Consider the following 53,763-nt stretch of genomic DNA (forward strand, 5'->3'; position numbering starts at 1 on the left):
CGCTGGGTGTTGGCGGCCTTGCCGCTGTCGGCCTGCGTGGCCGCGCTGACGGACGGGGCCACGGCGATGAGTCCACCGGTGACCAGGGCCGCCGCGGACAGCGCGGCGGTGGCGGCCCGGCGGGTGAATCCGGGGAGGCCGAAGGGTCTCTTCGAATACAAGGAACTGCCCTCCATGGGGGTCGGTTCGCCGGATCGGGGCGGGCGGAGGTGCGGGGACGGAGCTGGGTGAGCGGCAGGGCGGATCCGGCGCGTGCGGCAAGACATGTGCGGACGTTCGGCGGTATCCGTGCGGGGTGATCGGCGGTACGAGTGCGGCACGTTCAGCGGTACGTGTGCTGCGCGTACGGCACGTGTGCCGCGGGTGTGCGGTGCGATCGGCGATGCATGTGTATGCCATCGGCGCTAGGTGTGCGGCACGTTCGGCAGTACGTGGGTGCACGTGATCAGCGGGTGCGGCCTTGCCTGATCAGTGCATGACAGTGGCACCTCGCGAAAACTGCCACCCGCTCAGGTGGTGGCAGGGATGAAGGTAGCGACGGCCGTCGAGGCCGACAACAGCCTTTGGCAAGCCCCAGGCAAAGCCTTGCCCTCGAAAAGGGATGGATCACCGATCGCGCCCACCGGGTGATTCCCAAAAGATCACAGGGCTGCTCAGAGCCGGGTGTACGTGTATACGGTGGCGGGCAGCTGAGCCGAGGAGGATGCACATGGAGTCGGACGGGGATGCGCATGGAGCCGGATGAGGGGTCGGTCAGCGACCTGGTCGAGCTGGGCCTCTCCCGCTACGAGGCACGGGTCTACCTCGCCCTCGTCAGGCGCGACTCCTACACCGCGGCGCAGGTGGCGCGGGAGGCCGAGGTGCCCCGGCAGCGCATCTACGACGTCCTCGACGGCCTGGTCCGCGCCCAGCTCGCGGTGGCCCACCGGGGGCGCGTCGCCACGTTCGCCGCGGTCGCCCCGGAGCTCGCCGTGACCCGCCTGATGAACCGTCAGAGGGAGTCCCTGGAACGCCTTGAGAAGGTGTCGACGGGTCTCACCTCGCTCCTCCTCCCGCTGTGGGCCGACGGGCGGGCGCACACCGATCCGCTCGACTACATCGAGGTGCTGCGCGACCAGCGGCAGATCGCCGAGCGCTTCGCGGACATCCAGGAGCAGGCCGACTCCGAGCTGCTCACGTTCTGCATGCCGCCGTTCGTGGCCCCGGCCGCCAACACGTCCGGGATCAAGGCGACCCGGCGGCTTCGACGGGCCAAGGGCACGGTGCGGGCGGTGTACACGCACGACGCGCTGGCCGACGAGGAGGTCCTGGAGAACGTGCGGCGGTTCGCCGAGGCCGGCGAGGAGGCCCGCTTCACCCAGCGGCTGCCGCTCAAACTGGTCATCGCGGACGCCTCGCTGGTGCTGTGCGACATGCCGGATCCGGTGGCGGGGACGGGCTCGACGACCGCCCTGTACATCGAGCATCCGGCCCTTGCGGCCTGCCTGCGCCTGGCGTTCCAGAGCGTGTGGGAGACGGCGGAGCCGATGCGGGCGGCGGGGGACTGACCGAGGCCCCCGTTCCCGCATCAGCGCTCCGGATCGTCGTCAGCCGTCCGGATCATCCGCCTTGCCCGCCCTCCCCCAGGCCCAGCGCCCCGCGCCGAGCAGCACCGCGAGCACGGCCACCGCCACGAGGGAGATCAGCAAGCCGCGCACGTAATCCAGCGGCAGCACCGAGGAGTTGGCCGTCGGGAGAGGACGCAGCAGCACCGGGAGGGCGACCAGGGTGAGGCAGCCCGCGGTCAGCAGGGCGCCGCGCACCAGGCCGCGGTACTTCAGGCCGCCGACCAGGAACCCCACGCCGAGGACCAGCGGCGCGATCACCCCGTCGTGCAGGACGACGGCCCCGGCCAGCCAGATCAGCACGTCCCAGTGGGTGGCCTGGTCCCAGACCAGCAGCGCGCCGAACGCCATCAGCGCGAGCCCCGCCGCGCCCACCACCGTGCGCATCACAGCACCTCCAGCCGGGTGACCCACTTGGTCTGCAGCACGCCGGGGCGGTTCGGCGCGATGATGCGGGCAGGGTAGCCGTGGTCGGGCGTGAGGGTCCGCCCGTTGAGTGTGAGGGCGAGCAGGGTGAGCGGATCGTGGGCGTACTCGCGGCCCATCTCCATCACGCGGTACGAGCCGTACTTCTCCAGCGAGGTCACCCGCACCCGGGCGTCCGGCGGCGCGCCGGCCCGGCGCAGCAGGTCGGTCATGCGCACGCCGGTCCAGCGCGCGGACTTGCTCCAGCCTTCGACGCAGGCGATGGGCAGCACCGACTCGTGCTGGGTGAGCGCGGACAGTTCGGCGAGGGTGAGGGTGTAGGGGCGGGGGCCGTCCACCGTCAACAGGTAGGCGGACGAGTCGACTTGGCCGACCCCGGCGGCCGCGGCGGTCTTGTTGACCGGGAGGCCCTGGACTCCGTGGTCGGGGTGGCGTGGCGCGAGGACGTCGAAGGTTTTCAGCGGGGTGAAGGACTGGCCGACGGTGGTGAGGGTGACCGCGCCGACGGCGGCCGTCACGCCGGTCAGGAACGAGCGTCGGTCGGGGCCGTCGGCCGCGGGCAAGGCCAGCGTGCCGGGCGACTTCCGGCTCCAGTGCTCTTTGATTTCCGGGTACTTGACGGCTACATGGAGTGTCAGCGCCCCGGCGAGCAGCCACGCCACGGCGAAATGCACGGGTACGAAGCTGAACGGCCACGGGTACCACTGCACCGTGTTCAGAAGCCCCGTGAGCAGTTCGAAGACCGCGCCTGCGACGAGGACCGCGACCGAGAGGCGCTCCAGCCCATGGCGTACGGAACGCACCGGCGGCCACGCGAACAGCCTCGGGTACACCGTCCACAGCTTGGCGAGCAGCAGCGGGATCGCGGCGATGCCGGACGCCACGTGCAGGCCCTGGGTGAGCCGGTAGCCCCAGCTGGGCCTGCTCGGCAAGTAGTCCGCCAGCCATCCGGGCGGGTGCTGGAGATAGTGGCTGATCAGTCCCGTGCCGAAGCAGATCGCGATCGCGACACCCAGCAGGCGGCCGATCGAGGTCGCCGTACGTGCGTCGTGCAGTCGGCCCTTGAAGACGGGCGGCCGCACTGCGGGAAGTCGTGGCTTCATGCCTCCATCCCACCCCGGCGGACCCCCGTTCGGGGTGGCTGAACACCTTACGGTTCGCGAACGCCGTCGTGCGGTGCGGGAATGTGATGACGCAATCAATACCGTGACAGGGCCACGGGCCTGTGGTTAGGATCTTTGGGCAGCATCGCGTGTCGGTCACCGGCCGGGTGAGACATGGAGGTGTCTGTGAGATGCCTGATGGAGGCATTCCACCGTGTCAGTACAGTTGAATCACACCATCATCGGTTCCCGCGACAACCGGGTGTCCGCCGAATTCCTGGGCGACATGCTCGGCCTTGAGGTCGGCAAGGAATGGGGACCGTTCATCCCCGTCACGACCAGCAACGGAGTCACTCTAGACTTCGCCACGGTGCCCGAGGGCACCGATATCCCCGCGCAGCATTACGCATTCCTCGTGTCCGAGGAAGAATTCGATGCGGCATTCCAGAAGATCAAAGATCTGAAGCTTCCGTTCTTCGCGGATCCGCACCGCCAGCACCCGAACGAGATCAATCACAACGACGGCGGCCGCGGGGTTTATTTCCCCGACCCGTCGGGTCACTGGCTGGAACTGCTGACCGTTCCCTACGGCGGCTGGCAGTAATCCGGTAGCCGACTGATCCGCCCCCGCCCGCCAGGCAGAACCTTACGGTTCGCGGACGGCGGGGGCGGCCTGCCGTCCGGAGCGGTGCGCAGGTGCGAGGCTCGCGGGGTGACCCATGGACGTACCGCATGCACCGCCGCCCTGCTCACCGCGCTCACTGTCGTGCTCGCCCTCACCGTCCTCCGCGACGGCTATGCCACCGACCCGGGCGGGCTCTCCTGGTGGTACGCGGCGGCCTGGCTGCTGTTCGCCGCGGCCGTCCGGTCAGTGCGCAAGCTGCCGGTCCGCCGGCAGGCCGCACTGATCGTCGCGGGCGGGATCGCGGTGGCCGCGACGGGCCTCCTCGCTCCCCCGCGAACGAGCACGGACGCCTATCGGTACGCCTGGGACGGCCGGGTGCAGGCCGCCGGGATCTCCCCGTACGACCATGCTCCGGCCGACCGCGAGCTGGCCGGGCTGCGCGACCGCTGGCTGTTCCCGACGGATCCGGCGCAGTGCGCGCTGCCGGACCACGCCCCGGTGGACGGCGGCTGCACCCTCCTCAACAGGCCGTCCGTCCACACCATTTACCCGCCGGTCGCCGAGGCGTACTACCTCCTGGTCCACGAGATCACGCCCGGCTCCGCCCGCCTGAAGCCGCTGCAGATCGGCGGCGCGCTGTTCGCGGTGGGCACCACGCTGGGGCTGTTGCGGATCGTCCGGCGGCGCGGCCCGGACGGGGCGGCGGGCTCGGTGCCGGCCGTCGCGTACTGGGCGTGGTGTCCGGCCGTGCCCTTGGAGGCGGTCAACAACGCCCATGTCGACGTCCTGGCCGTGCTGTTGACCGTCGCGGGGCTCGGCGTGCTGACGGGCCGTCCCGCGGTCGGGCGGCTGCGTGCCGCGGCGGGCGGAGCGCTGATCGGCGCGGGCGTCGCGGTGAAGCTGCTGCCCGCCGTGGTCCTGCCCGCGGTCCTGCGACGGCGGCCGGTCACCGTACTCCTGTCGACGGCCGGCACGATCGCGCTCTCCTATCTCCCGTACGCGCTCGCCTCCCACTCCTCGGTGTTCGGCTACCTCGGCGGCTACACCGAGGAGGAGGGGTACGACGATCCCTCCGCGCGGGGCCGGTTCGCACTGCTCCGCCTGGTGCTGCCCGACAGCTGGTCCCTGCCGGTCACCCTCGCCGTCCTGCTCGCGGTGACCGCGTACGTGCTGTGGCGCGGGAACCCCGAACGCCCCTGGTCCGGCGCCCTGTTGCTGCTCGGCTGGTCCTTCCTGCTGCTCACGCCGGGCTACTCCTGGTACGCGCTGCTTCTGGTCGCCCTCGTGGCGCTCGACGGGCGGTGGGAGTGGCTCACCGTCGCCGCTGCGGGGGCGGCCGCATATGTGACGACTCCCGCCGCGCCGGACTTTCCCGTGCCGACGACGGCGTACGGGGTCGCGGCGGGCGCGGTCCTCGCGGGCTGGGCCATCCGGCACCGCCGCAACAGGCAGGACGCGGGCCGAGCGGAGGCGTTGTCAGAGGCGCGGGTTAATGTCTGAGCTATGACAACTGCCGCACTGGAAACGGGAGTAGGGCCGATGCTGCGCGGCTGGCGCGAGCAGCGCCGGATCAGCCAGCTGGAGCTCGCGCTGCGCGCCGACTCGTCGGCCCGGCACATCAGCTTCATCGAGACCGGCAGGTCCCGGCCGAGCGAGGAGATGGTCCTGCGCCTCGCCGAGCACCTGGACGTGCCGGTCCGCGAGCGCAACGCCCTTCTCCTGGCGGCCGGTTATGCCCCGCACTACGCGCAGACCCCGCTCGACGACCCGTCGATGACCTCGCTGCGCGAGGGAATGGAGCGCCTGCTCCAGGCCTACGATCCCTACCCCGCGCTGATGGTCGACGCGACATACACGGTGCTCGCGGCGAACCGGGGCATAGAGATGCTGCTCGAAGGCGTGGCCGGGCATCTGCTGACTCCGCCGGTGAACGCGATGCGCCTCACCCTGCACCCCGAGGGCCTCGCCCCGCGCATCCGCAACCTGCCGCAGTGGCGCGGCCACCTCCTGGAACAGATGGAACGGCAGATCGCGCTGCTGCGCAGCGACACCCTGCGCGAGCTGTACGAGGAGGTCGCCGCCCACCCCGTGCCGGCCGCCGCGGAGCCGGGCGACGCCGGAGCCCACCCGGTGTTCCCCTTCGCGCTGCCGCTGCGCATCGAGCACGCGGGGACGGTCCTGTCCTTCATATCGACCATCGCCACGTTCAACACGCCGATGGACGTCACCGTCTCCGAGCTGGCCATCGAGACGTTCCTGCCGGCCGACCCGGAGACGGCGAAGTACCTTCAGTCGCTCATGCCGTAGCCGGTACGCGGTCCAGGAACCCGGCGACGGACCGGATGCGGCCGTCCTCGGCGAGGGCGATCACGTCGAACCCGGCGACCGGGGCCGAGCCGTCGGCGACCGACACCAGCTCCCACCCGAAGCGGGCGATGTCGTGGTGGCCGTCGACCGCACCGAGCAGCCGGAACTCGAACCCGGGGAACTGGGCGTGCGCCCCGGCGATCACGGCGGCGATCGCGTCGTGGCCGGCGACCTCGGCGAGCGGGTCGGTGTAGGACCCGTCCTCGGTCCACGCCGCGGCGACCGCCTTGGCGATACCCTCGGCCGAGCCGGCGTTCCATGCCTCGAAGTAGCGGACGACGGCGGTCTCGTAGCGGTTCTCGGACATGGAAGTCAGCCTCCGTGAAGTATGTGATGCCTGGTCGGAATCCCGGGACCCGACCGGAGTGCGCCGCCCGGGTCCCGGCGTCCCCAACTCTGCCGGGGGACGGCGAAGGGGGCGATTACCGCAGAGGTAATGGAGGTTGATGTGGTCGACGACAGCTCGGCCGTGGGCGGGCCGGACGGGATGGTCTGGTACGCCTCGTACGGCTCCAACATGCATCGCGACCGGCTCGCCCACTACATCGAGGGCGGGCGGCCGCCGGGCGCGGCCCGGGCGTATCCGGGGTGCCGGGACCGTCGGCTGCCCGCCGAGTCCGTGCCGGTGGAGCTCCGCGGGGCGCTCTACTTCGCGACCCGGTCGCCGGTCTGGCAGGGCGGCCGGGCCTTCTACGATCCCGACGCGGACGGCCGCGTGTTCGGCCGCGCACACCTGGTCTCGGCGGGCCAGTTCGCCGACATCGTGGCGCAGGAGATGTACCGGGAACCCGGCGCGGACCTCGACCTCTGCGAGGTGCTGAGCACGGGACGGTCCGTACTGGGCGACGGGCGGTACGAAACCCTCGTCTGTACGGGCCGGCTCGACGGCCGGCCCGTGCTCACGTTCACCGCCCCCTGGCGCATGGACGAGGTCACCTGGACAGCCCCCTCGGCCGCCTACCTCAGGCACCTGGCCAGGGGGCTGCTGGAGGCGGGCACTTGGGACGAGGAGGCGGTCGCCGCCTATTTGGCGGACTGCCCGGGCACGGCGGGCCTGTGGACCGCGCGGGCCGTCGCGGAACTCCTCGGTGACTGACGCCATCCGCGACAGCCAGCCGGAGGCCTGCGCAACAACCGCCTCCAACCTGCCAGTTGGAAAGATCGGCCCCGTTCGGATTCCGCTCGGCCCGCCTCCGTACTCTTACGCAAGCGGCAGGCGCAATGGACCGGGTTTTCGAGGAGGACAGGGATGACGGTGACTCTGCGGGTGGAGGCGACGGCGACGGCGGGCGGGCTTGTGCTGCGGCCCTGGCGGGCGGACGACGCCGAGGCTGTGATCGAGGCGTACCGCGACCCCGACATAGCCCGCTGGACGACCAGCCCGATGGAGACCCCCGAGGACGCGCTGCGGTGGCTGGAACGGCAGTGGGAGGACGCGGAGACCGGGAAGCGGCTCAGCTTCGCGGTCTGCGAGCCCCAACTCGACGGTGAATACGGCAAGTTGCTGTGCAACATCTCCCTCAAGTGGAACGACGACAGCCGCGAGATCGGCGAGGTCGGCTACTGGACCCTGGCCCACGCCCGTGGCCAGGGGGTGGCCCCGCGCGCCCTGGAAGCGCTCTCGACGTGGGCCTTCGACGCCTTCGCGGGCGACGGCCTTCGCCGCCTCGAACTGCTCCACCAGATCGACAACCTCGCCTCGTGCCGCGTCGCGGAGAAGACCGGCTACCGCCTCGACCGGATCCTGCCCGCCTACCCGCCCTATCCCAGGGACGGCCACGTCCACGTACGCGACGCGGACTGACCCCACGACGGGCGTCCCCTACCCGCAGCTGCACGCGGCCGTTCCCCCGTACGGCCCCAGATCCGGGCGCAGGGCGGGACTTCGATGCCAAGATCTCAGCAATTGGTGGGTTAGGCATTCCTGGAGTCCCATGTCCGGCCGGTCACGCTCCCGTATCCGCCGCTGCCTCGCGGCGCTCGCCGTCGTGCTCTCGCTCGGGTTCGCCGCCCCGCGGGCCGCGCCCGGCGATCCCTATCCCGGCCCGTACTGGGTGAACCCGGCGACCTCGGCCGCCACCCAGGCCGCAGTGTGGAGCCGGGCCGGGCGGATCGCGGACGCCGCGCTCATCGAGCAGATCTCGCTGCGGCCGCAGGCGGAATGGCCGCTGCCCGAGGGGGTCGAGCAGTCGGTGCGAGGCGTCACGAGTGCCGCCGCGCTCGCCGGACGGGTCCCGGTCCTCGTCGCGTACAACATCCCCCACCGCGACTGCGAAGGCGACTCGCAGGGTGGTGCCGAGGACGCGGCCGACTACCGGCTGTGGATCGACTCGTTCGCGCGCGGCATCGGCGAGCGCCCGGCCGTCGTGATCGTCGAACCGGACGCGGTCGCGCACCTGGTGGACGGCTGCGAGTCCGCCCCCTCAAAGGAGCGGCTCACCCTCCTCGCCTACGCCGTGGGGCAGTTGAAGCGAGGACCGGCGACGAAGGTGTATCTGGACGCCGGGCACTCCGACTGGATCAGCGACCTGTCGGCTCTGTCGGACCAGCTGGTCCAGGCGGGCGTGGGCAAGGCGGACGGGTTCTCGCTCAACGTCTCCGCGTTCCAGACGAACGCGTCCAGCGCCGAGTACGGTCACCGGCTCTCCGCCGCGCTCGGCGGCAAGCACTTCGTCGTCGACACCAGCCGCAACGGCAACGGCCCGTACTCCGGCAGCGACTCCTGGTGCAACCCGCCCGGCCGGGCCCTCGGCACCCCGCCCACGGCGACCACGGGCGACCCCCTCATCGACGCCTACCTGTGGATCAAACGCCCCGGCGAATCGGACGGCACCTGCCGGGGCGGGCCGAGCGCGGGGCACTGGTGGCCGAAGTACGCGGTGGAACTGGCGCGCGGGGCTGGGGCCTGAGGGCGCTCATGGGGGTGGGTGCCTGAGACCTTCCGGGCACCGACCCCCACGCTTCTAGCGCTCCTGACGGTCCTCCTTCGGGCGCTCCTCCCGCCCCTTGCTCGTCTTCATTCCCTTCTTGGGCGTACCGGTCCCGGCGGGCCGGACACGGGCGGCCTCGGCTCGGATCATGGCGTTGAGCGCCGCGAACGGGTCGATGGGCATGGCTGAACCACCTTGCTGCGTAAGGGAGTCGACTGACTGATCCGGTTCGGCACGGAACGGTCAGCAGCGCAGCACCACACAGCGAACGCCCGTCGCCGCAGCGGGCCGACGGGCGTTGTCGTACGAGGCGGAGGGCGGCGACACGGATTCCGGTCGCGGCATGTCGACCACCGGCGGGCGGACCGGCCGCGCCGGCCGGCCCGGCTGTACGGGAAGTACCGCCTCAGCCGCGTCCTGGACGCCCTCGCTCGACGGCTCGGACGCGGCCGACACCGCGACCTCGTCCGCCGTCCGCCCCTCGCACGCCGGCACTCCGGGCGCCGCCCCGAACAGCACGCAGAGCACCGACAGCACCACGAGGGTGCGGCGCAGGGCGGCGAGGGAGGCGGACGGCACGAGGACAGCTCTGCCCAGCTATGCCCGTTACGTGCCGGAAGCCCGGCAGATCCGCTCTACCGGGTGACTCCTCTTGACGTATCGCCCCGAACCGGCACCTGGAGCCCCGTCGCGCGCCGGGCACCACGTACCCGCCCTCGCTCGCGGTCCTCGGGGGATCGGTGAGGGCGGAGTCGTGGTCACGGCCGCGCGGGATCCAGCGCTCGGGTTCCGGCTCTCGGGATCCAGCTCTTGGGATCTAGCTCTGCGGAGGGGTGTCCTGCGGCTTGTCGGAGCCCAGCTGCTCGTTGATCTTCTGCTGGGCCATGTCGACCTGGCTCTGGTACTTGTTGCCGGTCTTGGCGTCGAAGGCGTCGCCCGCCTTTTCGACTCCCTGCCGCGCGGTGTCCTCGTGGCCCTTGAGCAGGCCCTTGAGCTTGTCGAGCATCGACATATCTGCCTCCTTGCGGATGCTGGCACCCCCCAGCATCCGCGCATTCGCCCGGGTTCGCACCCCCAGACGCGGGCCGGGCCGGGGGCGGACAGGGGCGTTGGCGGCACAGGGCCGTGTCCACGGCCGCCTCCACGCGCCGCACGGCCGCCTCGCCGGACGGCACACAGCGCCGCTCCCGGCCGCTAGCCGCCCTTGCCCACCGCAAGACCCATTCCGGAGACCGTCGCCACGATCCCGTTCTTCTCGACACGCACCCCACGCAGTTGCAGGACCCGGGCCTCCTTCGGCAGCGTGAACGAGAAGGACAGGCGGCCGGAGAGCTCCGGGGGGCGCATCGCGATCAGGCCGGTGATCAGCTTCGGGTCGATGCCCACCTTGGAGAGGAGCCAGGGGTGGTCTGCCACCACATCCACGAGGTTGACCTGCATCAGCTGGTCGATGAAACGGGGTGTGCCGACCAGTTCGTGGAGCTTCGCCTCGTTCTTCAGCGCCAGCTCGACGTCCTTGTCCGGCACTCCGAGCCGCTTCACCACCGCCGGTACCGAAAGGAGCGCCTTCACCCGTGCCGTGTCCCGGCTGATGAGTTCGGCGGTCTCGCGGTGCAGGGTCAGGCCCCGGTCGCGGCCCGGGCGGTAGGTGGCGATGCCGGGCATGTCGAGGCTCATGCCGTCGATGTCGGTGGACAGGCCCTGGTTGCCGACGAGGCGCAGCTGAGCCTCCGCGGTGACGTGCAGCTCCTGCCCGGCGATGCTCAACTTGCCGTCCGCTCCCACCGAGTTGTCGCTGCGGCGGCTGAACTTGACCTGGGATGCGGCGAGTTCGCGGTTCAGGTCGTCGAAGGAGAGGGTGATCTCGCCGTCCAGGTTGCCGACGACCGCGCCGCCTATGTCGCTGGGCAGGTTGCCGGTGAGCTCGATGTTGCGCGCGCTGGCCTGCACCTTCGCGAGGGACACGCGGTCGGCGGGCACATGCGGCACGGTGACGTCCACGCGTTCCAGGTGCTTGTCCAGGACCTGGGTGAGGAAGGGGAAGCCGTGGATGTCCACCTGCGGCGCGGCGGCGAGATGGAGGTCGTCCTGGATCGCCTGCTGCGCCTTCTTCTCGGCGTACATCGCCGCGCAGCGGTCACCGAGAACGAGGAATCCGGCGCCCACCACCAGGGCGACGAGCAGCTTGGCCGCGCGGGGAACGGCCGCGAGCAGGCTTCCCCGGCTGCGGCGACGGCGCCTGGCGCGGCGGCGCTGCGGCCGGGACCAGAAGTCGTGGTCGGGGTCGGCGTCCACCAGGCCGGAGGGGGCCTGAGCGGGTATCGCTTCCGGTATCTCCTGGGTGGCGTGACCGGGGTCGGTCCAGGGCTCCTCGGCCGGGTGGTGGTCGGGCTCGGGGTCGGCCAGGGCCGCGAGTTCGTCATAGGGGTTGCGGTAGCGAGCGTGCATGCGTGTGGGGGTGCGCATCAGCTCATCCCACCACACATGATCCACTCGCACGCAACCCGCTACCGGCAGTACGTCCTGAATGACCCGAACCCTGACGCCTCCTTGACCCCCGCGCGGCACCCAAGGTGGCGAACAACACGTCAGGCGGCGGACTTCCCCCGGGCCTGCTGCTTGCGGGCCGCCATCCACGCGTACACGAGGACGCCCGCGAAGAGGAACAGCACGCCCTGGTAGACCGCCGCGTACCCGGAACCGGCCACCAGCCACATCGAGAAGCCGAAGGCGAGCACGGCCAGGACCGCGTCGCGGATCAGGCGGGAGCGCTGCACGCGCTCCCCCTGGCCGGAGGCGAGGAAGTAGATCTGCGCGGCGGTCGACAGGAGGTAGGGCACGGTCGCCGTGAACGTGGTCACCAGGACCAGGATCTCGAAGACGCCCTTGGATCCGGCCGTGTAGTTGTAGACCGTCAGGAGTGAGGCGAGGACGGCGGTGACCAGGACACCCACCGTCGGGACGCCGCGCTTCTTCTTCCCGAACACCTGTGGGAAGAGCCCGTCCTTGGCGGCGGCGTACGGGGTCTGGGCGCTCAGCAGGGTCCAGCCGTTGAGGGCGCCGACCATGGAGACGAGGGCGGCAAGGGCGACCGCGGTGCCGCCCCAGGAGCCGCCGAACATGGAGTTCACGGCGTCCGTGAAGGGGGCGGTGGAGTTGACGAGCCTGTCGTGCGGGACCGTGCCGAAGACGGAGAGCGTGCCCAGGAGGTAGATCACGGCGGCGCCCATGGTGCCCAGGATGGTGGCGCGGCCGACGTTGCGGCGCGGGTCGCGGACCTCGCCCGCGCTGACGGCGGCGGACTCGACGCCGAGGTAGCTGAACAGCAGGATCGCGGCGGAGGCGGATATCGCCCCGAGCCCGGACTGGCCGCCGGTCTGGAAGGGGCCGAGGTTGGCGGGGTCGAAGAAGAAGAGGCCGCCGACCGCGACCAGGAGCAGCGGGGCGAACTTCAGGACGGTGGCGACGAGTTGGACCGCGCCCACGTACCGGGTGCCCGCGAGGTTGGCGAGGGCCGGGAGCCACTGGAGCAGCAGGGCCGCGGTGATCGTCGCCGCCTTGGATTCGTGGACGGGTATGAGCACGTCGAGGTAGCCGACGGCGGCGACCGCGAGGGCCGCGTTCGAGACCCAGGTGGTGATCCAGTAGGACCAGGCGGCGAGGAACCCGGCGAAGTCGCCGAAGGCCTCGCGGGCGTAGACGTACGGGCCGCCGGTCTGCGGGTGGCGCTCGGCGAGCCGGCCGAAGACGAGGGCGAGCGCGATGGCGCCGACTGTGAGGACCGCGAACGCGACCAGGCTGATCGTGCCGAACGGGGCGACGGAGGCGGGCAGCAGGAAGATTCCGCCGCCGATGATGTTGCCCATGACCAGGGCAATCGCGGTCGGCAGGCCGAATTGCCGGGCGTGCTTGCTCTGGGTTTCTGGCGTGGTCATGGTGGGTGGGGGCGCCTCTCGTACGGGACAAACCTGACCATGGTCGGGTACGTGAGGCACCGCACAAAATCAGCTGCTTTTGTCCTGCCGGGCGAGGCCGCCAACCGGAAATGATCCTTCCGGTTGGGCTGTTGACGGCGAATTCTCCACACCGGCCAGGACCTCGGCACCCACCGGGACCTGCGCCCCCTGGCTCTCGCGCAGCCAGCGGCGCAGGACGTGGTGCAGCTGTTCCGCGCCGACGAGTTCCCCGCCGTCCGGCACCGGTTCGGTGAGGTCGAGCGGGGAGAGCAGGAAGGGGTGGGACTGCTCGCCGCCGAGTCCGCCGTGCGAGCCGATCTGCTCCTCGAAGGCGTGCACCTGGCCGGTGGCCGGGTCGTACATCGAGTTGACCATGATGTCGGCGGTGTGCGGGAAGGTGTCCGTGCGGCGCACCGCGTCGGCCGCGCCGCGCCCGAACCCCTTCAACGGGCCTTTTCCGTCGGCGAGTTGGGCCAGCGGCACCTCGGCCCCTCCCCCGCCGAGCACCACGGCTCCGTGCTCCTGGCTGCGGACGAGGAGGAAGCCGATGCCGGGGTGGCTCGCCAGGGTCGGCAGGAGCGCCGGGTGGCGGCGGTCGATCTGCTCGCGGGTCATGCGGCCCTCGGTGTCCGGGAAGGAGATCAGGCCGAGGTTGCCGGAGGCGAGCACGACCGGGTCGGAGCCGGGTCCCGGCCGGTTCGCCCCCTCTTCCGGCGTCTCCTCGACCGGCCGGTGCAGCGCGACCCGCACCGCGTACCTCGCCTCCGCGCCGCTGCGGGTGCGGCGGGCCCGGCGCGGCACGGGCAGCCCGCAGCCGGCCCGTACGAGATCCTTCAGGGTCAGTCCGTACGCGCCCTCGAAGGTCTCGCCGGGGCTCTGGCCGTGGTCGGACAGGAGCACGATGCGGTAGCCGCGCGGGGCGTGCTGGGCGGCGCCGGCGATCAGGGCGAGGGAGCGGTCCAGGCTCTTGAGGACCTGGTCGGTGTCCCTGCCCCGCGGTCCGGAGTGGTGGGCGACCTCGTCGTAGGCGACGAGGTCGGCGTAGACGGCGGTGCGGCCGGCGAGCATGTCGCCCATGACGGCGGCGACGACCACGTCCCGCTCCACGACCGTCGCGAAGGCTCGGATGAAGGGGTAGAGGCCGCCGCGCTTGATGCGCGGGGCCTCCTTGCGGATCCTGGCCCGGGTCGACTGGGCGATCTCGCGGCCGGCCTCGGCGACGAACGAGAGCGCGGTGCGGACCGCGTTCGCGGGGTCGGAGAAGTAGGCGAAGTATCCGGCTCGGGAGCGGTTGCGGCGGCCGCGCCGGGCGGCCACCGTCAGGACCAGGGCGACCTGGTCGGCGCCGCCGGAGAACAGGTTGCCGCGGCTGGCACCGTCGAGGGTGAGCAGCCCGCCGTCGCCGGTGCGCTCGACGGCCCGGCGCTGCAGTTCGACGGCGGAGGCGGGCCGGTTGGAGACCATCACCTCGCCGCTCTCCTTCTCGTACCAGCGGAAGGCCGGCACGTCGAAGGTGGAGCCGTGCAGGATGCCGAGCTGGCTCGCGCCGGTCTGGCTCGACCAGTCGGTACGCCACGGAGTGAGCCGGTGCGTGCCCTTGAGCCAGGTGGCGACGGTCGGCATGAGGCCCGCGTCGACGGCGTCGCGCAGCACGTGTTCGCCGACGCCGTCGAGCTGGAGGAAGACGATGCCGGGCGGCCGCGGCACCGGGCCGTCGCCGCGTCGGCGCCGGCGGCGGTCGGCGAGCCGGGAGAGGCGGCGCCGGTAGGCGTCGTCGTCGCGTACGGCCAGCGCGGTCGAGGTCGCCGAGGCCACCGCCGACATCACGGCGGCGACGATCACCGCGGTCTCGGGCTCGGCCGCGCCCCGGCCGGTCGGGATCAGACGGAGCGCTATCAGGAGGAGCGAGCCGTTCAGGAAGAACACGAGGAGGCCGAGCACGAGCGCGGGCACCAGCAGGAACGCCCGCACCACCAGCGGCCACACCAGCGCGCCGAGCAGGCCGAACGCACCCGCTCCCCAGGCCGCGGTGAGCGCGACCCGGGTGATGCTGTCGCCGTTGTCGGAGGTGAGCTTGAAGTCGGGCAGGATGCCCGCGAGCAGCATCATGGTGAGCGTCGAGACGACCCACACGACGATCACCCGCAGCAGGGCGCTGCCCGTCGTCCGCCATCGCCCCACGCCGCCCGCCTTTCGCCTTGCCCGTTCCTTCTCCACCCTGCCATAAGGGTGCAAAGGGGCCGTGGCCTCGTGCGGGGAGGTGCCGTCAGCAGCCGTCGTATCCGGCGGTGGGCATCGACAGGCGGCGGTGGATGTGGGCCTTCTTCGTGGCGTCGTAGGCGGGCTCGTCGAGCCCGGCCGTCTCCAGGCGCACACCGCGCCGCTCGCACTCGGCGGAGAACTCCGGCACCGACGTCAGCGCCCTTGCCAGGACACGCTCGTTGGGCGCGACGAACACGTCGACGAGGCCCGCGTCTACATCCGCCCAGAGGCCGACGTGGTCCGGACGCAGACCGTAGAAAAGCAACTGCCTGGTGACTACGTAGCCTCGGCCCGCGGCCCACTTCGCGCACATCTCGTGCTGGCTGCGGGTGTCCACCAGGAAGGGATCGAGATCGAGTTCTTCGAGCGGGGTCAGGCTGGCGATCGCCGCCACACGTACGTCGTCCATACCGTCCCCCTGTACGAGCTGTCGGGGCCGACCCTACTCCCACTTCACGGCGGCGAGGAGTAGCCGCAGGAGTGGCAGATCTTCCAGCCGTCCTGGCTCACCGCCAGGACCCCTCCGCAGCGCGGACACTGCTCGGCGTGCATGGTCACGGCGCATCTCCCCTCTGGTGCGGGGATGCCTACCCCGACACCCGTGGTTTGCGCGCGCAGAGATTTAGGCTCGTCATCAACCATCGTCGAGCGGAGGAGAGGTTTTCGTGCCGGTGGAGGTCACCTGGTGGGGTCATGCCACCTGCACGATCGAGGAGTCCGGGGTACGGCTGCTGACCGACCCGCTCTTCGCGCGCCGCCTCGCGCATCTGCGGCGGCGCCGGGGTGCGGTGCCGCCGCCCGCGGCGAGGGTGGCGGACGCGGTGCTCGTCTCGCATCTGCACGCCGATCATCTGCATGTGCCCTCGCTCGCACGGCTGGCGCCCGGCACCCGGCTGATCGCGCCGGCCGGGGCATCGCGCGCCGTGCCGGGGCTCAGCAGGCTCGCCCTGTCCATCACCGAGGTACGGGCCGGTGACACCGTCGACGTCGGGGACCTGCGGGTACGGGCCGTGCCCGCCCGGCACGACGGGCGCAGGCTGCCGATGGGACCGCACCGCTCCCCCGCGCTCGGCTACGTCGTCGAGGGCCGGGCCCGCACCTACTTCGCCGGGGACACCGGCCTGTTCGAGGGCATGGCGGACGCCGTGGGGGCGGTGGATGTCGCGCTGCTCCCCGTCGGCGGCTGGGGCCCGCGCCTGGGGCTCGGCCATCTCGACGCGGGGCGCGCGGCCCAGGCGCTGGCCGCTCTGGGAGCGCTCTCGGCGGTGCCGGTGCACTACGGCACGTACTGGCCGATCGGCATGGACGGCGTGCGGCCGCACGAGTTCCACGCCCCGGGCGAGGAGTTCGTACGGCAGGCGGCCCGGCTCGCCCCGAAGGCGGCGGTGCACCGGCTCGGGCACGGCGAGAGCGTACGTCTGGAAGCCGGGCAGTGATCGCGGGCCGGATGCTGGAGGCGGCGTCGGCGGTGACGCCGGAGACGACCCAGCAGGCCGTCGGCTACCCGACCCTGTTCGTGCTCGTGATCCTCGGGGCGCTGGTGCCGGTGGTGCCCACGGGGGCGCTGGTGTCGACGGCCGCGGTGGTGGCCTTCCATCAGACCGCCTGGTTCTCGCTGCTGGTCGTGTTCGGGGTGGGCGCGCTGGCCGCGTTCCTGGGCGATGTGGCGCTGTACTGGCTCGGGCAGCGCGGGGTGCGCTCCAGGAACGGCTCGCGGTGGCTCGCGGCGCTGCGCGGCCGGGCTGCGCCGGACCACTTGGAGCAGGCCCGGCGCAAGCTCAACGACCACGGGGTGGTCGTGCTCGTCCTGTCCCGCCTGGTGCCGGCCGGACGGATCCCGGTGATGCTGGCCTGCCTGCTCGGCCAGATGCCGCTGCGGACGTTCATACGCGGCGACATCCCGGCATGCCTCGCCTGGGCGGGTGCGTACGGCCTGATCGGCATCCTCGGCGGCTCCCTCTTCGACGAGCCGTGGAAGGGCGTGGTGGTGGCCGTCGCCCTGACGCTGCTGATCAGCGGCGTGCCCGCGGGGTGGCGGCGGGTGCGGCGGGGGCGGGTGGCTGAGAGCGGTTCGGGCGGCTGAGACTTCTCACGCCTGGGCCAGCCACCCGCGATGCCCCCACCGGCAGGTCCCACAGGTCTTCTCGGGGGTGGCCGGCCCGTTCCCAGGCGGCTCGTACCCTGCGCCGGCGCCGGTCGCCCAGGATCCAGCCGCCGGGCGGTGTGCTGGAGCCTGGGGCGTCGGGTCGCTCACGGGTCAGCGCAGTTCGGCGAGCACGGACGCGAAGCGGCTCAACTCATCGCGTACGTGCGGCAGTTGGAGCGGATCGGTCGCGTCGAGGGAGTCCAGGCGCTGCTCGTCCGTCGAGCCGAGCAGCGGTCCGGTGGCGAGGCGGACGCGCAGGGCGCCGAGTTCGTCGCCGAAGCGGTGGCCGCCGGGGGCGGGGGCGGCGAGGCGGGCGGTGAGGTAGTCCTCCAGTTCCATGGAGTCGGTGACGCCCAGGGCGGCGAGGCGGGCGCGGAACGGGCCGAGGTCGGCGTAGAGATGGCGGCCGGCCTGCGGGAGGCGGGCCATGGCGCCGGCGTCGAGCACGGCATGGTGGGCGGCGGCCGCGACACGGGCGTGCAGGGCGGCGGCCCGCCGGGTGCGCTCGACGACGGGGGCCGGTTCGGTGAGGGCGAGGGCGGCGGCCGTGGCGATGGGCGCGGCCACGGCCGCGCCGAGCGCGGCGAGGATGTCCAGGGTGCGGGCCCGGCGCGGGGCGTCGGCCGCGGCGACGGGGAAGCGGGCGACGGCGGCGGGCCAGCCGGGCGGGGTGAAGGCGCCGCCGAGATCGGCGAGGACGGTCACGTCGTCGGGGCACATCTCGGCGGGGCTGATCGGCACCGTCTCGTGCGGACGGTGCACGGTGTCCCGCCAGGTCTCGTCGCTGACGATGTGCAGCCCCTCGCCGACGGCCGCCTCGCAGGCCTCCCGTACGGTCTCGGGCGGCGCCACGGTCGCGGTCGGATCGTCGGCGACACAGAGCAGCAGCAGCCGGGGCCGGCCGCCCTCGGCCCGCACCCGGCGAACGGTTTCGAGCAGCGCGTACGGGTCCGGTACGCCGCCGCACTCGGCCGGGGTGGGCACGTGGTAGGCGGGCCTTCCCAGCAGCCGGGCCTGCGGGGTCCACCACGCCGGGCAGGGCCGGGGCATGAGCACGTCACCCCCGTACGCGCCGAGCAGCGCGATCAGGAGCGCCTGGGCGCCGGGTGCCGCGACGACCCGGTCCGGCGCGGTGGGCAGCCCGCGCCGCAGCCAGTAGCCGCAGGCCGCCTCGCGCAGTGCGGGCCCGCCGCCGGGCGGCTCCGGTTCGGTGCACCCCGCGTCGGCCGCGAGCACCGCGGCGAGCTCGGGAAGCACGGGCAGCCCGGACCCGGGCGCGGGCGGCCCGTACCGCACCGGCCCGCGCCCTTCACCGACCGTCCCCTGCATCCCGTTCCCTCCTCGGGCCCTGTCCGGCACGAGCCATGCCTTTCAAGCCTTTATACGGAGGTTTGGCCCGGGGCGCCGCTTGTGCGGGCGGCCGGGAGAGGCTGTGCAGGTCAGCCGTCACCCGCCAGGGCGGAGAGTTCGGATTCCAGGCCTCGGCCCTTCGCTCGTACGACTGCCTCGGCGATGTCGGCGAGTCTGCGGTTGGCGCGTTGGGAGATGGTGCGCAGGATGTCGAAGGCGGCGTCCGCCTCGCAGGCCAGGACGTGCATCACTATGCCGCTCGCCTGGTCGATGACCGGGCGGGAGCGCAGGGCCGTCTCCAGTTGTTCGACCTCGGCGAGCGCCGCGCGGTAGCGGCGTTCGCGGAGCAGGCCGGTGGTGGTCTCCTTGGCCAGGATGCCCACGGGGCCGCACACGAGGTGTTCCAGGGAGCCGGGGCGGTAGCCGTAGAGGCTGACCGTGACCTCGATTCCGGACCGGCGGAAGGGGAGGGTGACGCAGGAGCGTACGCCCGATTCGAGGGCCAGGGCGCGATAGCCGGGCCAGCGGTCCTCCGTCAACAGGTCCTCGGTGTCCACGGGTTCGCCCGCGTCCAGCGCGCTCGGGATCGGCCCGTCGCCGCAGGCGAGCTGGACGGAGGCGAGCGGCGCGAGGTCGGGGTGGGTGGCGGTGACACGGCGTTCGGGCCCGCTGTCGGATATCGTCGCGACCGCCCCGCAGCAGGCCGGTGCACAGCGCACGGACTGTTCGGCGAGCAGGGAGAGCCGCCGGGCGGTGCTGGTCGTCTCGGGTTCCTGGTGTTCCGGCTCGGGCAGCATCGGAAAAACCTCCTCATCCTGCGGCTTCCCGGCCCGGGCCCTGCGAAACGGCAGGGCTCCCGGCACGCGCCCGACGGGCTAGCTTTCTCCCATGACGCAGACGGACGACGAATTCGGCGAGGAACTGGCGGATTTCGTCAGACGGGTGGGCGAGCTGCGCACCGCTCGCGCCCGCCCGGCCGGTGAGCAGTTGACGCTCCTGGACGCGGCGCTCTTCGAACTCCAGCATGTGGCCGAGCAGTTGTGGCCGCGCTACGAACGGATCCTGGCCGGAGCGGGGACGCCCTCGCCGGCCGAGCGGCAGGAACGGCAGCTCCTCAAGGCCCTGTTCCAGCGGCTTCCGCTGCCAGTCGCGCTGGTTGACCGCGAAACCGTCGTACGCCGGCTGAACTTCGCGGCGACCGGCCTCACCGGGGTGCGCGCCGGGTACGCCACCGGGCGGCCGCTCGCCGCGCTGCTCACGCCCGGGGACCGGGCGGCGTTCCGCTCGCAGGCCGCCGCGGTGGCCCGGGGCGAGGGCGACCGCGGGCTCACCGTCCGCCTCCAACAGCGGCCGGAGGAGCCCTTGTTGGCGACCCTGACCGCGCTGCGCCCGCCGGACGAGCCACAGCCCGCGGTGCTGGTGGTGTTCCAGGCGGGCAGCGCCCGGGGCTCGGCCGCCGCTCCCCCGCCGCCGGAGGTCCCCGACCTCGCGGAGACGACCCGGCACGCCGAACTCATGGACCTGGTCGACCTCATGGCGTCCACGCTGCTCCAACTTCCGCCCGGGGAACGGGAGTCGGTGCTGGCCGGGGCCGCCCGCGTGCTCTGCGGGCGGTTCGCCGACTGGATCGTGGCCGACCTCGTCGACGGCGCGCTGCGGCGCACGGTGGTCCTCGGCCCGCCGGACCCGGCCGCGGCCCCGCTCCTGCACGCGGTGGCCGGCCAGGACCCGGCGAGCTGCCCGTTGGTCCTGGAGGCGGCGCGGGCCGGGAACGGGGCGCTCCAGGTGCAGCCCGAGGACGTCGAGGGCTTCGGCCACGACCCCTCGGGCACCCCGGTGCTCGCCCGCGCAGAGGTGTCGTCGCTGATGTGCGTACCCCTGGGCGCGCCGGGGCCGGTGACGGGGGTGCTCACGCTGTTCCGCACCGGCCCGGCGGGCCCCTTCTCGATGGCGGAGGGACAGGCCATGGATGTGATGTCCCGTCACATCGCGCTCGCTATGCGGCGTCCGGCTCCTGATCACGGTCCTGACGAGCCGACAGATTCCGCTCCTTGCCCGGCAGTTGATCCGTCCGAGGAGTCCTGCGCGTCCGCATCGCCCGCTGCGGCGCCACCGCCCTCGGCTTCGCCTCCGTCCGCTCGTCCGGCTTCGAGCCGGAGCGCTCACCCGTCATCGGATCCGCGTCCACCGCGGCCTCGTACCGCGCCGCCACGGCGGCCGGCCCCGACGGACGACAGTGGTCTTCGTGCGGATCCCGCAGGGCCTGGTCCCGCAGACGGCTGCAGCAGCGCGTGATCAGCCGGGACACGTGCATCTGCGAGATGCCGAGGTCCTCGGCGATCCGGCTCTGGGTCATGTCCCGGAAGAACCGCATGTAGAGGATCTTCCGTTCGCGCTCGGGCAGGCAGCTGAGGCCGGGCTTGACCGCCTCGCGGTCGATCACGGTGTCGAGGGCCGGGTCGGCGCTGCCCAGCGAGTCGCTCAGGCTGTATCCGTCGTCGCCGCCCGGGAGTTCGGCGTCGAGGGAGAGCGCGCTGAAGCTGTCGATGGCCTCAAGTCCGGCCTTGACCTCGTCCTCGGCCATCCCGGTGTGCGCGGCGAGCTCCGCCACGGTCGGCCGGGGGGACCCGGCGCTCGCGGCGAGGTCCTGGCTCGCGGCCCGCACCCGGCTCCTCAAGTCCTGGACGCGGCGCGGCACATGGAGCGTCCACATGTGGTCGCGGAAGTGGCGCTTGATCTCGCCGGTGATGGTGGGCACGGCGTAGCTCTCGAACGCGGCGCCGCGGGACGGGTCGTACCGGTCGACGGCCTTGACCAGGCCGAGTGCCGCGACCTGGCGGAGGTCCTCCAGGGCCTCGCCCCGGTTGCGGAAGCGTCCGGCGAGCCGCTCGGACATGGGCAGCCAGGCGCGGACGAGGTCCTGGCGCAGGGCGTCCCGTTCGGGACCTTCGGGCAGGGCTGCGAGCCGCTCGAAGGCGGCGGCGGTCCTGGGTGCGTCGTCGTGCGGGTGCTTGTGCTTCGCCGTGGTGTTGGTACGCATATGCGATCCAGCTCCCTGAAACGGTACGGCGGATGGTTGTCACCGAGGGAGCCCGGCCGGGCAGCGGTGTGGCACGCCCGGAGCGGACAGCCGCTCCCACGGACGTGCCTCCGGTCCGAAGCACGACATTCGCCTGCCCGGACCCTGCGGGGCCAAACGTGCCCGTTCGCGAAACGGCGCGGAATGGGTGTTTCCCGGAGGCCGGACCCCGGTACCCGGTCCTGGACGCGGAGACCGGGGGGAGAACGGGAAAGCCGACCGACTCCGCGGATACCTACGGATCGCTACGGATGAAGAGGAACGGAGCGCGCAGCCATGGCACGTTTCGTGCGGGAAGTGATGACGGCGAGCGTCACCGCCGTGCCGCCCGATGCCTCACTGGTGGAGGCGGCGCAGCTGATGCGGGCCCAGGACATCGGAAACGTGCTGGTCACCCAGGCCGGCCTGGTCATCGGGGTGCTCACCGACCGGGACATCACGCTGCGGGCGGTCGCCGAAGGGGCCGATCCGCTGACCGTCAGCGCCCACGCGGTGTGCACACGCTCGCCGGTGTGCGTGGGCCCGGACGACGAGGTGGCGACGGCGGTGACCCTGATGCGCCGGTACGCGGTGCGGCGGCTGCCGGTGGTGGCGGAGGGACGGCCGCTGGGCATGGTGAGCCTGGGCGACGTGGCGGACCAGTAGGGCGGGAGCCCTGTCAGGGATTCCTCAACTCCAGTACTGCATCGACTCCAGTGCTGCATCGCCCCCTGTAAGAGGCGCGGGGAACTGCGCGACCAGCCACAGCCGGCCCCGCACGCGACGTCTGCACGTACGCACCGGAAGTGACGTTACGGGCTCGGCGGGACCGTAGCGCACCCCGAAAGACCGGCCGAGCCCCAGGTGGGGGCCGGTTGGGCAGGGGGCGGCCGGGTACTCGCGGGCCATGACGCACTCCACTTGGCACAAGCGACTCGGCGCCCACGACCGGGCGCTGTTCCACTTCGCCGCCGCCCAGCACTGGCCGGCCGCCGAGGCCGTGCTGCCGCGGCTGAGCCGGGCCGCCAACCACGGCGCGCTCTGGTTCGCGGCGGCCACCACGATGGGCGCGACCCGTTCGCCCCGGGCCCGCCGGGCGTCGCTGCGCGGCGTCGCCTCGCTGGCGCTGGCCTCGCTGACGGTGAACACCGTGGCCAAGCGCTCGGTGCGCCGAGCCCGCCCGCTGCTCGACGCGGTGCCGCTGGTGCGCCAGTTGAAGCGCCGCCCGATCACCACGTCGTTCCCCTCCGGCCACGCCGCCTCCGCCGCGGCCTTCGTGACCGGGGTCGCCCTGGAGTCCCGGGCGTGGGGCGCGGCCCTTGCCCCGGTGGGCTTCTCGGTGGCGGCGTCCCGCGTGTACACCGGGGTGCACTATCCGGGCGACGTGGTGGCGGGCGCGGCCCTGGGGGTGGGCGCCGCCCTGGCCGTGCGCGGGCTCGTGCCGACCCGCACCCAGCTCCCGCCGCCCGGCCGCCCGCACGCCGACGCGCCCGCGCTGCCCGCGGGCCAGGACCTGGTGGTGGTCGCCAACCGCGCGTCCGGCACCGCGCTCGCGAAGGCCGCGCTGGTGCGCGCCGCGCTCCCGCTCGCCGAGGTCGCCGAGTGCGACCCCGAAGATCTCCCGGCTACCCTGGAGAAAGCGGCGGGCCGCGGCCGGGCGCTCGGGGTGTGCGGCGGCGACGGCACCGTCAACCTGGCAGCGTCCGTCGCCGCCCGCCTCGGCGTGCCCCTCGCCGTGTTCCCCGGCGGCACCCTCAACCACTTCGCCCTCGACCTCGGCATCGAGGAGGTCCAGGACACCTGCCGGGCGCTGGCTTCGGGCGACGCGGTACGGGTGGACCTCGGCCGGTTCCGGCCCGGTCCGGACGGCGCGGACGCCGGGTACTTCCTCAACACGTTCAGCCTGGGCGTCTATCCGGAGCTCGTACGGGCGCGGGAACGCTGGTCGCCCCGGATCGGCAGCTGGGCCGCCGGAATACTCGGCTCGTACGAAGTGCTGCGCGGGGAACGGCCGTTGAGGGCAGACCCCGGGGGCGGCCGCCCCGCGCTGTGGCTGCTGTTCGCGGGCAACTGCGTCTACCAGCGCCTGGGCCCGGCCCCCGCGCGCCGCTTCGACCTCGCGGACGGCCTGCTCGACGTACGCGCGGTACGCGGCGGCCGGCTGCCCGGCCTCCGCCTCCTCGCCGCCGCCCTGGCGGGCCCGCTGCACCGCTCCCCCGTCCACACCTCGCGCAGGATGGCCCGCCTCAGGATCCCGGGCCTGGCACCGGGCACTTCGCTGGCGTACGACGGTGAAGTGGCAGCAGCTTCCGGGGAGTTGACCCTGGACAAGCTTCCGGAGGCGCTGACGGTCTACCGGCCTCCGGTCCGGCCCTGAGGCTCCCTGTGCCCTGAAAGGCAGAACAAAGGCACATTCCGCGAGGCTCAACTCCCGGCTTGGGAGCGGAATTCGGGGGAACTCGGAAGCGAGGAGGTACACACCATGGTCCCGATTCTTCTCGTCCTGCTCCTCGCACTTCTTCTGTTCGGGCTCGGTTTCGCGGTCAAGATTCTCTGGTGGATCGCGATCATCGTGCTCGTCGTGTGGCTGCTCGGATTCCTGATGCGTTCGACGACAACGTCCGGCCGGTCGCGCTGGTACAGGTGGTAGCGAAAGGTTCAGGAACCCTCCCTCGGAAGCAGGGGGCCGAGCGGGCCGAGGTCGATATTGAGATCTTCCGGGCGCAGCCCGAATTTCGACCTCAGCTCGCTCATCCTGCTTTCCAGGAGCATGAGCGTGAGCCCGATCCGCTCCTCCTGGTCCACGGTGAGTTCGCCGGTCCCGACGCGGCGCAAGGCCTGACGTTCCATCAACTGCCGCAGCAGTTCCACAACGATCAGAACCAGTCGCGCGAGGTTCCGCTCGACAGTGTCGGGGTCGAGCTCCACCCGACGCCGGGGGCCGCCGCTGCGGAACCCATGCCCGTGCCCGCGGGAGTGCTCGCCGTTCACCACATCCGCCATATCCCCTATATCCGCCATACCGGCTCCTCGCGTTCCTCAGGTTCCTCGAACTCGAACTCCTCAAAGGGGGACGGGACTTCGGACATGACCGAGCTCACCAGCGCGTTCAGATCGATGCAATCGATGCAAACGAGGTCCACGTCCGCGATCCGCAGCGTGAGGTCGCCGGTGATGACCACGCCGCCGGCGAGCAGCCGGTCGAGCAGGTCCACCAGGGCGACCTCGCGCTGCGCGAGGGCTTCGCCGTCGCCGCTCACCGCTCCTCCCGGCCCTCTTGCCCCCCTGCCGGCCTCTTGGCCGTGCCCGCCGTCCGGCCCGCCGGCGAACGAGACGGCGCCCAGGGCCCGGTCAGCTCCACCCGTACGCCCTCGATGTGCGGAATGAAGTCCCGTACCGCCGCGACGAAGTCCTCGCTCCGGTCGAGCGGCACCAGGTAGGCGGCGTTGAGCACGTTCTCGCCGGGCTCGCCGGACAGGCGTGCGTACCATGTCACCTCGCGTGGTAAGCCTTCCGGGTAGCCACGGCCGGGCGGATCAAACCAGCGCGGGCGGGCCCTGCGCGAGAGGTGGCACGGGGCAGGGCACAGCGACGCCCGGCCGGGCGGCACGGTGAGTACGGTGCCGCCCGCCGGGCGCGGGCGGTGCTACAGGTGCAGCGGGACAACAGCCTCCGGGGCCGGTCAGAGCATGAAGCGTCCGGCCGGCTTGAGCAGGTGCAGGCGCTCGGTGAGCCCGGCCGCGCCGAACGCCTCGACGAGGGTGTCGGGGCCCTGGCTGAAGTGGGCCCAGTGCTCGAAGTGCAGCGGTACGACGTGCCGGGCGCCCAGGATCGCGGCGGCCTCGGCGGCGTCCGCGCTGGACAGCGTGAGGTAGGCGTCGATCAGCGGGGTGCGGGCGCCGCCCGCGAACAGCACGGCCACATCGACGGGCCCGAAGCGGGCGGCGATGCTGCGCACATGGCCGAGGGAGGCGTTGTCGCCGCTCACGTACACCGTGGGCAGGCCGTCCCCGTGCAGTACGAAACCGGTCACCTCGCCGACCATGGGCTCACAGCCCTCGGGGCCGTGCAGCGCGGGCACACCGGTGATGCTCAACTGGCCGCTGCGGTACGTCTCCCAGTTCGGCAGCACCGTGACCCGGTCGCCGAGCCTGCTGTGCGCTTCAGCCGTGGAGAGCACGACGGGGATCCGGTCGAGGTAGTCGCGGCCGGTGCGGTCCAGGTTGTCGGGGTGCTGGTCGTGCGAGAGCAGCACCAGGTCGGCGGCGCCGACCTCCGCGGCGCCGAGGCCGGGGCCCGCGCTCTTGACGAGCTTGCGGTCGCCCATCGGATAGTCGCCGGGGGCGTCGAAGGTGGGGTCGGTCATCAGCCGCACCCCGCCGATCTCGATGACGGCGGTGGGACCGCCCACGTACTGGATGGCGAGGTCGCTCATGTATTCCCTCCCGAGTCGATCACAGCTTGGCGGGGAGACAACGAGCGCGGGCGGCGCCTTTGTTCCCTTGGGCGGACGGCCGCCGCGCCCGGCTCGCCCGGTGGTCAGCGGCTCGTGTCGTGGGGCGCGCCGAGCGGGCCTCGCGGCGGTGCGGGGGCGCCCGGCGGGACCATCGGCGGGATGACCGGGGCACCGGGCGGCACGCCGGGTTCCAGGGTCTTGGACATCGGGTCGGCGGGTGCGCCCCGGCTGCTGCGGGCGCCCCGGCTCAGCAGCGCGGCCGCCCCGAGCAGCAGCACGGCGATGATCAGCGCGGCCGCCCAGTAGGGCAGCGCCATCGCGAGGGCGAGCAGCAGGAACGCGGTGAGCGCGGCGCCCCCGTAGAGCCCGGCCGCACCGGCTCCCGCGTACATGCGCGCGGCCCGGCGCTGTTTGCTGGTCTGTTCACGCAGCTCGTCCTTGAGGGCGTCCCGGACGACCTGGGAGAGCTGCTCCGGCAGGTTCGGCAGGTTCGTTTCCATGCGGGCCCGAGTACCCGGGCGGGCTGTGGGCAGTCCCGCCGAGCCGACTTCGCACATCCTTGGGCTGTTCATATCTCAAGACACCCATCTCACAATCTGGGTGCCCGCTTTAAAGTGGGCTCACCACCAGGGCAGTTCACGGCTCGGTTCGCCTCCGCCGTTCCGTGCGCCGTTCACCGTTCAGCTCTCGGAGAGGGAGTCGCTCATGTCGCAGGAGACGTCCCCGGCCACGCCGGGCGAGACCGCCGTCTACACCCACGGCCATCACGAGTCCGTGCTGCGCTCGCACACCTGGCGGACCGCCGCCAACTCGGCGGCGTACCTCGTCGGTGAACTGAAGCCGCACATGCGGGTCCTGGACATCGGCTGCGGGCCCGGCACCATCTCCGCCGATCTGGCCGCGCTCGTACCCGACGGCCATGTGACGGCGGTCGACCACGCGCCGGGCATCGTCGAGCAGGCTCGTACGTACGCGGCCGGACGCGGCCTGGGCAACATGTCGTTCGCGGTCGCGGACGTCCACGCGCTGGACTTCCCGGACGACTCGTTCTGCGTCGTGCACGCCCATCAGGTGCTGCAGCACGTGGGCGATCCGGTGCAGGCGCTGCGCGAGATGCGCCGGGTCACCAAGCCCGGCGGGATCGTCGCCGTGCGCGACAGTGACTACGGCGCGTTCACATGGTTCCCCGAGGTGCCCGCGCTGGACGGCTGGCTGGAGCTGTACCACCGGGTGGCCCGCGCCAACGGAGGCGAGCCGGATGCCGGGCGGCGGCTCAAGTCCTGGGCCATGGAGGCTGGTTACTCCGACATCAGGGCCTCCGCGAGCACCTGGTGCTTCGCCACCGAGGAGGAGCGCGCGTGGTGGAGCGGACTGTGGGCCGACCGTACGGTCGCCTCCTCGTACGCGGAGCTGGCCGTCGACGGCGGGCATGCCACGGCGGACGAGCTGACCGAGATCTCCGACGCATGGCGGGAGTGGGGCGGCCGGGACGACGCCTGGTTCATGGTGCCGCACGGCGAGATCCTCTGCCGCGTGTGAGCGAACAGGAGTACTGCATAGGTCTCGATCCGTGTCCGTGTTCGTGTCCGGGAGGGGCCGGCGAGCCGTGGTGAAGGGCGCCCGCCCCGTGGTGCGACCGCGCTGCTGCCCGGGGCGCGGGAGCAGGGGCGGTGGATGCGCTGGGCCGCTGGATCACCTGCCGTGGGCGATCTCCCCCAACTAGGCTTCGGGGCATGGAAATTCTAGGCACCACGCTGCGCATCTGCGTCGACGACCTGGAGAGCGCGATCGTCTTCTACGAGCGCGTCACCGGCAGTCAGGCGCTCCGCTTCGACCGCGGGGGCGTGTCCGTCGCCGCCGTCGGCGCCTTCCTGCTGATGAGCGGCCCCGAGGCGGAGCTCGAAGTGCTGCGGAAGGTGGCGGCGACGGTGGCCGTCAAGGACGTCGACGACGCGCACACCACCCTCACCGCGGCCGGGGCCCGCATCATCGCGGGCCCGGTCGCGACGCCGGTGGGCCGCAATCTGATCGCGGTCCATCCCGACGGCTCGGTCTTCGAGTACGTCGACCGCAAACCGGCGGCCTGAACCGCCGGCCGCACGCAGGCCAGGGTGGGTTCGGCCCCGGGCTCTCAGTCCGCCAGGTCGCGGATGACCGCGTGGGCCACCGTCTCGCGGGCCGGGGCCAGTTCGGCGGCGATCGCGGCGGCCGCCTCCGGCTCGATGACGACGGCCGCCGCCGCGGGCTCCCCCGCCTCGACAAGGTGCCGGCGCAGGTGGGTCGGCAGGTGCGTGGCATCGAGGCTGTGGCCGCACAGCGCGGCGACGCGGCGCAGCCGCTCGTACTCGCGCTCGGGCACGGTGGCCGCGCGCCCGGCGCTGCGTTCCCACAGCCCGTCGGCGGCCACCCGCGGATGGGCGCCGCCGATTCTTGTCTGCGCACGCAGTACAGCCACGTGCGCAGCGAGGCCAGGGCAGTACCGATGAGACGGCCGCGCCGCGGGTCGCCGTTGGCGTAGTGGCCGAGTTCGTGGCCGAGCAGCGCGAGCGTCTCAGCGTCGGCCCCGAGCGTCTGGGCGTCAGCCCTGAGCGTCTGGGCGTCGGCGGCTACGCGTCGAGTACGAGGTCGGACGTCGGCACGGACTGGCAGGTCAGGACCGAGGTGTCCGGGAGGGACTCGTCCGGCGTCACCAGGTGGGCCGCCTTTCCGGACAGCACAGTGCACGCGCAGCTCTCACACTGGCCGACGCGGCAGCCGCTGGGCAGGGTGAGGCCCGCGGACTCGGCGGCGATGAGCAGGGTGCCCGCCGGCTTGGTCCAGCGCACCGTGCGGCCGGAGCGGGCGAAGGTGACGGTGAAGGCCGCGTCGTCGGGCACGTCGACCTCGCGGGTGGCGGCCCGGAACCGTTCGCTGAAGATCTCGAAGGCGGGCACGCCACGTGAACGGAGCCCGGCCGCGAGGGAGTCCAGCATCGCGGCGGGCCCGCACAGATGGAACCGGGCCCGCTTCTCGATCAGGTCGCCCGCCAGGGAGTGGGCCGTGATGAACCCCTCGTGGTCGTAGTCGCGGCCCAGGATGTCATCGGGTGCGGGTGACGCATAGTGGTCGATGACCGTCAACTGAGGTATTTCATAGGTGAGTTGGCGGATTCTTGCGCGGAATGGATGGTCCGTGGAGTTGGCGTTGCCGTAGTGCAGGACGACCTCGGGGACGGTGCCGCCGGTCGCCGCGAGGGTCTCCAGGTAGCTGAGGAACGGTGTGATGCCGATGCCGCCCGCTATGAGGACAACGGGCGCGTCGGTGTGCGTGGGAATGACGAACGTGCCGCCGGGCCGGGCGAGATGCAGCCGGTCGCCTGCCTTCAGCGTCTCGTGGACGTACCCGGAGAAGGCACCGTCGGGGATGCGGCGCACGGCGAGGTCGTAGGCCCGGCGGGCAGGGACGAGGGCGGCTCCGGTGAGGGAGTAGCTGCGCGCCGGGGCCTGAAGCGTGCCGTCCGCGTTTTCGGCTCGTACGGTCAGGTGCTGGCCGGGACGGAAGTCGGGCAGGTCGCCGCCGTCCGCCGCCTCCAGGCGTACGGTGCGCACGCCCGGCCCCTCCGCGCCGAGCTCGGTCACCACGAAGGGGCGCGTGCCGGTCCAGTTGCCGTCGGCCGGGGCCGGGGCGATGCGGCAGACTGCGGAGCGCAGCGGGACCGAGCCGCTGAGCGGGTCGGCGTCGGCGTGGCCGATCAGGCGGTTGAAGTTGTGGCCGCTCGGGTGCAGCGGGTCGGCGCCGGGCAGGCCCAGATCGGGCGCGTCCTGCCACCAGCCGTACTCGCCGACCACCACCGACGGGTGCAGCGAATGGTCGAAGCGGGCCCGCAGCCGGATCGAGCCGAGCCGAGTGGACAGCTCCACCCACTCGCCCTCCGCGATGCCGTACGCGGCGGCCGTCTCGGGGTGCAGATCCACCGACGGGTCGGTGGCGCGCCGGCGCAGGGAGCTGACGGAGCGGTGCTGGCTGTGCACGAAGTAGCCGTGCTTGGCGCAGGTCAGGACGAGAGGGAAGGCCGGGTCGGTGGCTGTGGGGTCGCGGTGTTCCGGCACCGGCGGGTAGCCGTGGTCGTGCAGGCGCTGGGAGTAGAGCTCGACGCGCCGGGTCGGCGTGTTGAAGCCCGTGACCTTCGTACCGTCGCCCGCGGCGTACTTGCGGTGGGCGAGCGGGCGCGGCACCCGGACGCCGCCGGGGCGCCCGCGGAGCTCGTCGACACTCAGACCGAGCGGTTCGAGCTGCCAGTTCCAGGCCGCCTCGATGTCCCCGTCGAAGAACAGCTCGCCCATGCCGAGCCGGCGGGCCAGGTCGAAGACGACCTCGGTGTCGGACCGGGAGGCTCCCTGCGGCTCGACCATCCTGGGCCGCAGCTGGACCTGCTCCTGGGCACGGTGGTCGATCTCGAAGCCGAAGCGCAGGGCTTCGCGTTCGTAGGCGCTGTTGACCGGCAGGACGATGTCGGCGGTGGTGCTGGTCGGGTTGGCGAACAGGTCGAGGTGGACCTGGAATTCGAGCTGCCGCAGGGCGCGGGCGACGCGGTCGGAGTCCGGCTGGGCGACCACGAGGTTGGAGCCGAATGCGACCAATGCCCGTACCGCGTACGGCTGTTGGTGCTCGATGGCCCGGCACAGGTCTCCTGCGTTGATGTAGCCGGACGCGGGCGGGCCCAGTGGGTGCCGGTCCAGGCCGAGCGCCTTGGCCCGCTGCCCGGGCGCGAACTGGCCGGGGTTCGTGGCGGTGTTGTACGGCGGCGGGGGTGCGACATGGTTGCCGCCCTCGGCGTCGAAGGACCCGGTCAGCGCGTACAGCGTGGCGAGGGCGCGCTCGGTCTGGGAGGCGTTCGCGCTCTGGCCGACGCCGGTCCAGCCGTAGTACGTCACCGAGCGCGCGGCGCCGATCTCGGCGGCGAGGGCCCGGATCTCGCCCTCGGGGATCCAGGTGGTGCGGGCCACCTTCTCGACCGGCCACCGCGCGCAGGCGTCCGCGTACTCCTGGAACGCGGGCACACACACCACCCGGGCGCCGTCGCCCGTGCGCACCTCGACCTCGCCGAACAGCGCGAACCGCTCCGGGCGGACGGCCGCCCTGCGGGTGTCGTACGCCTCCAGGCGCCCGGTGGTCAGGTCATGGACGACAAACCCTTCGGCGTCGGCCGCTTCCGCCAGCTCCCCGGCACGCAGGAACCGGCCGGTGTCGCGGCGTACGAGAAGCGGGCCGTTGGTCCAGGACCGCACGAACTCCTCGTCGTACGTGCCCTGTTGGATCAGGAGGTGGGCGAGTCCCAGGGCGAGGGCTGCGTCGGTGCCGGGCCGGACCCGCAGCCAGTGGTCGGCGCGCAGTGCGCTGGTGGAGCGGCGCGGGTCGACCACGGCCAGCTTCATTCCGCGGGCCTGCGCGGCGGACACGGCGGCAGACTGGGCGAGCCAGGTCTTGGCCGGGTTGAAGCCCCACAGGAGGGCGAGGTCGGCGTGGGCGTAGTCCGGCGGCGAGATCGGGGCGCCGAACGTGAAGGCGTGCGCGAAGTCCTTGTGCCAGTTGCAGATCTCGGCGCTGTAGACGGTGTTGGGGCTGCCGAAGTTCCGTACGAAGCGCTCGATCCACTCGGTGGCGTCCGACACGGCGGTGCCGCTCGGCGTGGCCACCGCGAACGCGACCGCCTCGGGGCCGCTCTCGGCGGCGATGGCTGCGAGTTTCCCGGCGATCTCCGCCATGGCCTCGTCCCAGGTGATCTCCACCCAGCCCGGGTCCGGGTCGGTCTTGGGGTTGGTGCGCCGCAGCGGGGCGGTCAGACGCCGGGTGCTGTGCGCGATCTCCGGCGCGGAGCGGCCCTTCGGGCACAGGGCGGCACCCATCGGGTGCGCGGGGTCGGGGCGCACGCCGGTCAGCCGGCCGTCCTCGACGGTGAAGATCGCGCCGCAGCGGGACTTGCACAGCGTGCAGAACCCGTGCTTCTCGACGACCGCCATGACCGGACCCTCCGTACGCCGGCGCTGTTGCTCCTGCTCCTGCCATTGAAGCCCCGTTCGACCGGACATGTCGGCGGGCCGAAGCCCCCTGTTCGGGGGTCCAAAGGCCCGCCGGGCCCTTTGGCAGGGGTCGTCCCGAGTCCCCGGGGCCCCTCCGCGAGGCGTCCGCGTACGCTGATCACGCTCAACCGGGCGGCAGCGATGGGGAATCGGGGGAACCGTGTCACAGGAGGGGCAGCCGGGGCGGGTGGTCTGCGGCCGGTATCGGCTGGTGAGCAGGCTGGGGTCCGGCGGATTCGGGCGGGTGTGGAAGGCCCGGGACGAGGTTCTGCACGTGGACGTGGCGCTCAAGGAGGTCTGGCTGCCTCCGGCGTCGTCCGAGGCCGAGCAGTCCGAGCGGCTGGTCCGCGCCGCGCGCGAGGCGCGCAACGCGGCGCTGCTGCGCGACCACCCGAACGTCGTCGCCGTGCATGACGTGGTGGTCGAGGACGGCGTCCCGTGGACCGTGATGCGGCTGGTCGAAGGGCGTTCCTTGGCCGAGGCCCTCGAACGGCAGGGACCGTTGTCTCCGGATGACGTCACGAGGATCGCCACTGCTGTGCTGGGGGCCCTCGGCGCGGCCCATGCGGCCGGGATCGTGCACCGGGACATCAAACCCGCCAACGTCATGCTGGCCGATGACGGTGGGGTGCTGCTGACGGACTTCGGGATCGCGCTGCGCCGGGCCGATACCGCACTGACCGCGCCGGGGTCGTTCATCGGCTCGGTGGAGTACATCGCCCCGGAGCGGGCCCGCGGCCAGGACGGGCTCCCCGCCAGCGACCTGTTCTCGCTCGGGGTGGCGCTGTACCAGGCCGTCGAGGGCGTGTCCCCGTTCCGTCGGGACACCGACACGGGATCGCTGACGGCCGTCCTGTTCGACGAGGCCCCACCGCCGCTGCGCGCGGCCCGTCTCGCACCGCTGATCACCCGCCTCCTGGAGAAGGACCCGGACAAGCGCCCCACGATCCCCGAGGCGCTGAACCTGATCCATCCGCCCTCGGATCCGCGCGTCGAGCCGCACCACGCCCCGCTCGCGCCGCGGGCGGCGGACGTACGCGACGCCGGCCTCCGTCGCCAGGAGGACGTCGGCGCTGCCAGGGACCGGCCCGCCTCCCTGGACACCGCCGACACCGTCACACGGCCCGGTCCGTCACCCGCGAAGGCGGTCACGCCCTCGCCCGGTGCCGGGATCACCCCCACCGTCGTCGTCAAGCAGACGCCACGAATACCACGGCGCGTCAAGGCAGTTGGAGCCATCGCCGTCGTCGTCCTCGCGCTCGTCGGGGCGGTTCTGGTGTACCGCTCGGGCGGGGACGACAAGGAGAAGCGCAGCATCCCGGAGCCGTGTGGCGTCCCCAGCGGCGCGACGGCGGCGCAGTTCAAGTTGGTCAGAACGAGCGGTGGCGCACCGGGCGATGATCCCGCGGCGAGAGAGTGCAGATGGAGCAGCGGCTCCACGGTCCTCGTGCTCACGCTGCGCAAGACATCCCCCGGCTCCAGCCCCAGTTGGGGACCGGACCCGGATGCGGGCGTACCGGACGCGACCGTGATCTCCGAACGCGCGGGCTTCACGGGCGTGGGGTCGTGCACGGTCCAGTGGCCCACTCCCTTCGGATCGGCAGAGGTGGCCTCCTTGAACTCGTCGGGTCAGTGCTCCGACGCCGACGCGTTCGTCCGCGCTGTGGCGCCGCGCCTGCGCTGATCACTCCGCAGTGAGATCCGCAGTGAGAGCGGTCATTCGGCCTTGGGCCGGTGGGATTCCGTGCTCGGGCGCATCCGGTAGTCGTACTCGTCCGGGAGCGGGGCATCCGTGAGCCGGGTCCACACCTCGTTCAGGGTTTCCGCGCCCTCGCGCAGGTCGGCGACCTCGAAGCCCGCGTCGAAGAGGGCGCGGGCGGCGTCCGGCTCGCCCTCCGCGAGGAGGAGCTGGGCCTCGACGAGCCGGAAGCGGCCGCGCTCGCGGACGGCGGGGCGCAGCCGGTCCCATATCGCCCGGGCGTCCGCCGGGCGGTCGGCGGCGAGCAGCGCCTCGATCGCCTCGCGGCCGAGCGCGGCGTCGGCCGCCGTCCACGGCTCGCCGGCCCTGCGCTCCTCGCAGAAGTCGTCGTACGCCTCGGCGTAGCGGTCGGCGGCACGGCTCGCGTGGCCGGACAGCTGGTCGGCGACCGCCAGGCAGCGCAGCAGCGGCCATCGGGACGGGGCGAGCGGCAGGCCGCGCTCCCAGCTGCGGACGGCCTGGGCGTGGTCGCCCGCATGCCACTGGGCGACGCCGAGGTGGTACTCGGTGAGCGGGTCGGCCGGCGCGGTCTCCAGCATGTCCCGCCAGTGCGGGGAGACCAGGGTGGGGCCGGGCGGGGTCACCCTGCGCGGCTCCGGGAGCACCCCGTTGTGCAGCAACTCCAGCCACGGGCGCTGTTCCTGAGTGAGTGTCAGTTCAGAGAACGGGGTGCCGGGCAGCTTCGCTCCCGTACGCAGGACTTCGAGGGCGCCCCAGCCCGATCCGGTGGCCAGGCTCTCGCCCGGCTCGGCGTCGGCGAAGGGGCGCCAGGCGGCGTACGCCTCCTCCACCGTCGCGCGCGGCAGGGCCCGCTCCAGGCTGTCCTCGGTCTCGGCGCGGGCGGCCGCCCAGTCGGCGCCGTGCACCAGGGCTCGGTCGGCGGACAGCGGCCCGTACGCCTCCAGCCAGGCGAACTCGCCGCCCGGGTCGAGTGGCACGTGCTCCAGTTGGGTGCGGGCGAGGCCGGCCTGCATCTCGGCGTACCCGACGGTCCCCGGCTCGGTCAGCCACTCCTGCCAGCGGCGGCCGCCGCGCCCCGAGCCCCACAGGAACAGCTTGCGGCCGCGCAGGGTGTCCGTGGAGGTCTGCACGAGGCCGTGGCCGCTCTCGTCGAGCGAGGCGATCCAGCGGCGTGCGCCGTCGGGGACCTCGTAGAAGTAGTCGGCGGGGTACTCGCTGCGCAGCGGGTACGTGCGGTCGGTGCCGTCCCACGCGGGCACGGGCACCCGGCGCAGAGTGCGGTCGTACCCGAAGTGCCAGGCCTCGTCGGTCGGGGCGAGCACGCGGGTGCGCTCGCCCTCCTCGACGGCGATGTTGGACCACCAGTAGACCGGCGCCGTCTTCTCGTGCGGATTGCGGATGCGCACGCCCACGTACAGGAAGTCGGAGCCGTCCGGGAGCCAGAGGTCCACCTGGAAGGGGAGGTCGCGCAGCCGCTCCCACTCCCACAGGCGGACCATCTCGCCGCCGTCCGGGGCGGGGGCGAGGGCCGCGTGGACGGGGGCGCAGGACAGGGTGGTGTGGCCGGTGGCGCCTATGTTCCACTCGATGCCGCCGGAGAACCAGGCGCCGTTGAGCGCGAAGTCGGCGGGCTGGAACACCGGGTTGCTGTAGAGCAGTTCACGGCCGGTCGGCTTGTGGAACAGGGAGTGGACGCGGCCGCCGAGGCCCGGCAGGACGGTGGCGCGCAGCCGGTCGTTCTCGATCACGATCGTGTCCAGCTCGACCGGGCTCCGCTCTCTCCCGTAGCCGTCGAGGACCCGGACGGGCAGCAGCGTCTCCAGCGGCTCGTACCCGATCTGGCGGGCCATGTCCCGGGGCAGGCCTTCGCGGGCCCGCTCGTCGAGCCGGTGCGTCTCGTCGCGCGGCCGTAGCGCGGGCAGGGGGTTCGGCTCGCCCAACGGGGCGCCGGGCAGGGTCAGTACGGCACGTCGCACGGTCGTGGCCAAGGCAACCTCACTCCCTCGTACGGGGCGTCGGCAGCCCTTTCGGCCGATCCCCCCGATGACCATGGAACACCCCGCCACTGACAACGGCCAGGGAACCCCCGCTCAGGATTGCGCAAAGGCGCCCACGACGAGGTCGGCGAGCAGCGCGCCCGCCGTGCCGTCCGGGTCCAGATCGGGGTCGTAGATCGTGAGGTTGAACCCGACGCACCGCTCGGACTGCACCAACTCCCTCAGCAGCGGGCCGAGTTCGTCGGGCATCAGTCCGCCCGGGTCCGGGCTGTCGACGGCGGGCATGACGGACGGGTCGAGGACATCGGCGTCCAGATGCACCCAAAACCCTTCGAGCACGGGCACTTCGAGGCTCTGCCGGAACCCGTCGGCGAGCTCGGCCGGCCCCCACTGCCGCAGCTCGCCGACCGACGCGGTGGGGATCTTCAGCTCGGCGAACTCGGCCCGGTCCTCGTCGTAGTCCCGCATCCCGAAGATGCGGACGTCCTCGTCGCGTACGTAAGGGCGCAGCCCTTCCAGGTCGGTGAGGTCCTCCTGGCCGCGGCCGGTGGCGAGCGCGAGTTCCTCGCCTCCGGCCGCGCCGATGCGGTCGGAGTTGCCGGGGTGGCGGAAGTCGGCGGAGCCGTCGATCACGGCGATGCCGTACCGGCCGATGCGGCGCAGCGCGAGGGCCGCGCCGAGCTGGATGGAGCAGTCCCCGCCGAGCACGACGGGGAAGTCCCCTGCGCGGACGTGGTGTTCGATCCGGTCGGCGAGCTTGCCCGTGTACGAGGCGATGGCCGCGGCGTTGAACACCCCGTCCCCCTCCTGCCAGTTCCCGCGGTCGTAGCGCGGCGGCACGACGACCCCGCCCTCGTACGCGCCGAGCCGCCGCACGATGCCCAGTTCCCGCATGGCTCCGGCGAGCTTGTAGCAGCCGGGCACGGTGCCGGGGGCCGGCGGGCGCAGGCCGAGGTTGGAGGGGGCGTCGATGACCACGAGACGTCGCATGGGTCCATCGTTGTGGACAGGGGGCGGAGGCTTCAAGGGACTTCGATGCATGACCGGGCGATGGCTGTGGGCCGACTGGAGCCGGCTGGGCGGGGCTTCCCGTATATCGATCGACACGTTCCGACCGGTGAGCGACGATCTACCCGCAATGGACATGCAGACGGTGGATACGCGGTGCGGAAGGACAGCAGGACATGAGCGAGCAGCACACCTACCGGGTCATCGTGCGCGGTGTGTGGGACGGACTGAGCGAGGATTCGCGCACGAGGCTGCTCGCGGAGGTCGACGACCACGGCCTGACCGCGATGACCTTCACCGAGGAGGGCTCGCTCACCTATGACCGGGCCCTGAAGCACTTCTCGTGGCGCTACACCGTCGTCTCGGACGCCGCCGACGGCGAGGAAATGGCCGCGGCGATCGCCGAGGACAGGGCGGAGTCCGCGCTGGGGGCGCTGGGTCATGGGTTCCGCGATCTGCGGTCGACGGTGACGGACCTCGACACGATGAAGATCAACTACAAGGGTGGGCGACGGTAGGCGGAGTCCGGCAGGCCCTGCCGGTGGTCAGGGGCGCGAATCGGAGCGGTCGGGTTCTCGGCCGTGCCCCATCGTGAGAAACGCTCGCGGGCGCCGCCGTCCTGTGCGTCGAGCCGCTCGTGCACCGGCGGTGGTACGCCGGACTGCCGCTCCCCGCAACCACGGGCCGGGCTCACCCGGGGTGCTGATCGCCCTGCGGGTCGTGCAGGGACGGGGCGTAGGAGATCCCGACGATCAAGCCGTCCGTCGTGAGGAGCCTGGTCACCGTCTGGCCCCACGGCTCGGTGCGTGCCTCGTGCACCAGCTCGAAGCCCGCGCGCTGAAGCTCGGCACCGGCGGCTGCGACGGCTTCCGCGTTCGCCACCTCGAACTCGATCGATGCCTGCGGGACCACCCGGCCGGCGGGCCACTGCGCCGTGCCGAAGCATGCCTCGGCCGCCTGCGAGAGCGGCCACAGGCCGAAGTGCTTGCTGCCGGGGATGTTCCCGCTGGAGTAGTAGCCATTGCCCTCCCCCTCCAGGGGGAGGCGAAGAGCCTCAATGAACAGCTTGCGGGCCAGCGGCGGATCGGCGACGACCGCCGCCACGCTCGTGATGAAGAGAACGTCCATGCCGGTGGTGCCACTCCCTCTTGTTTCCATCGTGATCGCTCACCGTTCGGCGGTGAAGGGGCGGATGCTCGCGGGCGCCCTCGCGGCGAGGCAGCCTGCTCAATACGCGGCACCTCACCTCTCAGGGCACCGCTCCCCCTTCTTCACCACCCCGACCCCCACCCGGGTGTGTTCGGCACGGGCGGCGCCGGCGGCCGGGGTCTGGGTGCAGACCTTCCAGTTGAAGGGCCACAGGACCGTGCGGTGTCCGCCGCCGATGTCCCGCACGTCCAGCTTCGTTCTCGCGTCCAGTTTGCTGAAGACCTGGACCAGGCCCTTGCCGACCAACGCCGGCATCGGTCGCGGGGCCGCCGCCCCTTCGGCCAGGGCGGTGGCCGTCGTGCCCGACGTCACCAGGAGCAGGGCCGCCGTCACCGTCGCGGCGCGTGCCCACATGCGCGTCACCTGCTGCTCCGTCTCCTCATGAAATAGCCGCCGCAGCACAGCCCCACCACGAACACCGCGAGCAGCGCCAGGTACAGGGGCATCGACACCTCGGGGATCAGCAGGCGGATCTTGACCTGGCGGGTGTTCTCGAAGATGAAGACGAGTGCCAGGACGGCGAGGGCGAGGATCGCGATCCTGGCCGGTGTGAAGGCGCCGCCTGCCCGGCCCTTTGTGCTGCTCGACTCGTCCTTGGGGCTCATGACCCGGCCCTTCCGCTGGTGCTGCCGTCGCTCCCTTCCGCCCAGGTTGACGGATGCGCCGCCACGGGGTGCGGTGGGGCGGGCCGTATGGGTGAGCCCATACAGCCCTGGGCGACCTTGTCAGACAAGTAGGCGGCGGGTCATGCTGGGGCTCCAGCACACCGAGGGGCAGGTTCATGGCCATGAGCGGGCAGCAGCGCAGGCCGGTCGTCGCGCTGTACGAGCGGATCGCGGACGCCATCCACGACGGCACCTATCCCCCGGGCTCCACCCTGCCCTCGGAGCCGAGGCTCGCGGGCGAACTCGGGGTGAGCCGGCCCGCGCTCCGCGAGGCGCTGCTCCTGCTCCAGGAGGACGGGCTGCTCTCGGTGCGGCGCGGGGTGGGCCGTACCGTCAACGACCGGCCGCCCCGGCGCGGCTTCGAACAGCTCCAGCCGCTCGACGTCCTGCTCGGCCCGGTCCGGGTGAAGGCCCTGCTGCGCAGCCGCGAGGAGCCCACCGACTTCACCACCCAGCACCTGCTCGCGCCCGCCGGGTCCGAGCTGCGGTTCTGGGAGTCCGTGCTGGTCGGGGAGTCGCTCGCGGTCGCCCTCAGCCACGAGTGGGCGGCGCCCGAGGACGTCCTGGACGGGCTGCACCCCGCGTTCGGCGAGGCCCTGTCCGCCGAGCCCGCCGTCTCGATGCTCAGCGTCCTCGCCGAGGCCTCGCGGGGCGTCGCACTCACCGCGCACAGCGGGGTCAGCGCGACGCTGCTCGGCCGGCGCAGGGGTGAGCAGCTGGACCGCCCGGCGGATACCCCGGCCGTCCTGATCACCCAGGTCGTACGGGTCGACGGCACCCCGGTCATGGCCGCCAAGCACATGCTGCCGACGGGCGCGCCCGCACTGGCCGTGCTCCAGTCCTCCTAGCACCCCTCAGCAGGACCAGCACCCTCAGCAGAACACGCTGTACACTCCCGCCTCATGCACTTGTCAGACAACCCTGCCGCCGCCGCTCCGGTCACCCCCGCCGAGTGGATCCGCCGCGCCCCGAAGGCCGTCCTCCACGACCACCTCGACGGTGGCCTGCGCCCCGCCACCATCGTCGAGCTGGCCCGCGCCTGCGGGTACGCCGGCCTGCCGACCGAGGACCCCGCCGAACTCGCGGTGTGGTTCCGCGACGCCGCGGACTCCGGCTCCCTGGAGCGCTACCTGGAGACCTTCGCCCACACCTGCGCGGTGATGCAGACCCGCGAGGCGCTGCACCGTATCGCGGCCGAGTGCGCCGAGGACCTGGCGGCCGACGGGGTCGTCTACGCGGAGGTGCGCTACGCGCCCGAGCAGCACCTGGAAGCCGGCCTCACCCTCGACGAGGTCGTGGACGCCGTCAACGAGGGCCTCCGCGAGGGCGAGCGCCGCACCGGCGGGAAGATCACCGTCCGCGCGCTGCTCACCGGCATGCGGCACACCCGCCGCTCCCTGGAGATAGCCGAGCTCACCGTCGCCCACCGCGACCGCGGGGTGGCCGGCTTCGACATCGCGGGCGGCGAGATCGGCAACCCGCCGGCCGAGCACCTGCCCGCCTTCCAGCACCTCAAGCGCCACAACTGCCACATCACCATCCACGCCGGCGAGGCCGTGGGCGCCGAGTCGGTGCACGAGGCGGTCCAGGTGTGCGGCGCCGAGCGCATCGGACACGGCGTGCGCATCACCGACGACATCGCCGCGGACGGCACGCTGGGCCACCTGGCCGCGTACGTCCGGGACAACCGGATCGCCCTGGAGGTCTGCCCCACCTCCAACCTCCAGACCGGCGCCGCGATCTCGTACGAGAAGCACCCGATCGACGAGCTGCGCCGGCTCGGCTTCACGGTCACGCTGAACACCGACAACCGTCTGGTGTCCGGCACGACCATGAGCGAGGAGTTCCAGCACATGGCGGATGCCTTCGGCTACGGCCCGGAGGTCTTCGAGGAGTTCACCGTCGCCGCGGTCGAGGCGGCGTTCCTGCCGCTGCCGGAACGCCGTCGCATCATCGACGAGATCGTGCGTCCCGGCTACGCGCAGATCGGTTCGACTCCCCGCTGATGACGGCAGTCAGTTCAACTTCCCTCTGATGACGGGCAGTTGGAGCGTCCCCGTCTCGCCGGGGGCGCTCACGACCGTCACCGGCTTGATGCCCTTGTTGCCGAGGTAGGAGTCGTCGCTCGCGGCGACCACGAACTCGATGCGGTGCCCGGCCTCGTAGCGGTGCACGATGCCGGGCAGGGCGACGGTGAACGGCTTGGTGACATCCGGCACCCGCACCGGTGAGATCAGACGGCGCACCAGCGTCTTGGTGCCGTCGGGCGCCACGTCGTACAGCTTGGCGAAGAGCACCAGCTTGTCGGCGGCATTGCCCGAGTTCTGCACCCTCTCGGTCGCGGGCGAGGAGACCTTGAGGGTGGCCTTCGCCGAGCCGACCACGTCGACGGGCGCCTTCAGGGGATCGGTGTCCCAGCCGAGGAAGGTGCCCGCGGCGTCGTACGGGGCCGGGTCGGGCAGGCCGATCGAGCCGGCCAGCGAACTCTCCGAATGGCTTGTCGGGACCAGCCAGTTGGTGTACGCGCGGCTGCCTCGCGCCACCTTCGCCCGGTCGCCGACGAGCTTGCCGTCGCCGGAGAGGTACACCTTCTGCGTGAGCGGGGGCACCTTGGCGGCCTCCCCGTAGCCGCTCTGCCAGTCGCGGTAGTAGGCGAAGGCCGGGCCGGTGTCGGTGTTCTTCTGCTTGCGCAGGTAGCGGTCGAACCAGGCCAGGATGCGCTGCCCGGTGTAACTGGTCTCCAAGTTGCCCTGGGTCATGTTGAGTTCACCGGGCGCCTGGCCGCCGCTGTGGCCCCAGGACTGCCAGATCATCTTGGTCGTGGTGCCGTTGTCCCTCAGCGCGTTGTACGTCGCCGTCGCCTCGTTGAGGTTGAACAGGGTGTCGGTCTGCCCCTGGATGAGCAGGGTGGGCGCCTCGATGCGGTCGAGGTAGCCGACCGGCGAGACACTGCGGGCGTAGCGCTGCATCGCGGCGGTGGCGGCGGCCGGGTAGCTGCCGGAGTTGAGCAGTCCGATGGTGTCGCAGGCGCCGGGCACGAAGTGCACACAGCCGAGCGAGCCCCAGCGCGACGGATCGAGGTTGGGCAGCGTGATGGGCTGGCTCTCGCCGATGAGGTAGAACCCGTTGGTCCACTGCCATTTGAAGGCGCCGGGCACCGTGCGGTCGGCCGCGTTGTTGGGGTCCAGCGCGTACGTCAGGTCGTTCCAGGTGATCATCGGGACGAGGGCGTCGATGCGGTGGTCGACGGCGGCCGTGGCCATCTGGATGGCACCGCCGTACGAGCCGCCGATCATGCCGACACGCGGATCGCCCGGGTGGTCCTTGGCGACGTAGTCGATGCGCGTGCCGTCGTCGGCGGCGCGGGTCCCGGCGAGGAAGTCGACGAGCCGGGACGCGGCGCGCCCGTCGATCCCCGGGTCGTCCAGCGAGATGAGGCAGCCCGACTTGCCGAAGCCGAGCCCCGAGTAGGCGAGCGTGACATAACCGCGGGTGGCGAACGCCCTGCCGGTGGCGTCGGTCGTACCGTCCGACTTACTGCCGCCGAAGCCGTTGGTGGTGAGCACGGCGGGCGCGGGGTGCGCCTTGTCGACCCCGGCAGGGCGGTAGAGGTCGGCGTCGACGGCGCAGGTCCGGCCGCCGACCGTGACCGTGAACTGCAGTGCGGTGACAGTGACTTGGCCCTGGGCGGCACCCTGCGACGCGGCGGCGGTGGCCGGTGCGGCCGCAAGGAGCGGTACCGCGAGTGCGGCGCCGAGGGCGGTCGCCAGCGGTTTGCGGACTCTGGGCACGGTACGGTGACGGGTCACGGCGTCCTCCACGGCGAGCGAGCCTACCGATTGGCAGGGCGGGCTCATGCTGTGACACGTGCAACTCCGCGTCAACGGATCTGACACGGGCGGATTGGTGTGTTGTCGGTCGGCTGCGGGTGCGCCGTGGCTGGTCGCTCCCCCACGTTCTCGGCATTGCTCGAACAGGGGGACCCCCATCGCGGCGGAGCCGCACATGTCACAGCCCCCCGTGCCCCTCAGGGAGTCCCTGCTCAGGCCAGCGCGGGTGCCTCCAGCGTCACCGTGCCTCCATCCGCGTCCAGTACCGCCGGCACTCCCAGCGGCATCGTCAATGCCGTGTCGCAGTGGCCGAAGCCCAGGTTTTCCACCACCGGTACACCCAAACGGGCCAGACGTTCTCGCAGCACCGGGCGCACCCTGTCCTCGTACGGGCCGCACTCCAGCCAGGAGCCGAGGGCGACGCCGGTGACGCCGTCCAGCCAGCCCGCGCGCAGGAGTTGGGTCAGGATGCGGTCCAGGCGGTAGTCCTCCTCGCCGATGTCTTCGAGGAGGAGCAGGCCGCCCGCGGCGGACGGGCGGGCGTGCGGGGTGGCGAGGTCCGCGGCGAGCAGGGACACGCAGCCGCCGACGGTGACGCCGCGGGCCCGGCCGGGGATCAGCGCGCGGGCGCCGGGCAGGCCGAGGGTCATCGCGGCCTCCGGCTCGAACAGGGTGGTGCGCAGGGATTCCTGGGTGGCGGCGTTCTTGATGAAGGCGAGCGTGGAGGCCATCGGGCCGTACAGGGTGGCCAGGCCCAGGCGGACGGCAAACGCCTCGTGCAGGGCGGTCACATCGCTGTAGCCGATGAGCACCTTGGGACCGGCCGCCCGCAGCGCGTTCCAGTCGAGGAGGTCGACCATGCGCTGGGCGCCGTAGCCGCCGCGGGCGCACATCACCGCGGTGACCGTCGGGTCGCACCAGGCCCGCTGGAAGTCGCGCGCCCGTGTCTCGTCCTCGCCCGCCAGGTACCCCAACTCCCGGTGCTGGCTGGCGACTTGGGGCAGGACGATCGGATCGAGGTCCCAGCCGCGCAGCACGTCGAGCCCGGCCTGGAGGCGCTCCTCGACGACCGGCCCGCTGGGGGCGACCACCGCGATCCTGGCGCCGGGGCGCAGCCGGGGCGGGCGGGTGAGTTCGGCTGCGGTCACTTGGTGAGCTCCAGGAGGGGGATGTCGGTGCGGTCGATCGCGAACACCTGGGCATACAGCGAGAACTCGGCCTCCAGGGCGCGGATCATCGTGTCCGCGCGGCGGAAGCCGTGGCCCTCGCCCTCGAAGGTGAGGTAGGCGTGCGGGATGCCGCGTCCGGCCATCTTCTCCAGGAAGTGCTCGCACTGCGCGGGCGGGCAGATCGCGTCGTCCAGCCCCTGGAGCAGCAGGAACGGGGCGGCGATGCGGTCGGCGTGCTGGGCGGGCGAGCGTTCGCGGTAGCGGCCGGGCAGTTCGGCGTACGGGCCGACGAGACTCTCCAGGTACTGCGATTCGAAGTCATGGGTGACGTCGAGCCAGCCCGCGAGGTCGAGAACGGGGTAGATGACCGTGCCGCAGGCGTACACGTCGGTGGCGGCGAGGGAGGCGGCCGTGGTCCAGCCGCCCGCGCTGCCGCCGCGGATCGCGAGGCGCCGCGGGTCGGCGGTGCCCTCGTCGGCCAGGGCGCGGGCGACGGCGGCGCAGTCCTCGACGTCGACGACGCCCCACTGTTCGCGCAGCCGGTTGCGGTAGTCGCGCCCGTAGCCCGTGGAGCCCCCGTAGTCGACCTTGACGACGCCGATGCCGCGCGAGGTGAAGTAGGCGGTCTCCAGGTCGAGTACGAGGGAGACATTGCTGGTGGGGCCGCCGTGTGCCCAGATCACATAGGGCGGCAGTTCGTCGGCGGGGGCGATCCGGTCGGGGCTGTGCGGCGGGTAGACGTGGGCGTGGATGTCCCGGCCGCCGGGTCCGGTGTAGATGCGGATCAGCGGCTCGGGGTAGTACGCCGGGTCGACCGCGTCGTCGTGGCCGCAGCCGATCACACGGGCGCGGCCGGTGGCGGTGTCGAGTTCGACGAGTTCGTATGCGGTGCGCGGGCTCGCGGCGACGCCGACGACGCGGCTGCCGTGGGCGGCGAGCGTCGGGTTCCACTGGGTCCAGGGTCCGGCGGCGTCGACGAGTTCGCCGCTCTCGGGGTCGAGTATGCCGAGCGTGGTGGCGCCCCGGCCGTGCACGACGGCGACGAGGCCGCTGTCCAGGGGCTGGAACCAGCGCCGCCCGACCTGCCAGAGCGGTCCCGCGAACTCCTCGTCGCGGGGGCAGAGCGCGACCGCCTCCCCTCCGTCGGGCTCCGCGCGGTACAGGTTCCACCAGCCGCTGCGGTCGGAGGCGAACAGGAGCTGCCCGTCGGCGGCCCAGTCGGCCTGTGCGATGGATTCCTCGGGGCCGCCCACGAAGGTGCGGGCCCGGCGCAGGGTGCCGTCCTCGGCGATGTCGGCGAGGATCAGCTCGGTGCCGTCCCACGGCATCCGGGGGTGGTCCCAGCCGATCCAGGCGGCCCGCCGCCCGTCGGGCGAGAGCCGCGGTCCGGTGACGAAGCGGTGCCTCCCGTCGCTCAACTCCCTTACGGCTCCCCGGTGTTCGGCCGCAGATCCGTCCAGCGGCACGGCCGCGATCACACGCCGTACGTCGGTGGGGCCCTCGCCGGTGAACTCCTCCAGGACGCACCACACCTCGCCCCGGTCGAGGTCGATCCGAGGGTCGACCCAGCGCAGGCCCCCGCCGACCGGGGACAGCGGGGTGAGCGGCCTGGGCGCGGCGGTCGCGTTCGGCTCGTACGCGTAGAGCCGCTGGTCGTCGAAGTGCACGAAGACGACGAGCGGGCCCTGTGCCGCCCGGTCGGCGCCGTCCCAGGGGTGGCCGCCGTACTCCATGACCCGGCTGCGCACGTTCCACGGCTCGGGCAGGACCGGCTGTGCCTCGCCCTCGGGGCGGCGGCGCACCAGGACCCGCCTGCCGCCCTCGGCGGGGCGTGCCTCCGTCCACCACAGGTCGTCGCCGACCACCCCGACGTGGTCGGGGTAGCCGTCGTGGGCGGCGGCGAGGGCCGCGTCGATCGGCGACGGCCAGCTTCCGTAGGGCGCGGTGGGCACCATCGTGGCAACTCTCCCTCGGGGGCTATGCGGACCGCAGGTAGTGGTCGAGGACCCGGACGCCGAAGTGCAGCGCGTCCACGGGCACCCGTTCGTCGACGCCGTGGAACAGCGCCTGGTAGTCGAGCCCGGCCGGCATCCGCAGCGGCGCGAAGCCGTAGCCGGTGATGCCGAGCCGCGAGAACTGCTTGGCGTCGGTACCGCCCGACATGCAGTACGGCACCACATGGCCTTCCGGAGCGAACCGCTCGACGGCGGCCTTCAGCTGGAGGTACGTCGGTGAGTCGACCGGCGCCTGGAGCGCGACCTCGCCGTGGTGGAAGTCCCAGTCGACGTCGGGCCCGGTCAGCCCGTCCATCGTCGTACGGAACTCGGCCTCGCCGCCCGGCACGATGCGCCCGTCGACGTAGGCGGTCGCGTGCCCGGGGATGACGTTGACCTTGTAACCGGCTTCCAGCATCGTCGGGTTGGCGCTGTTGCGGATCACCGGCTCGACCAGGGCGGCGGCCGGGCCGAGTTTGCCGAGCAGTTCGTCGGCGTCGAAGTCTTCGGCGTCCGGGTCGGCGTCGATGCCGTGCAGGGCGGCGAGTTCGACGAGGCTCGCGCGGACGGTGGGGGTGATCCTGACCGGCCACTCGTGCTCGCCGATGCGGGCGATGGCGGAGGCGAGCCGGCTGACCGCGTTGTGGTGGTTCACCTTGGAGCCGTGGCCCGCGCGGCCGTGCGCGGTGAGCCGGAGCCAGGCGGTGCCGCGCTCCCCCGCGCCGATCGGGTAGATCTCCATGCCCCGCCCGGCGTGGAAGGTGACGCCGCCCGACTCGCTGATGCCCTCCGTGCACCCCTCGAACAGCTCGGGGTGGTGATCGGCGAGGAAGCCCGAGCCGTCGACGGCGCTGGCCTCCTCGTCGGCGGTGTACGCGATGACGATGTCCCGCCGGGGCCGCACCCCGTGCCGGGCCCAGGCGCGTACGACCGCGAGGACCATCGCGTCCATGTTCTTCATGTCGACGGCGCCCCGGCCCCACACCACCCCGTCCCGGATCTCGCCCGAGAAGGGGTGCACGCTCCAGTCGGCGGCCTCGGCGGGCACCACGTCGAGGTGGCCGTGCACGAGGAGGGCGTCGGCCGAGGGGTCGGTGCCTTCGATCCGGGCGACCACGTTGGTACGTCCCTGGGTGCGCTCCAGCATGCGGGGTTCGAGGCCCGCTCCGGCGAGGCGCTCGGCGACGTACTCGGCGGCCGGGCGCTCCCGGCAGTCTCCGCCGCCCCGGTTGCTGGTGTCGATCCGGATCAGCTCGGAGGTGAAGGCCACCGCCTCGTCGAGCGCCACCTGATCGGCTGTCTCCACCTCAGCCATACTGCTCCTCCACCGCGGACGAGACGATCGTCGTGACCGCCTTGAAGGTGCGAATGCCCTCATACATCGTCAAACTGGTGTAGGAGACGCGCCGTTCACCCGTACGCGCCACGCCGGGCACCACAGTGGCCGCGTCGGCGAGGTGCTCGGCGTCGAACTCGATCTCCACGGTGAAGGGCCCGCCCTCGGCGGGCGCGGCCCTGCGCGCGAGGGCCGCGGCCTCCTTCGCCGCCGCCCTGATGTCCGCGGCGGTACGCGCGGGGGTGCGGCAGACCGCCGCGTACCGCGAGACGTGGTCCTTGACGGCCACCTTGCGGGCATCCGGCGCATAGCCCTCGGCATCGGCGCAGGTGAGGTCGTCGCCGGTGACCAGGACCACGGGCACCCCGTACTCGGCGACGACATGCGCGTTGAGCAGCCCCTCGCTGGCGCGGGCGCCGCCCAGCCACACCCCGGTGATGGAGTTGGCGAGGTAGGTGTGGGCGAGCACGCCCTGCGTACCGGCGCCCGTGTGGTAGCCGACGAAGGCGATCCCGTCGACGTCGCCGTGCTGGATGCCCTCCACCATGGACAGCGACTTGTGCTTGCCGGTGAGCATCTGGGCCCGCTCGTCGAGCCGCTCCAACAGCAGATTGCGCATGGACCAGTGCGCCTCGTTGATGAGCACCTCGTCGGCGCCCCCGTCGAAGAAACCGAGCACGGCCGCGTTCACATCCGAGGTGAACATGCCCCGGCAGCGCTCCCACTGCGGCGTTCCCGGCAGCACATCGGCCGGCCAGGTGACTCCGGTGGCGCCTTCCATGTCCGCACTGATGAGGATCTTCATGGCGCCCCACGGTACCTGTCACCCCATACCCAGGCCAGGGACCGGGCGGACACCAGAGGTCCATACCCGTGACGCCCGGCGCGAGGGCCGGGGCGCCGTGCCCCTGCATCGCTCCCACCCGCCGCGTCCACACCTCAACCACCCATAGGGTGAACGTGGTTGACCACATGGAGCACCTCATCCAGGTGTGGCCCGCCCTCGCCTCGGCGCCTGCCCGGCGATCTCCCCCGGGGTGGCGGGAAGGGGCCAATGGATACTGGCCGCATGCGTATTGACTTCGATCCCGCCGCCATGTCCCGCGTCGAGTTCTACCGTCTGCTCACCGCGACCGTGGTGCCGCGGCCCATCGCCTGGGTGTCGACCGTGGACGGCGACGGCACCCCCAACCTCGCGCCTCACTCGTTCTTCACCATTTCCTCCGTCGCGCCGCCCGTCGTCCAGTTCACCTCGGTGGGGCGCAAGGACTCGCTCCGCAATGTCGAGGCGACCGGGCAGTTCGTGGTCAACTTCGCGCCCGAGCCGCTGCACGCGCAGATCAACGACACGGCTACCAACTTCCCGCCCGGGGTCAGCGAGTTCGAGGAGGCGGGCCTCGCCACCGAGCCGAGCCTGCGCGTGAAGCCGCCGCGGGTGGCCCTGTCGCCGGTGGCGCTGGAGTGCGAACTGCACAGCACGCTCGGGATCGGCGACTCCACGGTTGTGTTCGGGCGTGTCGTGCACGCGGTGGTCTCGGACGACGTCATGGTCGACGGCCACCCCGAGATAAGCCGGCTGCGGCCGCTGTCCCGCCTCGGCAAGGACGAGTGGGGCACCCTCGCCGAGCCGCGCGAGCTCGGCCGCGTGCCGTACACCGGGCGCGCCTGACCTTCGGCGCTCAGGGTGTCACCGCCCGCTCGGCATGCGGCGGCCGGACGGGTGGACCACCCTGGAAGCATGGACAGACCGAGGGCAGCGAGCACCCGCCCACCCCTGCGGCGCGGCGCGGTGCGCACCCGGGCCCGGCAGGCGGGGTGGGCGGCCCGCCTGGCAGGCCGCATCTGGGCGGCCGGGCGTCTCGCGGGCCGCTGGGAGGAGCGCATCCGCGGGTTCCGGCGGCGCCGTGGACAGCTCCGGACCAACCGCCCGACCGGCGATTGATCCTGGGGTGCGCCGGCCCGGCCCGCGCGGCCGTCTCCATGCCCTCCCGCACCCTCCGCCCAAGATCCATCGCAGGTCGGCCCCTTAGGGTCGTAGGCATGACGACATCCCTTGCCAGCAGCGCCTTCGACTCGCTCCGCCTCGACGCCGTGCCCGACCAGGAAGCGCTGCGCCGGACGTACGAACTCCCCAGCGCCGCGGCCGTGCGCAAGCAGATGACCGAACTCACCGAGCAGACCCGGCGGTTGATCGGCTGCTCATCGCTGGTCCTGATCGCCAGCGCGGACGCCGAGGGCAACTGTGACGTCTCCCCGCGCGGCGGCCCCGCCGGGTTCGTCGCCGTCCTGGACTCACGGACGGTGGCGATACCGGACGCGACCGGCAACAAGCGTCTGGACACCCTGCAGAACGTCATCGCCACCGGACGGGCCGGACTGCTGTTCGTCATCCCGGGGCGCACCACGACGCTCAGGGTGAACGGCCGTGCCTGCGTCTCCACCCGACCGGAGCTGCTGTCGCAGCTGACCGCCGTGGGCAAGCCGCCGGCCAGTGCGCTGGTGGTGGGGATAGAGGAGGTCTACCCGCACTGCCCCAAGTCGCTGCTGCGCAGCGCGGCCTGGAAGCCGGACGAGTGGCTGCCGGCGGACGCCCAGCCCGCCTCGGCCGAGGTGACGCTGGCCCAGCTGCGGATGCCGGAGCTGACGATCGCCGACATCGAGCAGGCGGAGGCGGACTCGCTGAAGTACCGGTACGAGTAACGGGCCGGCCCGCTGTCGCCGAACCACCGGTCGGCGGCGGACTTCACCCGCCCCGCTCAACGCCCGGCGGCCGGCACCGCGTGCAGCCGCTCCAGACGGCGCTGTACGGCCTCCAGTGCGCCGCGCTGGCGGCCCGGCACCTGACGGCGCAGGGTGACCAGGGCCGGGGCAAGGGACCGGGCCCGGTCCGGGTCGCGGAGCTGCTCCCACTGGTGGTGCGCGCGGTCGACCGCGCCCTGGACGTCGGTGTCGTCGCTGGTCTGCCCGCGGGCGAGCCGGGCCTGCGCGGAGGCCATCCACAGCTCGCAGGACCGGGCCGGCTCCCCGGCGAGCCGGGCGAGGTCGGCGCGGACCTCCAGCCAGTGGATCGCTTCAAGGGACCCCGGCCCGTACGCGCGCAGCGCCTCGCTCTCCCACATCGCCGCCATCGATGCGGCCTCACCGTGGCGTCCCGCGCCGGCGGCGGCCAGGATCGCCGGATGGGGGTCGGCCGCGGCGGGCGGTACGAACTGCTGGGGCAGCGGGTCGGCGGGCGCTCCGTCCATGGCGAGGTACAGCGCGTCGCCGGGGCCCACCCGGTCCGCCGCGTAGGCGTGGAGCTCGGTGAGCGACGGCTGGGCGCCACCGCGCCACACCTCGGCGTACACCTTCAGGTAGTCGGGAGCGGCGATCTTCCGGCGCGGTGCGGGTGCGGTGATCCGTCCGTACAGGCGGACGCCGTGGCCGAGGGCGAGGCCCTCCTGCCGCAGCCGCTGCCAGGCCGCCGGGTCGGCGGCCAGGTCGGCGACCACCGTGGTCGTGCCGGGCCGGCGCACCTGGAACTCATGCGCCAGCCAGGCCCACGGAAGGCCGGTGTAGCGCACGGTCGCCTGGGTGGTGCGGGCGAGGGCGACATGGATCTGCTGCTGTTTGGCGTCCACGTGCAACTGGCCCGCCAGGTACAGGAACAGCGGGCCGGGCGCGGCGGCCACGGCGCGGATCCGGGTCAGCACGGTCTGCGGGTCCACCGGATCGGCGAGTTCCACGACGGTGGCCGCGCCGGTGCCGGCCAGCACGCCCGGGGCGACCGCGGCCAGGCCCGGCAGGACCGACGCCGCGTCGATGAGACGGCCCTTGTTCGCCGGAGCGGCCGCCAGTAGCAGCGCCGTCCCCGGGTCCTCCCCCTTGATCAGCACAGCAGCACCGTATCCGGTCGGCCCGTACGGTGCCTCGTCGATCGCCAGGGTGCGGGTCCGCGCGTGCGGGCCGCGGCACACGTCGCCGTCCGGGACGAGGCTCACTCCGCGCACGGCGGCGACGAGTTCGAGCCATTCGCGGCGAGGGCCGCGCGGGCCCGACAAGCGCCGACCGCCCCGGAACGACGGGTGCGCGGCTGTCTGATGGATCACACTTTCCTGACGGATCAACACCGCCATCTGTGTGTAGGCATCACATAGTTCGTGGAGACAGTGCACCACCCCCCTCAACGCCTCGGAGCAGTCCGCATGTTCTTCCGCCTCGACGAGTTGGCCGTTCCGATCGTCCAGTCGCCCATGGCGGGCGGCGCCGCCACGCCCGAGCTGGTCGCAGCCGTCAACAGTGCCGGAGGCCTCGGGTTCCTGGCCGCCGGATACCGCAGCGCCCAGGGCATGCGGGAGCAGCTCGTCCGCACCCGTGAGCTGACCTCGCGGCCGTTCGGCGTCAATCTCTTCGTGCCGGGCGTCCCGGATCCGAGCGCCGTCGACGCCGTCGGCGCATACCGCGAGCAACTGCGCGGCGAGGCCGACCGGTTCGGGCTCACGCTGCCCGTACCTGATGCCGGGGCCGACGACGACGGATGGGAGGAGAAGATCGAGGTGCTCCTGAGCGAGCCCGCGCCTCTCGTCTCCTTCACCTTCGGGCTGCCCACGTCCGAGATCGTGGAGGCCCTGCAGCGGGCGGGCAGCCATCTCGTGGCCACGGTCACCACGCTCGCCGAGGCCATGGCGGCGGAGGCTGTCGGCGTGGACTCGCTCTGCGTCCAGGGCCCGTTGGCCGGTGGCCACCGCGCCACGCACGACATCGCGGCGCGGCCGGAGGACGTGCCCCTGCTCGACCTCATGGCCTCGGTACGTCACCGCGTACAGCTGCCTCTCATCGCCGCCGGCGGGCTCGGCACGGGCGCGGACGTGGCCGCCGTCCTTGGCGCCGGGGCGAGTGCGGCCCAGCTCGGCACCCTCTATCTGCGCGCCGAGGAATCGGGCGCCTCGCGTACGCACAAGGACGCCCTCGTCGACGAGCGGTTCACGACGACGGCCGTCACCCGGGCCTTCTCCGGGCGCCCGGCCCGCGGCCTTCGCAACCACTTCGTCGACGCCTACGACGCCGCGGCCCCCGGCGCGTACCCGCACGTGCACCATCTGACCCGCGCGCTGCGTGCGGCGGCCGCCGAGGCCGGGGACGCCGAACGGCTGCACCTGTGGGCCGGGGCGCGCCACCGCCTCGCACGCAGCGCCCCGGCCGCCGAGATCACCCGCGCCCTCTGGGAGGAGACCCGCGCCGCGCGGCTCTGAGGCCGTCGACCAGCCGTTCCCGGCCGGCCCCGGGAGCCCGCTCGCCGCACGAACAGCGTTACGGTGAAGGTCGTTTCAGCACCGCTCAGCCCAAGGACCTCCATGCCGATCAGCACAGTCCCGTACACCGCGATGGACGGAGCAGCGCCCCGACTCCTCGACGTGTACCGCCCCGAGGGTGCCCCGGCGGCCACCCCGGCCGTGCTGCTCTGGCACGGCATCGGCCCCGACACGCGGTTCGAGGTCGGCGCCCTCGCCGAGGAGACGGCCTCGCACGGGCTGACCGTGTTCGTGCCGGACTGGCGCTCGGACGCCCCCGACGGCGGCCGCGCGCACCTCGTGGCGTCGCTGCGGTACGTGCGCGAGCACGCGGTCTCCTTCGGCGCCGACCCGGAGCAGCTAGTGGTGGCGGGCTGGTCGATGGGGGCGGGCGCCGCGATCGGCACGGCGCTGCGGCCGGACCTCATGGACGGCCGGGTCCCGAAGGCGGTCGTCGGCATCGCCGGCCTGTACTGGCGCCCCGCCCGCAGCACGGGCACCGTCCCCCTGGACGACCTGGCGGAGGCGGCGACGTCCGAGGTGCCCGTCGTCCTGATCCACGGCACGGGGGACACGATCGTCGAGTCCCACCACTCCCGCGACTTTCTCACCGCGCTGGAGAAGCGGCCCTGGCCCGCGCGCCTGCACGAGGCGGACACCGACCACGCGGGGATCATCATGACCGCGTACGACCCCGGGCTCGGCCACTGCGTGCCCGCTACCGACGGCGACGCACTGCGGGCCGGGGGCCGAACGGCCCGGATCGTCGCGGAGGCGGCGCTCGCCTGACGCCCGGGGAGCTCGCGGCAGCGGCCCGGGGCTCCGCGTGGCTCTTACCGGCCCGTGCGCCCATGCTGGAAGCGTGATGACCGTCCTGCTGGTAGCCACCGACGAGGAAGCGGCAGTGCTGCGCGAGCGCATTCACCAAAACCGCCACTTCCGCGTCATCGCGCACACCCCGAGCCCCCGGCTCGCCCTGGCCCAGGCGCATGTCCTGCTGCCCGATGTCACCGTCCTCGACCCCAGCATGGACGGGGACAGCGATCCGGTGGCCCTGTTCTCGGGGCTGCGCTCGCTCACCCCGCCGAGCGGTGTCATCCTGCGGACGACGCCCGGCACCGCCGGGCTCCCGGAACTGCACGCCGTACTTGAGGAAGGCGCCGTCCACGTGGCGGCCCGGGACGATCACGACGCCCTCATGGCGGCCCTGATCACGATCGGGC

57 protein-coding genes and 3 pseudogenes (2 of these 60 cut by a window edge) are annotated in these 53,763 nt (G+C 72.5%); 25 read left to right on the forward strand and 35 right to left on the reverse strand.

What is annotated here, in order from left to right; translation table 11 throughout:
* On the reverse strand, positions 1-161 hold the 5' portion of the coding sequence (locus ACSHXC_RS06920) for a putative Ig domain-containing protein (RefSeq protein ID WP_438290723.1). Its footprint begins 1,837 nt before the window's first position; only the first 161 of its 1,998 coding nucleotides appear in the window; the start codon lies at positions 159-161; its stop codon lies off the left edge, out of view.
* Between the two features lie 570 nt (positions 162-731).
* Between ACSHXC_RS06920 and ACSHXC_RS06925 the strand changes: the two genes are divergently transcribed.
* Positions 732-1,547 (forward strand): TrmB family transcriptional regulator, encoded by an 816-nt coding sequence (locus ACSHXC_RS06925; protein ID WP_438290724.1) that lies wholly within the window; start codon positions 732-734, stop codon positions 1,545-1,547.
* Positions 1,548-1,586: 39 nt separating this feature from the next.
* On the opposite strand, the gene ACSHXC_RS06930 is transcribed toward ACSHXC_RS06925, so the two are convergent.
* Together ACSHXC_RS06930 and ACSHXC_RS06935 are read right to left on the reverse strand one after the other, a co-directional pair.
* Positions 1,587-1,991: a hypothetical protein gene (locus tag ACSHXC_RS06930; RefSeq protein WP_438290725.1), complete on the reverse strand. Its 405-nt coding sequence runs from the start codon at positions 1,989-1,991 to the stop codon at positions 1,587-1,589.
* A complete protein-coding gene (locus ACSHXC_RS06935) occupies positions 1,991-3,133 on the reverse strand; it encodes a molybdopterin-dependent oxidoreductase (RefSeq protein ID WP_438290726.1) in 1,143 nt (380 codons plus the stop codon). Before ACSHXC_RS06935 ends, ACSHXC_RS06930 begins: the two co-directional genes overlap by 1 nt.
* 214 nt (positions 3,134-3,347) lie before the next feature.
* On the opposite strand from ACSHXC_RS06935, the gene ACSHXC_RS06940 reads away from it, so the two are divergent.
* The 3 genes from ACSHXC_RS06940 (at position 3,348) to ACSHXC_RS06950 (ending at position 6,065) form a co-directional block, all read left to right on the forward strand.
* Positions 3,348-3,737, forward strand: coding sequence for a VOC family protein (locus ACSHXC_RS06940; protein ID WP_438290727.1), 390 nt, complete (start codon positions 3,348-3,350; stop codon positions 3,735-3,737).
* Positions 3,738-3,845: 108 nt separating this feature from the next.
* Complete coding sequence (locus ACSHXC_RS06945) at positions 3,846-5,258, forward strand: glycosyltransferase family 87 protein (RefSeq protein WP_438290728.1); 1,413 nt, start codon at positions 3,846-3,848, stop codon at positions 5,256-5,258.
* Positions 5,259-5,261: 3 nt separating this feature from the next.
* A complete protein-coding gene (locus tag ACSHXC_RS06950; RefSeq protein ID WP_438290729.1) occupies positions 5,262-6,065 on the forward strand; it encodes a helix-turn-helix domain-containing protein in 804 nt (267 codons plus the stop codon).
* On the opposite strand, the gene ACSHXC_RS06955 is transcribed toward ACSHXC_RS06950, so the two are convergent.
* The gene (locus ACSHXC_RS06955; RefSeq protein ID WP_438290730.1) at positions 6,055-6,432 is read right to left on the reverse strand and encodes a nuclear transport factor 2 family protein; all 378 of its coding nucleotides are present in this window, start codon (positions 6,430-6,432) and stop codon (positions 6,055-6,057) included. The two genes, ACSHXC_RS06950 and ACSHXC_RS06955, sit on opposite strands and share 11 nt — an antisense overlap.
* Positions 6,433-6,561: 129 nt before the next feature.
* On the opposite strand from ACSHXC_RS06955, the gene ACSHXC_RS06960 reads away from it, so the two are divergent.
* From ACSHXC_RS06960 to ACSHXC_RS06970, 3 genes are all read left to right on the forward strand, one after another.
* Complete coding sequence (locus ACSHXC_RS06960) at positions 6,562-7,221, forward strand: histone deacetylase (RefSeq protein WP_438290731.1); 660 nt, start codon at positions 6,562-6,564, stop codon at positions 7,219-7,221.
* Between the two features lie 153 nt (positions 7,222-7,374).
* On the forward strand, positions 7,375-7,929 hold the full coding sequence (locus tag ACSHXC_RS06965; protein WP_438290732.1) for a GNAT family N-acetyltransferase: 555 nt from the start codon (positions 7,375-7,377) through the stop codon (positions 7,927-7,929).
* 130 nt (positions 7,930-8,059) lie between these two features.
* Positions 8,060-9,034, forward strand: a complete 975-nt coding sequence (locus ACSHXC_RS06970; RefSeq protein ID WP_438290733.1) for a glycoside hydrolase family 6 protein — start codon at positions 8,060-8,062, stop codon at positions 9,032-9,034.
* Positions 9,035-9,088: 54 nt separating this feature from the next.
* On the opposite strand, the gene ACSHXC_RS06975 is transcribed toward ACSHXC_RS06970, so the two are convergent.
* The 8 genes from ACSHXC_RS06975 to ACSHXC_RS07010 all read right to left on the reverse strand — a co-directional run bounded on the left by ACSHXC_RS06975 (position 9,089) and on the right by ACSHXC_RS07010 (position 15,831).
* A complete protein-coding gene (locus ACSHXC_RS06975; protein ID WP_438290734.1) occupies positions 9,089-9,238 on the reverse strand; it encodes a hypothetical protein in 150 nt (49 codons plus the stop codon).
* A gap of 60 nt (positions 9,239-9,298) precedes the next feature.
* On the reverse strand, positions 9,299-9,634 hold the full coding sequence (locus ACSHXC_RS06980) for a hypothetical protein (protein ID WP_438290735.1): 336 nt from the start codon (positions 9,632-9,634) through the stop codon (positions 9,299-9,301).
* 238 nt (positions 9,635-9,872) lie between these two features.
* A complete protein-coding gene (locus ACSHXC_RS06985; protein ID WP_386031501.1) occupies positions 9,873-10,067 on the reverse strand; it encodes an antitoxin in 195 nt (64 codons plus the stop codon).
* Positions 10,068-10,249: 182 nt separating this feature from the next.
* Positions 10,250-11,521, reverse strand: coding sequence for an LmeA family phospholipid-binding protein (locus ACSHXC_RS06990; protein WP_438290736.1), 1,272 nt, complete (start codon positions 11,519-11,521; stop codon positions 10,250-10,252).
* 122 nt (positions 11,522-11,643) lie between these two features.
* Positions 11,644-12,990 carry an amino acid permease gene (locus ACSHXC_RS06995; protein ID WP_438290737.1) on the reverse strand — a complete coding sequence of 449 codons (1,347 nt, stop codon included), beginning with the start codon at positions 12,988-12,990 and terminating at the stop codon, positions 11,644-11,646.
* A gap of 69 nt (positions 12,991-13,059) precedes the next feature.
* Positions 13,060-15,120 (reverse strand): alkaline phosphatase family protein, encoded by a 2,061-nt coding sequence (locus ACSHXC_RS07000; protein ID WP_438296467.1) that lies wholly within the window; start codon positions 15,118-15,120, stop codon positions 13,060-13,062.
* 157 nt (positions 15,121-15,277) lie between these two features.
* Positions 15,278-15,682, reverse strand: a complete 405-nt coding sequence (locus ACSHXC_RS07005; protein ID WP_053728724.1) for a hypothetical protein — start codon at positions 15,680-15,682, stop codon at positions 15,278-15,280.
* A 44-nt stretch (positions 15,683-15,726) separates the two neighbouring features.
* On the reverse strand, positions 15,727-15,831 hold the full coding sequence (locus ACSHXC_RS07010; protein ID WP_308433936.1) for an NADH pyrophosphatase zinc ribbon domain-containing protein: 105 nt from the start codon (positions 15,829-15,831) through the stop codon (positions 15,727-15,729).
* A gap of 107 nt (positions 15,832-15,938) precedes the next feature.
* On the opposite strand from ACSHXC_RS07010, the gene ACSHXC_RS07015 reads away from it, so the two are divergent.
* Positions 15,939-16,709 (forward strand): MBL fold metallo-hydrolase, encoded by a 771-nt coding sequence (locus ACSHXC_RS07015; protein ID WP_438290738.1) that lies wholly within the window; start codon positions 15,939-15,941, stop codon positions 16,707-16,709.
* Positions 16,710-16,720: 11 nt separating this feature from the next.
* A complete protein-coding gene (locus ACSHXC_RS07020; protein WP_438296469.1) occupies positions 16,721-17,356 on the forward strand; it encodes a DedA family protein in 636 nt (211 codons plus the stop codon).
* Here the strand turns inward: ACSHXC_RS07020 and ACSHXC_RS07025 are convergent.
* The 3 genes and pseudogenes from ACSHXC_RS07025 to ACSHXC_RS07035 all read right to left on the reverse strand — a co-directional run.
* Positions 17,286-17,456 (reverse strand): annotated as a pseudogene (locus ACSHXC_RS07025) (MBL fold metallo-hydrolase); the annotation flags it as partial. The gene ACSHXC_RS07020 and the pseudogene ACSHXC_RS07025 sit on opposite strands and share 71 nt — an antisense overlap.
* Before the next feature lie 74 nt (positions 17,457-17,530).
* Complete coding sequence (locus tag ACSHXC_RS07030) at positions 17,531-18,748, reverse strand: aminotransferase class I/II-fold pyridoxal phosphate-dependent enzyme (RefSeq protein WP_438290739.1); 1,218 nt, start codon at positions 18,746-18,748, stop codon at positions 17,531-17,533.
* A 110-nt stretch (positions 18,749-18,858) separates the two neighbouring features.
* On the reverse strand, positions 18,859-19,566 hold the full coding sequence (locus ACSHXC_RS07035; RefSeq protein WP_438290740.1) for an ANTAR domain-containing response regulator: 708 nt from the start codon (positions 19,564-19,566) through the stop codon (positions 18,859-18,861).
* 91 nt (positions 19,567-19,657) lie between these two features.
* On the opposite strand from ACSHXC_RS07035, the gene ACSHXC_RS07040 reads away from it, so the two are divergent.
* On the forward strand, positions 19,658-21,064 hold the full coding sequence (locus tag ACSHXC_RS07040; protein ID WP_438290741.1) for a PAS domain-containing protein: 1,407 nt from the start codon (positions 19,658-19,660) through the stop codon (positions 21,062-21,064).
* On the opposite strand, the pseudogene ACSHXC_RS07045 reads toward ACSHXC_RS07040, so the two are convergent.
* Positions 21,021-21,809 (reverse strand): annotated as a pseudogene (locus ACSHXC_RS07045) (RNA polymerase sigma factor SigF); the annotation flags it as partial. The gene ACSHXC_RS07040 and the pseudogene ACSHXC_RS07045 overlap by 44 nt on opposite strands.
* A gap of 315 nt (positions 21,810-22,124) precedes the next feature.
* Between ACSHXC_RS07045 and ACSHXC_RS07050 the strand changes: the two are divergent.
* The 3 genes from ACSHXC_RS07050 to ACSHXC_RS07060 all read left to right on the forward strand — a co-directional run bounded on the left by ACSHXC_RS07050 (position 22,125) and on the right by ACSHXC_RS07060 (position 24,477).
* Positions 22,125-22,493 (forward strand): CBS domain-containing protein, encoded by a 369-nt coding sequence (locus ACSHXC_RS07050; RefSeq protein ID WP_438290742.1) that lies wholly within the window; start codon positions 22,125-22,127, stop codon positions 22,491-22,493.
* A 241-nt stretch (positions 22,494-22,734) separates the two neighbouring features.
* The gene (locus tag ACSHXC_RS07055; RefSeq protein ID WP_438290743.1) at positions 22,735-24,204 is read left to right on the forward strand and encodes a bifunctional phosphatase PAP2/diacylglycerol kinase family protein; all 1,470 of its coding nucleotides are present in this window, start codon (positions 22,735-22,737) and stop codon (positions 24,202-24,204) included.
* A gap of 105 nt (positions 24,205-24,309) precedes the next feature.
* Positions 24,310-24,477, forward strand: coding sequence for a hypothetical protein (locus ACSHXC_RS07060; RefSeq protein WP_053728731.1), 168 nt, complete (start codon positions 24,310-24,312; stop codon positions 24,475-24,477).
* Positions 24,478-24,485: 8 nt separating this feature from the next.
* On the opposite strand, the gene ACSHXC_RS07065 is transcribed toward ACSHXC_RS07060, so the two are convergent.
* The 5 genes from ACSHXC_RS07065 to ACSHXC_RS07085 form a co-directional block, all read right to left on the reverse strand.
* Positions 24,486-24,755, reverse strand: coding sequence for a gas vesicle protein K (locus ACSHXC_RS07065; RefSeq protein ID WP_438296471.1), 270 nt, complete (start codon positions 24,753-24,755; stop codon positions 24,486-24,488).
* Positions 24,756-24,835: 80 nt separating this feature from the next.
* On the reverse strand, positions 24,836-25,087 hold the full coding sequence (gene gvpJ / locus ACSHXC_RS07070) for a gas vesicle protein GvpJ (RefSeq protein ID WP_438290744.1): 252 nt from the start codon (positions 25,085-25,087) through the stop codon (positions 24,836-24,838).
* Positions 25,084-25,323, reverse strand: coding sequence for a GvpL/GvpF family gas vesicle protein (locus ACSHXC_RS07075; RefSeq protein WP_438290745.1), 240 nt, complete (start codon positions 25,321-25,323; stop codon positions 25,084-25,086). Before ACSHXC_RS07075 ends, gvpJ begins: the two co-directional genes overlap by 4 nt.
* Before the next feature lie 186 nt (positions 25,324-25,509).
* Positions 25,510-26,262, reverse strand: coding sequence for an MBL fold metallo-hydrolase (locus ACSHXC_RS07080; RefSeq protein WP_438290746.1), 753 nt, complete (start codon positions 26,260-26,262; stop codon positions 25,510-25,512).
* Between the two features lie 104 nt (positions 26,263-26,366).
* Entirely contained in the window at positions 26,367-26,783 is a 417-nt protein-coding gene (locus ACSHXC_RS07085) for a phage holin family protein (RefSeq protein ID WP_438290747.1), read from the reverse strand.
* Positions 26,784-26,988: 205 nt separating this feature from the next.
* Here ACSHXC_RS07085 and ACSHXC_RS07090 point away from each other — a divergent pair, with 205 nt between their 5' ends.
* Together ACSHXC_RS07090 and ACSHXC_RS07095 are read left to right on the forward strand one after the other, a co-directional pair.
* The gene (locus ACSHXC_RS07090; RefSeq protein ID WP_438290748.1) at positions 26,989-27,822 is read left to right on the forward strand and encodes a class I SAM-dependent methyltransferase; all 834 of its coding nucleotides are present in this window, start codon (positions 26,989-26,991) and stop codon (positions 27,820-27,822) included.
* 194 nt (positions 27,823-28,016) lie between these two features.
* Positions 28,017-28,370, forward strand: a complete 354-nt coding sequence (locus tag ACSHXC_RS07095; RefSeq protein WP_438290749.1) for a VOC family protein — start codon at positions 28,017-28,019, stop codon at positions 28,368-28,370.
* A 44-nt stretch (positions 28,371-28,414) separates the two neighbouring features.
* On the opposite strand, the gene ACSHXC_RS07100 is transcribed toward ACSHXC_RS07095, so the two are convergent.
* From ACSHXC_RS07100 to ACSHXC_RS07110, 3 genes and pseudogenes are all read right to left on the reverse strand, one after another.
* On the reverse strand, positions 28,415-28,738 hold the full coding sequence (locus tag ACSHXC_RS07100; protein WP_438290750.1) for a hypothetical protein: 324 nt from the start codon (positions 28,736-28,738) through the stop codon (positions 28,415-28,417).
* A gap of 47 nt (positions 28,739-28,785) precedes the next feature.
* Positions 28,786-28,932: pseudogene (locus ACSHXC_RS07105) on the reverse strand (hypothetical protein); the annotation flags it as partial.
* Positions 28,890-32,282: a molybdopterin-dependent oxidoreductase gene (locus ACSHXC_RS07110; RefSeq protein WP_438290751.1), complete on the reverse strand. Its 3,393-nt coding sequence runs from the start codon at positions 32,280-32,282 to the stop codon at positions 28,890-28,892. The pseudogene ACSHXC_RS07105 and the gene ACSHXC_RS07110, both read right to left, overlap by 43 nt.
* A 271-nt stretch (positions 32,283-32,553) precedes the next feature.
* Between ACSHXC_RS07110 and ACSHXC_RS07115 the strand changes: the two genes are divergently transcribed.
* A complete protein-coding gene (locus ACSHXC_RS07115; protein ID WP_438290752.1) occupies positions 32,554-34,026 on the forward strand; it encodes a protein kinase domain-containing protein in 1,473 nt (490 codons plus the stop codon).
* 32 nt (positions 34,027-34,058) lie between these two features.
* Here ACSHXC_RS07115 and ACSHXC_RS07120 read toward each other — a convergent pair whose 3' ends face one another.
* Together ACSHXC_RS07120 and ACSHXC_RS07125 are read right to left on the reverse strand one after the other, a co-directional pair.
* Positions 34,059-36,050: a DUF5107 domain-containing protein gene (locus ACSHXC_RS07120; RefSeq protein WP_438290753.1), complete on the reverse strand. Its 1,992-nt coding sequence runs from the start codon at positions 36,048-36,050 to the stop codon at positions 34,059-34,061.
* A gap of 102 nt (positions 36,051-36,152) precedes the next feature.
* Entirely contained in the window at positions 36,153-37,049 is an 897-nt protein-coding gene (locus tag ACSHXC_RS07125; protein ID WP_438290754.1) for an arginase family protein, read from the reverse strand.
* A gap of 194 nt (positions 37,050-37,243) precedes the next feature.
* On the opposite strand from ACSHXC_RS07125, the gene ACSHXC_RS07130 reads away from it, so the two are divergent.
* Complete coding sequence (locus ACSHXC_RS07130; RefSeq protein WP_438290755.1) at positions 37,244-37,585, forward strand: DUF6204 family protein; 342 nt, start codon at positions 37,244-37,246, stop codon at positions 37,583-37,585.
* Positions 37,586-37,757: 172 nt separating this feature from the next.
* Here ACSHXC_RS07130 and ACSHXC_RS07135 read toward each other — a convergent pair whose 3' ends face one another.
* From ACSHXC_RS07135 to ACSHXC_RS07145, 3 genes are all read right to left on the reverse strand, one after another.
* Positions 37,758-38,195 carry a glyoxalase gene (locus ACSHXC_RS07135; RefSeq protein WP_438290756.1) on the reverse strand — a complete coding sequence of 146 codons (438 nt, stop codon included), beginning with the start codon at positions 38,193-38,195 and terminating at the stop codon, positions 37,758-37,760.
* Positions 38,196-38,309: 114 nt separating this feature from the next.
* Positions 38,310-38,630, reverse strand: a complete 321-nt coding sequence (locus ACSHXC_RS07140) for a hypothetical protein (protein WP_438296473.1) — start codon at positions 38,628-38,630, stop codon at positions 38,310-38,312.
* Between the two features lie 5 nt (positions 38,631-38,635).
* The gene (locus ACSHXC_RS07145; protein WP_438290757.1) at positions 38,636-38,881 is read right to left on the reverse strand and encodes a LapA family protein; all 246 of its coding nucleotides are present in this window, start codon (positions 38,879-38,881) and stop codon (positions 38,636-38,638) included.
* Between the two features lie 176 nt (positions 38,882-39,057).
* Between ACSHXC_RS07145 and ACSHXC_RS07150 the strand changes: the two genes are divergently transcribed.
* Both ACSHXC_RS07150 and ACSHXC_RS07155 read left to right on the forward strand, forming a co-directional pair.
* Positions 39,058-39,789 carry a GntR family transcriptional regulator gene (locus tag ACSHXC_RS07150; RefSeq protein WP_438290758.1) on the forward strand — a complete coding sequence of 244 codons (732 nt, stop codon included), beginning with the start codon at positions 39,058-39,060 and terminating at the stop codon, positions 39,787-39,789.
* Between the two features lie 54 nt (positions 39,790-39,843).
* Complete coding sequence (locus ACSHXC_RS07155; protein WP_438290759.1) at positions 39,844-40,947, forward strand: adenosine deaminase; 1,104 nt, start codon at positions 39,844-39,846, stop codon at positions 40,945-40,947.
* A 9-nt stretch (positions 40,948-40,956) separates the two neighbouring features.
* On the opposite strand, the gene ACSHXC_RS07160 is transcribed toward ACSHXC_RS07155, so the two are convergent.
* The 5 genes from ACSHXC_RS07160 to ACSHXC_RS07180 all read right to left on the reverse strand — a co-directional run bounded on the left by ACSHXC_RS07160 (position 40,957) and on the right by ACSHXC_RS07180 (position 48,075).
* Complete coding sequence (locus ACSHXC_RS07160; protein WP_438290760.1) at positions 40,957-42,750, reverse strand: CocE/NonD family hydrolase; 1,794 nt, start codon at positions 42,748-42,750, stop codon at positions 40,957-40,959.
* 233 nt (positions 42,751-42,983) lie between these two features.
* Positions 42,984-43,919, reverse strand: a complete 936-nt coding sequence (locus tag ACSHXC_RS07165) for a S66 peptidase family protein (RefSeq protein WP_438290761.1) — start codon at positions 43,917-43,919, stop codon at positions 42,984-42,986.
* Complete coding sequence (locus tag ACSHXC_RS07170) at positions 43,916-45,895, reverse strand: dipeptidyl-peptidase 5 (protein ID WP_438290762.1); 1,980 nt, start codon at positions 45,893-45,895, stop codon at positions 43,916-43,918. The genes ACSHXC_RS07165 and ACSHXC_RS07170 overlap by 4 nt, the downstream gene beginning before the upstream one ends.
* 22 nt (positions 45,896-45,917) lie before the next feature.
* Positions 45,918-47,249 (reverse strand): M20/M25/M40 family metallo-hydrolase, encoded by a 1,332-nt coding sequence (locus tag ACSHXC_RS07175; protein WP_438290763.1) that lies wholly within the window; start codon positions 47,247-47,249, stop codon positions 45,918-45,920.
* Complete coding sequence (locus tag ACSHXC_RS07180; RefSeq protein WP_438290764.1) at positions 47,242-48,075, reverse strand: M55 family metallopeptidase; 834 nt, start codon at positions 48,073-48,075, stop codon at positions 47,242-47,244. The genes ACSHXC_RS07175 and ACSHXC_RS07180 overlap by 8 nt, the downstream gene beginning before the upstream one ends.
* A 264-nt stretch (positions 48,076-48,339) precedes the next feature.
* Here ACSHXC_RS07180 and ACSHXC_RS07185 point away from each other — a divergent pair, with 264 nt between their 5' ends.
* The 3 genes from ACSHXC_RS07185 to ACSHXC_RS07195 all read left to right on the forward strand — a co-directional run bounded on the left by ACSHXC_RS07185 (position 48,340) and on the right by ACSHXC_RS07195 (position 49,970).
* Complete coding sequence (locus ACSHXC_RS07185; RefSeq protein ID WP_438290765.1) at positions 48,340-48,939, forward strand: flavin reductase family protein; 600 nt, start codon at positions 48,340-48,342, stop codon at positions 48,937-48,939.
* Between the two features lie 69 nt (positions 48,940-49,008).
* The gene (locus ACSHXC_RS07190) at positions 49,009-49,212 is read left to right on the forward strand and encodes a hypothetical protein (RefSeq protein WP_438290766.1); all 204 of its coding nucleotides are present in this window, start codon (positions 49,009-49,011) and stop codon (positions 49,210-49,212) included.
* 98 nt (positions 49,213-49,310) lie between these two features.
* Positions 49,311-49,970 (forward strand): MSMEG_1061 family FMN-dependent PPOX-type flavoprotein, encoded by a 660-nt coding sequence (locus tag ACSHXC_RS07195; protein WP_438290767.1) that lies wholly within the window; start codon positions 49,311-49,313, stop codon positions 49,968-49,970.
* A gap of 56 nt (positions 49,971-50,026) precedes the next feature.
* On the opposite strand, the gene ACSHXC_RS07200 is transcribed toward ACSHXC_RS07195, so the two are convergent.
* Positions 50,027-51,358, reverse strand: coding sequence for a hypothetical protein (locus tag ACSHXC_RS07200; protein WP_438290768.1), 1,332 nt, complete (start codon positions 51,356-51,358; stop codon positions 50,027-50,029).
* Between the two features lie 96 nt (positions 51,359-51,454).
* Here ACSHXC_RS07200 and ACSHXC_RS07205 point away from each other — a divergent pair, with 96 nt between their 5' ends.
* The 3 genes from ACSHXC_RS07205 to ACSHXC_RS07215 all read left to right on the forward strand — a co-directional run.
* Positions 51,455-52,501 carry an NAD(P)H-dependent flavin oxidoreductase gene (locus ACSHXC_RS07205; RefSeq protein WP_438290769.1) on the forward strand — a complete coding sequence of 349 codons (1,047 nt, stop codon included), beginning with the start codon at positions 51,455-51,457 and terminating at the stop codon, positions 52,499-52,501.
* 102 nt (positions 52,502-52,603) lie between these two features.
* The gene (locus tag ACSHXC_RS07210) at positions 52,604-53,329 is read left to right on the forward strand and encodes an alpha/beta hydrolase (protein ID WP_438290770.1); all 726 of its coding nucleotides are present in this window, start codon (positions 52,604-52,606) and stop codon (positions 53,327-53,329) included.
* Positions 53,330-53,402: 73 nt separating this feature from the next.
* Positions 53,403-53,763, forward strand: partial view of a hypothetical protein gene (locus ACSHXC_RS07215; protein WP_438290771.1) — the 5' portion only. It continues 32 nt past the right edge of the window; only the first 361 of its 393 coding nucleotides appear in the window; its start codon is at positions 53,403-53,405; its stop codon lies off the right edge, out of view.

The organism is Streptomyces sp. HUAS TT7 (genome assembly GCF_051550175.1).
GTDB lineage: Bacteria > Actinomycetota > Actinomycetes > Streptomycetales > Streptomycetaceae > Streptomyces.

Excerpts from the sequence above, each read along its gene's own strand:
- ACSHXC_RS06985 (WP_386031501.1), bottom strand. The coding sequence starts at position 10,067 with ATGTCGATGCTCGACAAGCTCAAGGGCCTGCTCAAGGGCCACGAGGAC.
- ACSHXC_RS07140 (WP_438296473.1), bottom strand. The coding sequence starts at position 38,630 with ATGTGGGCACGCGCCGCGACGGTGACGGCGGCCCTGCTCCTGGTGACG.
- ACSHXC_RS07055 (WP_438290743.1), top strand. The coding sequence starts at position 22,735 with ATGACGCACTCCACTTGGCACAAGCGACTCGGCGCCCACGACCGGGCG.
- ACSHXC_RS07050 (WP_438290742.1), top strand. The coding sequence starts at position 22,125 with ATGGCACGTTTCGTGCGGGAAGTGATGACGGCGAGCGTCACCGCCGTG.
- ACSHXC_RS07135 (WP_438290756.1), bottom strand. The coding sequence starts at position 38,195 with ATGGACGTTCTCTTCATCACGAGCGTGGCGGCGGTCGTCGCCGATCCG.
- ACSHXC_RS06950 (WP_438290729.1), top strand. The coding sequence starts at position 5,262 with ATGACAACTGCCGCACTGGAAACGGGAGTAGGGCCGATGCTGCGCGGC.
- ACSHXC_RS07000 (WP_438296467.1), bottom strand. The coding sequence starts at position 15,120 with ATGATGCTGCTCGCGGGCATCCTGCCCGACTTCAAGCTCACCTCCGAC.
- ACSHXC_RS07020 (WP_438296469.1), top strand. The coding sequence starts at position 16,721 with ATGCTGGAGGCGGCGTCGGCGGTGACGCCGGAGACGACCCAGCAGGCC.
- ACSHXC_RS07035 (WP_438290740.1), bottom strand. The coding sequence starts at position 19,566 with ATGCTGCCCGAGCCGGAACACCAGGAACCCGAGACGACCAGCACCGCC.
- ACSHXC_RS06960 (WP_438290731.1), top strand. The coding sequence starts at position 6,562 with ATGGAGGTTGATGTGGTCGACGACAGCTCGGCCGTGGGCGGGCCGGAC.
- ACSHXC_RS06925 (WP_438290724.1), top strand. The coding sequence starts at position 732 with ATGGAGCCGGATGAGGGGTCGGTCAGCGACCTGGTCGAGCTGGGCCTC.
- ACSHXC_RS07125 (WP_438290754.1), bottom strand. The coding sequence starts at position 37,049 with ATGCGACGTCTCGTGGTCATCGACGCCCCCTCCAACCTCGGCCTGCGC.
- ACSHXC_RS07060 (WP_053728731.1), top strand. The coding sequence starts at position 24,310 with ATGGTCCCGATTCTTCTCGTCCTGCTCCTCGCACTTCTTCTGTTCGGG.
- ACSHXC_RS07205 (WP_438290769.1), top strand. The coding sequence starts at position 51,455 with ATGTTCTTCCGCCTCGACGAGTTGGCCGTTCCGATCGTCCAGTCGCCC.
- ACSHXC_RS07190 (WP_438290766.1), top strand. The coding sequence starts at position 49,009 with ATGGACAGACCGAGGGCAGCGAGCACCCGCCCACCCCTGCGGCGCGGC.
- ACSHXC_RS07210 (WP_438290770.1), top strand. The coding sequence starts at position 52,604 with ATGCCGATCAGCACAGTCCCGTACACCGCGATGGACGGAGCAGCGCCC.
- ACSHXC_RS07090 (WP_438290748.1), top strand. The coding sequence starts at position 26,989 with ATGTCGCAGGAGACGTCCCCGGCCACGCCGGGCGAGACCGCCGTCTAC.
- ACSHXC_RS07185 (WP_438290765.1), top strand. The coding sequence starts at position 48,340 with ATGCGTATTGACTTCGATCCCGCCGCCATGTCCCGCGTCGAGTTCTAC.
- ACSHXC_RS07005 (WP_053728724.1), bottom strand. The coding sequence starts at position 15,682 with ATGGACGACGTACGTGTGGCGGCGATCGCCAGCCTGACCCCGCTCGAA.
- ACSHXC_RS07145 (WP_438290757.1), bottom strand. The coding sequence starts at position 38,881 with ATGAGCCCCAAGGACGAGTCGAGCAGCACAAAGGGCCGGGCAGGCGGC.
- ACSHXC_RS06995 (WP_438290737.1), bottom strand. The coding sequence starts at position 12,990 with ATGACCACGCCAGAAACCCAGAGCAAGCACGCCCGGCAATTCGGCCTG.
- ACSHXC_RS07110 (WP_438290751.1), bottom strand. The coding sequence starts at position 32,282 with ATGGCGGTCGTCGAGAAGCACGGGTTCTGCACGCTGTGCAAGTCCCGC.
- ACSHXC_RS06975 (WP_438290734.1), bottom strand. The coding sequence starts at position 9,238 with ATGCCCATCGACCCGTTCGCGGCGCTCAACGCCATGATCCGAGCCGAG.
- ACSHXC_RS07080 (WP_438290746.1), bottom strand. The coding sequence starts at position 26,262 with ATGAGCGACCTCGCCATCCAGTACGTGGGCGGTCCCACCGCCGTCATC.
- ACSHXC_RS07170 (WP_438290762.1), bottom strand. The coding sequence starts at position 45,895 with ATGGTGCCCACCGCGCCCTACGGAAGCTGGCCGTCGCCGATCGACGCG.
- ACSHXC_RS06935 (WP_438290726.1), bottom strand. The coding sequence starts at position 3,133 with ATGAAGCCACGACTTCCCGCAGTGCGGCCGCCCGTCTTCAAGGGCCGA.
- ACSHXC_RS07085 (WP_438290747.1), bottom strand. The coding sequence starts at position 26,783 with ATGGAAACGAACCTGCCGAACCTGCCGGAGCAGCTCTCCCAGGTCGTC.
- ACSHXC_RS07130 (WP_438290755.1), top strand. The coding sequence starts at position 37,244 with ATGAGCGAGCAGCACACCTACCGGGTCATCGTGCGCGGTGTGTGGGAC.
- ACSHXC_RS07180 (WP_438290764.1), bottom strand. The coding sequence starts at position 48,075 with ATGAAGATCCTCATCAGTGCGGACATGGAAGGCGCCACCGGAGTCACC.
- ACSHXC_RS07040 (WP_438290741.1), top strand. The coding sequence starts at position 19,658 with ATGACGCAGACGGACGACGAATTCGGCGAGGAACTGGCGGATTTCGTC.
- ACSHXC_RS07030 (WP_438290739.1), bottom strand. The coding sequence starts at position 18,748 with ATGCAGGGGACGGTCGGTGAAGGGCGCGGGCCGGTGCGGTACGGGCCG.
- ACSHXC_RS06955 (WP_438290730.1), bottom strand. The coding sequence starts at position 6,432 with ATGTCCGAGAACCGCTACGAGACCGCCGTCGTCCGCTACTTCGAGGCA.
- ACSHXC_RS07095 (WP_438290749.1), top strand. The coding sequence starts at position 28,017 with ATGGAAATTCTAGGCACCACGCTGCGCATCTGCGTCGACGACCTGGAG.
- ACSHXC_RS07195 (WP_438290767.1), top strand. The coding sequence starts at position 49,311 with ATGACGACATCCCTTGCCAGCAGCGCCTTCGACTCGCTCCGCCTCGAC.
- ACSHXC_RS07150 (WP_438290758.1), top strand. The coding sequence starts at position 39,058 with ATGGCCATGAGCGGGCAGCAGCGCAGGCCGGTCGTCGCGCTGTACGAG.
- ACSHXC_RS07175 (WP_438290763.1), bottom strand. The coding sequence starts at position 47,249 with ATGGCTGAGGTGGAGACAGCCGATCAGGTGGCGCTCGACGAGGCGGTG.
- ACSHXC_RS06970 (WP_438290733.1), top strand. The coding sequence starts at position 8,060 with ATGTCCGGCCGGTCACGCTCCCGTATCCGCCGCTGCCTCGCGGCGCTC.
- ACSHXC_RS06965 (WP_438290732.1), top strand. The coding sequence starts at position 7,375 with ATGACGGTGACTCTGCGGGTGGAGGCGACGGCGACGGCGGGCGGGCTT.
- ACSHXC_RS07155 (WP_438290759.1), top strand. The coding sequence starts at position 39,844 with ATGCACTTGTCAGACAACCCTGCCGCCGCCGCTCCGGTCACCCCCGCC.
- ACSHXC_RS06990 (WP_438290736.1), bottom strand. The coding sequence starts at position 11,521 with ATGCGCACCCCCACACGCATGCACGCTCGCTACCGCAACCCCTATGAC.
- ACSHXC_RS06930 (WP_438290725.1), bottom strand. The coding sequence starts at position 1,991 with ATGCGCACGGTGGTGGGCGCGGCGGGGCTCGCGCTGATGGCGTTCGGC.